The 57221-nt window shown below is 61.1% G+C and carries 53 protein-coding genes and 1 riboswitch (2 of these 54 only partly in view); of the genes, 25 read left to right on the top strand and 28 right to left on the bottom strand.

Annotation, left to right across the window (positions count from 1 at the left end; genetic code table 11):
* The 8 genes from betB to yccS form a co-directional block, all read left to right on the top strand.
* Positions 1-292 carry the 3' portion of a betaine-aldehyde dehydrogenase gene (betB, locus tag JQF37_RS19540; RefSeq protein ID WP_130206547.1) on the top strand. It extends 1181 nt beyond the left edge of the window, so the window shows 292 of its 1473 coding nt (coding positions 1182-1473); its start codon lies off the left edge, out of view; it ends in the stop codon at positions 290-292.
* Between the two features lie 180 nt (positions 293-472).
* Positions 473-2173, top strand: a complete 1701-nt coding sequence (betA, locus tag JQF37_RS19535; RefSeq protein ID WP_204149755.1) for a choline dehydrogenase — start codon at positions 473-475, stop codon at positions 2171-2173.
* Between the two features lie 266 nt (positions 2174-2439).
* On the top strand, positions 2440-3882 hold the full coding sequence (locus tag JQF37_RS19530) for a TldD/PmbA family protein (RefSeq protein WP_130206551.1): 1443 nt from the start codon (positions 2440-2442) through the stop codon (positions 3880-3882).
* The gene (locus JQF37_RS19525) at positions 3882-5219 is read left to right on the top strand and encodes a TldD/PmbA family protein (protein ID WP_130206553.1); all 1338 of its coding nucleotides are present in this window, start codon (positions 3882-3884) and stop codon (positions 5217-5219) included. The genes JQF37_RS19530 and JQF37_RS19525 overlap by 1 nt, the downstream gene beginning before the upstream one ends.
* Before the next feature lie 154 nt (positions 5220-5373).
* Positions 5374-6801, top strand: a complete 1428-nt coding sequence (mdtD, locus tag JQF37_RS19520; protein ID WP_130206555.1) for a multidrug transporter subunit MdtD — start codon at positions 5374-5376, stop codon at positions 6799-6801.
* Between the two features lie 105 nt (positions 6802-6906).
* Complete coding sequence (gene dbpA, locus JQF37_RS19515; RefSeq protein WP_239142528.1) at positions 6907-8244, top strand: ATP-dependent RNA helicase DbpA; 1338 nt, start codon at positions 6907-6909, stop codon at positions 8242-8244.
* 156 nt (positions 8245-8400) lie between these two features.
* Entirely contained in the window at positions 8401-9579 is a 1179-nt protein-coding gene (locus JQF37_RS19510) for an NAD(P)/FAD-dependent oxidoreductase (protein WP_130206559.1), read from the top strand.
* Positions 9580-9800: 221 nt separating this feature from the next.
* Complete coding sequence (yccS, locus tag JQF37_RS19505; protein ID WP_130206561.1) at positions 9801-11984, top strand: YccS family putative transporter; 2184 nt, start codon at positions 9801-9803, stop codon at positions 11982-11984.
* 178 nt (positions 11985-12162) lie between these two features.
* On the opposite strand, the gene JQF37_RS19500 is transcribed toward yccS, so the two are convergent.
* The gene (locus JQF37_RS19500; RefSeq protein WP_130206563.1) at positions 12163-12900 is read right to left on the bottom strand and encodes a transporter substrate-binding domain-containing protein; all 738 of its coding nucleotides are present in this window, start codon (positions 12898-12900) and stop codon (positions 12163-12165) included.
* Between the two features lie 255 nt (positions 12901-13155).
* Here JQF37_RS19500 and JQF37_RS19495 point away from each other — a divergent pair, with 255 nt between their 5' ends.
* Positions 13156-13608: a GNAT family N-acetyltransferase gene (locus JQF37_RS19495; RefSeq protein ID WP_130206565.1), complete on the top strand. Its 453-nt coding sequence runs from the start codon at positions 13156-13158 to the stop codon at positions 13606-13608.
* Between the two features lie 106 nt (positions 13609-13714).
* On the opposite strand, the gene JQF37_RS19490 is transcribed toward JQF37_RS19495, so the two are convergent.
* The 3 genes from JQF37_RS19490 to JQF37_RS19480 are packed head-to-tail and all read right to left on the bottom strand — an operon-like array spanning position 13715 to position 16690.
* Positions 13715-14011, bottom strand: coding sequence for a winged helix-turn-helix domain-containing protein (locus JQF37_RS19490; protein WP_007894945.1), 297 nt, complete (start codon positions 14009-14011; stop codon positions 13715-13717).
* Positions 14012-14029: 18 nt separating this feature from the next.
* Positions 14030-14521 carry a M48 family metallopeptidase gene (locus tag JQF37_RS19485; RefSeq protein WP_130206567.1) on the bottom strand — a complete coding sequence of 164 codons (492 nt, stop codon included), beginning with the start codon at positions 14519-14521 and terminating at the stop codon, positions 14030-14032.
* A 45-nt stretch (positions 14522-14566) separates the two neighbouring features.
* A complete protein-coding gene (locus JQF37_RS19480; RefSeq protein WP_130206569.1) occupies positions 14567-16690 on the bottom strand; it encodes an EAL domain-containing protein in 2124 nt (707 codons plus the stop codon).
* 321 nt (positions 16691-17011) lie between these two features.
* Here JQF37_RS19480 and JQF37_RS19475 point away from each other — a divergent pair, with 321 nt between their 5' ends.
* On the top strand, positions 17012-17680 hold the full coding sequence (locus JQF37_RS19475; RefSeq protein WP_130206571.1) for a polysaccharide lyase family 7 protein: 669 nt from the start codon (positions 17012-17014) through the stop codon (positions 17678-17680).
* A gap of 102 nt (positions 17681-17782) precedes the next feature.
* On the opposite strand, the gene fba is transcribed toward JQF37_RS19475, so the two are convergent.
* From fba to tkt, 6 genes are all read right to left on the bottom strand, one after another.
* Positions 17783-18847: a class II fructose-bisphosphate aldolase gene (fba, locus tag JQF37_RS19470; protein ID WP_019694035.1), complete on the bottom strand. Its 1065-nt coding sequence runs from the start codon at positions 18845-18847 to the stop codon at positions 17783-17785.
* A gap of 258 nt (positions 18848-19105) precedes the next feature.
* Positions 19106-19438: an MliC family protein gene (locus tag JQF37_RS19465; protein WP_047534398.1), complete on the bottom strand. Its 333-nt coding sequence runs from the start codon at positions 19436-19438 to the stop codon at positions 19106-19108.
* A gap of 55 nt (positions 19439-19493) precedes the next feature.
* Entirely contained in the window at positions 19494-19715 is a 222-nt protein-coding gene (locus tag JQF37_RS19460; protein WP_130206573.1) for a hypothetical protein, read from the bottom strand.
* A gap of 35 nt (positions 19716-19750) precedes the next feature.
* Positions 19751-20914, bottom strand: a complete 1164-nt coding sequence (locus JQF37_RS19455; RefSeq protein ID WP_103402760.1) for a phosphoglycerate kinase — start codon at positions 20912-20914, stop codon at positions 19751-19753.
* 17 nt (positions 20915-20931) lie between these two features.
* Positions 20932-21996 carry an erythrose-4-phosphate dehydrogenase gene (epd, locus tag JQF37_RS19450; protein WP_130206575.1) on the bottom strand — a complete coding sequence of 355 codons (1065 nt, stop codon included), beginning with the start codon at positions 21994-21996 and terminating at the stop codon, positions 20932-20934.
* Between the two features lie 177 nt (positions 21997-22173).
* Positions 22174-24171 (bottom strand): transketolase, encoded by a 1998-nt coding sequence (gene tkt, locus JQF37_RS19445; protein ID WP_130206577.1) that lies wholly within the window; start codon positions 24169-24171, stop codon positions 22174-22176.
* 39 nt (positions 24172-24210) lie between these two features.
* Here tkt and JQF37_RS19440 point away from each other — a divergent pair, with 39 nt between their 5' ends.
* The 5 genes from JQF37_RS19440 (at position 24211) to JQF37_RS19420 (ending at position 29084) form a co-directional block, all read left to right on the top strand.
* Positions 24211-24432 carry a hypothetical protein gene (locus JQF37_RS19440; protein WP_130206579.1) on the top strand — a complete coding sequence of 74 codons (222 nt, stop codon included), beginning with the start codon at positions 24211-24213 and terminating at the stop codon, positions 24430-24432.
* A gap of 12 nt (positions 24433-24444) precedes the next feature.
* Positions 24445-25440, top strand: coding sequence for a metalloregulator ArsR/SmtB family transcription factor (locus tag JQF37_RS19435; protein ID WP_130206581.1), 996 nt, complete (start codon positions 24445-24447; stop codon positions 25438-25440).
* Positions 25441-25459: 19 nt separating this feature from the next.
* Complete coding sequence (gene metK, locus JQF37_RS19430) at positions 25460-26650, top strand: methionine adenosyltransferase (RefSeq protein ID WP_130206583.1); 1191 nt, start codon at positions 25460-25462, stop codon at positions 26648-26650.
* A 260-nt stretch (positions 26651-26910) separates the two neighbouring features.
* Positions 26911-28590 carry an NAD-dependent DNA ligase LigB gene (ligB, locus tag JQF37_RS19425; RefSeq protein ID WP_130206585.1) on the top strand — a complete coding sequence of 560 codons (1680 nt, stop codon included), beginning with the start codon at positions 26911-26913 and terminating at the stop codon, positions 28588-28590.
* Positions 28591-28688: 98 nt separating this feature from the next.
* A complete protein-coding gene (locus JQF37_RS19420; protein ID WP_130206587.1) occupies positions 28689-29084 on the top strand; it encodes a DUF1090 domain-containing protein in 396 nt (131 codons plus the stop codon).
* Between the two features lie 130 nt (positions 29085-29214).
* Here the strand turns inward: JQF37_RS19420 and JQF37_RS19415 are convergent, their stop codons facing one another.
* Positions 29215-29664 carry a cytochrome c gene (locus tag JQF37_RS19415; protein ID WP_130206589.1) on the bottom strand — a complete coding sequence of 150 codons (450 nt, stop codon included), beginning with the start codon at positions 29662-29664 and terminating at the stop codon, positions 29215-29217.
* Positions 29665-29793: 129 nt separating this feature from the next.
* Between JQF37_RS19415 and JQF37_RS19410 the strand changes: the two genes are divergently transcribed.
* Positions 29794-30978 (top strand): MltA domain-containing protein, encoded by a 1185-nt coding sequence (locus tag JQF37_RS19410; RefSeq protein ID WP_130206591.1) that lies wholly within the window; start codon positions 29794-29796, stop codon positions 30976-30978.
* Between the two features lie 97 nt (positions 30979-31075).
* Here JQF37_RS19410 and JQF37_RS19405 read toward each other — a convergent pair whose 3' ends face one another.
* The gene (locus JQF37_RS19405; protein WP_090325967.1) at positions 31076-31459 is read right to left on the bottom strand and encodes an MAPEG family protein; all 384 of its coding nucleotides are present in this window, start codon (positions 31457-31459) and stop codon (positions 31076-31078) included.
* A gap of 51 nt (positions 31460-31510) precedes the next feature.
* Complete coding sequence (locus tag JQF37_RS19400; RefSeq protein ID WP_130206593.1) at positions 31511-32344, bottom strand: EamA family transporter; 834 nt, start codon at positions 32342-32344, stop codon at positions 31511-31513.
* A gap of 328 nt (positions 32345-32672) precedes the next feature.
* On the opposite strand from JQF37_RS19400, the gene JQF37_RS19395 reads away from it, so the two are divergent.
* The gene (locus JQF37_RS19395) at positions 32673-33842 is read left to right on the top strand and encodes an MFS transporter (RefSeq protein WP_130206595.1); all 1170 of its coding nucleotides are present in this window, start codon (positions 32673-32675) and stop codon (positions 33840-33842) included.
* Between the two features lie 21 nt (positions 33843-33863).
* On the opposite strand, the gene JQF37_RS19390 is transcribed toward JQF37_RS19395, so the two are convergent.
* Together JQF37_RS19390 and JQF37_RS19385 are read right to left on the bottom strand one after the other, a co-directional pair.
* On the bottom strand, positions 33864-34751 hold the full coding sequence (locus JQF37_RS19390) for a formate/nitrite transporter family protein (protein ID WP_130206597.1): 888 nt from the start codon (positions 34749-34751) through the stop codon (positions 33864-33866).
* A gap of 176 nt (positions 34752-34927) precedes the next feature.
* Positions 34928-35335, bottom strand: coding sequence for a hotdog domain-containing protein (locus JQF37_RS19385; RefSeq protein ID WP_130206599.1), 408 nt, complete (start codon positions 35333-35335; stop codon positions 34928-34930).
* A gap of 198 nt (positions 35336-35533) precedes the next feature.
* Positions 35534-35636: riboswitch (S-adenosyl-L-homocysteine riboswitch) on the top strand.
* Positions 35637-35659: 23 nt separating this feature from the next.
* On the opposite strand from JQF37_RS19385, the gene ahcY reads away from it, so the two are divergent.
* The 4 genes from ahcY (at position 35660) to JQF37_RS19365 (ending at position 41177) form a co-directional block, all read left to right on the top strand.
* Entirely contained in the window at positions 35660-37069 is a 1410-nt protein-coding gene (gene ahcY / locus JQF37_RS19380) for an adenosylhomocysteinase (protein ID WP_130206601.1), read from the top strand.
* A gap of 161 nt (positions 37070-37230) precedes the next feature.
* Complete coding sequence (metF, locus tag JQF37_RS19375; RefSeq protein ID WP_047534440.1) at positions 37231-38076, top strand: methylenetetrahydrofolate reductase [NAD(P)H]; 846 nt, start codon at positions 37231-37233, stop codon at positions 38074-38076.
* Between the two features lie 193 nt (positions 38077-38269).
* Entirely contained in the window at positions 38270-39085 is an 816-nt protein-coding gene (locus JQF37_RS19370) for a transporter substrate-binding domain-containing protein (RefSeq protein WP_130206603.1), read from the top strand.
* 223 nt (positions 39086-39308) lie between these two features.
* Positions 39309-41177, top strand: coding sequence for a DEAD/DEAH box helicase (locus tag JQF37_RS19365; RefSeq protein ID WP_130206605.1), 1869 nt, complete (start codon positions 39309-39311; stop codon positions 41175-41177).
* Between the two features lie 246 nt (positions 41178-41423).
* On the opposite strand, the gene JQF37_RS19360 is transcribed toward JQF37_RS19365, so the two are convergent.
* The 3 genes from JQF37_RS19360 to JQF37_RS19350 form a co-directional block, all read right to left on the bottom strand.
* Positions 41424-42017, bottom strand: a complete 594-nt coding sequence (locus tag JQF37_RS19360) for a YceI family protein (protein WP_130206607.1) — start codon at positions 42015-42017, stop codon at positions 41424-41426.
* Between the two features lie 32 nt (positions 42018-42049).
* Complete coding sequence (locus tag JQF37_RS19355) at positions 42050-42601, bottom strand: cytochrome b (RefSeq protein WP_130206609.1); 552 nt, start codon at positions 42599-42601, stop codon at positions 42050-42052.
* A gap of 490 nt (positions 42602-43091) precedes the next feature.
* Positions 43092-44870 carry a flavin monoamine oxidase family protein gene (locus tag JQF37_RS19350; protein ID WP_130206611.1) on the bottom strand — a complete coding sequence of 593 codons (1779 nt, stop codon included), beginning with the start codon at positions 44868-44870 and terminating at the stop codon, positions 43092-43094.
* 222 nt (positions 44871-45092) lie between these two features.
* Here JQF37_RS19350 and JQF37_RS19345 point away from each other — a divergent pair, with 222 nt between their 5' ends.
* Together JQF37_RS19345 and JQF37_RS19340 are read left to right on the top strand one after the other, a co-directional pair.
* Positions 45093-46499 carry an adenosylmethionine--8-amino-7-oxononanoate transaminase gene (locus JQF37_RS19345; protein WP_130206613.1) on the top strand — a complete coding sequence of 469 codons (1407 nt, stop codon included), beginning with the start codon at positions 45093-45095 and terminating at the stop codon, positions 46497-46499.
* 82 nt (positions 46500-46581) lie between these two features.
* The gene (locus JQF37_RS19340) at positions 46582-47301 is read left to right on the top strand and encodes a 16S rRNA (uracil(1498)-N(3))-methyltransferase (protein WP_130206615.1); all 720 of its coding nucleotides are present in this window, start codon (positions 46582-46584) and stop codon (positions 47299-47301) included.
* Positions 47302-47403: 102 nt separating this feature from the next.
* Here the strand turns inward: JQF37_RS19340 and JQF37_RS19335 are convergent, their stop codons facing one another.
* From JQF37_RS19335 to JQF37_RS19325, 3 genes are read right to left on the bottom strand one after another with little or no spacing between them, the layout of a single operon-like run.
* Positions 47404-48306 carry a transporter substrate-binding domain-containing protein gene (locus JQF37_RS19335; RefSeq protein WP_130206617.1) on the bottom strand — a complete coding sequence of 301 codons (903 nt, stop codon included), beginning with the start codon at positions 48304-48306 and terminating at the stop codon, positions 47404-47406.
* 32 nt (positions 48307-48338) lie between these two features.
* Positions 48339-48692: a RidA family protein gene (locus JQF37_RS19330; protein WP_103402780.1), complete on the bottom strand. Its 354-nt coding sequence runs from the start codon at positions 48690-48692 to the stop codon at positions 48339-48341.
* A gap of 27 nt (positions 48693-48719) precedes the next feature.
* Positions 48720-49961 carry a D-amino acid dehydrogenase gene (locus JQF37_RS19325; RefSeq protein WP_130206619.1) on the bottom strand — a complete coding sequence of 414 codons (1242 nt, stop codon included), beginning with the start codon at positions 49959-49961 and terminating at the stop codon, positions 48720-48722.
* 109 nt (positions 49962-50070) lie between these two features.
* On the opposite strand from JQF37_RS19325, the gene JQF37_RS19320 reads away from it, so the two are divergent.
* Positions 50071-50994 (top strand): LysR substrate-binding domain-containing protein, encoded by a 924-nt coding sequence (locus JQF37_RS19320; RefSeq protein ID WP_130206621.1) that lies wholly within the window; start codon positions 50071-50073, stop codon positions 50992-50994.
* 6 nt (positions 50995-51000) lie between these two features.
* Here the strand turns inward: JQF37_RS19320 and JQF37_RS19315 are convergent, their stop codons facing one another.
* Positions 51001-51618, bottom strand: a complete 618-nt coding sequence (locus JQF37_RS19315; RefSeq protein WP_047534461.1) for a hemolysin III family protein — start codon at positions 51616-51618, stop codon at positions 51001-51003.
* A 230-nt stretch (positions 51619-51848) separates the two neighbouring features.
* Here JQF37_RS19315 and JQF37_RS19310 point away from each other — a divergent pair, with 230 nt between their 5' ends.
* Positions 51849-52763: a LysR substrate-binding domain-containing protein gene (locus JQF37_RS19310; RefSeq protein WP_130206623.1), complete on the top strand. Its 915-nt coding sequence runs from the start codon at positions 51849-51851 to the stop codon at positions 52761-52763.
* Between the two features lie 110 nt (positions 52764-52873).
* Here the strand turns inward: JQF37_RS19310 and madM are convergent, their stop codons facing one another.
* From madM to JQF37_RS19280, 6 genes are all read right to left on the bottom strand, one after another.
* Positions 52874-53638 carry a malonate transporter subunit MadM gene (gene madM, locus JQF37_RS19305; RefSeq protein WP_130206625.1) on the bottom strand — a complete coding sequence of 255 codons (765 nt, stop codon included), beginning with the start codon at positions 53636-53638 and terminating at the stop codon, positions 52874-52876.
* Between the two features lies 1 nt (position 53639).
* Positions 53640-54056, bottom strand: a complete 417-nt coding sequence (gene madL, locus JQF37_RS19300) for a malonate transporter subunit MadL (protein WP_130206627.1) — start codon at positions 54054-54056, stop codon at positions 53640-53642.
* A 64-nt stretch (positions 54057-54120) separates the two neighbouring features.
* Entirely contained in the window at positions 54121-55032 is a 912-nt protein-coding gene (mdcH, locus tag JQF37_RS19295) for a malonate decarboxylase subunit epsilon (protein ID WP_130206629.1), read from the bottom strand.
* On the bottom strand, positions 55029-55649 hold the full coding sequence (locus tag JQF37_RS19290; protein ID WP_130206631.1) for a malonate decarboxylase holo-ACP synthase: 621 nt from the start codon (positions 55647-55649) through the stop codon (positions 55029-55031). The genes mdcH and JQF37_RS19290 overlap by 4 nt, the downstream gene beginning before the upstream one ends.
* On the bottom strand, positions 55643-56446 hold the full coding sequence (gene mdcE, locus JQF37_RS19285) for a biotin-independent malonate decarboxylase subunit gamma (RefSeq protein ID WP_130206633.1): 804 nt from the start codon (positions 56444-56446) through the stop codon (positions 55643-55645). Before mdcE ends, JQF37_RS19290 begins: the two co-directional genes overlap by 7 nt.
* Positions 56443-57221, bottom strand: partial view of a biotin-independent malonate decarboxylase subunit beta gene (locus tag JQF37_RS19280; RefSeq protein ID WP_130206635.1) — the 3' portion only. 73 nt of this gene lie beyond the right edge of the window; the window shows 779 of its 852 coding nt (coding positions 74-852); its start codon lies off the right edge, out of view; it ends in the stop codon at positions 56443-56445. The genes mdcE and JQF37_RS19280 overlap by 4 nt, the downstream gene beginning before the upstream one ends.

Here is a 57221-nt window from a genome sequence, read left to right as displayed (position 1 = left end):
GATCCTCACCTACGAAACCGAAGAAGAAGTGATCCGTCGCGCCAACGACACCGACTTCGGCCTGGCCGCCGGTATCGTCACCCGCGACCTGAACCGCGCCCACCGTGTGATTCATCAACTGGAAGCCGGTATCTGCTGGATCAACGCCTGGGGCGAATCCGACGCCAAGATGCCGGTCGGCGGTTACAAGCAGTCGGGTGTAGGCCGTGAGAACGGCATCAGCTCGCTGAACAACTTCACCCGCATCAAATCGGTACAGGTCGAGCTGGGCGATTACGTCTCGGTGTTCTAAGACCCGAGTCCTGTATTGCTTGCCGGGCCGTCATCGCTGGCAAGCCAGCTCCCACAGGTTTGGTGTCGCCCACCAAATCTGTGGCAGCCCCCAATCCTTGTGGGAGCGAGCCTGCTCGCGAATCGAGTGCGCAGCACTCGCCTGGGTCCGACCTGACCACATCTAAAGAGGGTGCATTCAATGTCCCAAGAATTCGATTACATCATCATCGGTGCCGGCTCGGCCGGTAACACCCTGGCGACCCGTCTGACTGAAGACGAAGGCGTCACCGTCCTGCTGCTCGAAGCGGGCGGCCCGGACTACCGTTCCGACTTCCGCACGCAGATGCCGGCCGCCCTGGCGTTCCCGCTGCAAGGCCGTCGCTACAACTGGGCCTATGAAACCGATCCGGAACCGCACATGGACGGTCGTCGCATGGAGTGCGGGCGCGGCAAGGGCCTGGGCGGTTCTTCGCTGATCAACGGCATGTGCTACATCCGCGGCAACGCCATGGACTACGACGGCTGGGCCAAACTGCCAGGCCTGGAAGACTGGACCTACCTGGACTGCCTGCCGTATTTCCGCAAAGCCGAAACACGCGACATCGGCCCGAACGATTACCACGGTGGCGAAGGCCCGGTCAGCGTGACCACGCCCAAGGCCGGCAACAACCCGCTGTTCCACGCCATGGTTGAAGCTGGCGTGCAGGCCGGTTACCCGCGCACCGAAGACTTGAACGGCTATCAGCAGGAAGGTTTCGGCCCGATGGACCGTACCGTGACGCCGAAGGGCCGTCGCTCCAGTACCGCGCGCGGCTACCTGGACATCGCCAAGAAGCGTTCGACCCTGACCATCGTCACTCACGCCCTGACCGACAAGATCCTGTTCGAAGGCAAGCGTGCGGTCGGCGTGCGTTACCTGGTCGGCGCCGCCGAAGAGCGTGTCGAGGTCAAGGCACGCAAGGAAGTGCTGCTGTGCTCCGGCGCCATCGCGTCGCCGCAGATCCTGCAACGCTCCGGTGTCGGCCCAGCCGAACTGCTGAAAAAGCTCGATATTCCGGTGGTCCACGACCTGCCGGGCGTCGGTGAAAACCTGCAGGACCACCTTGAACTGTACCTGCAATACGCGTGCACCCAACCGGTCTCGCTGTACCCGTCGCTGTTGTGGTGGAACCAGCCGGCCATCGGTGCCGAATGGCTGTTCAACGGCACCGGCATCGGCGCCAGCAACCAGTTCGAAGCCGGCGGTTTCATTCGCACCCGTCCGGAATTCGAGTGGCCGAACATCCAGTACCACTTCCTGCCGGTAGCGATTAACTACAACGGCAGCAACGGTGTGAAAGAGCACGGCTTCCAGGCGCACATGGGTTCCATGCGTTCGCCGAGCCGTGGTCGCATCCAGGCCAAGTCCAAGGACCCACGCCAGCACCCGAGCATCCTGTTCAACTACATGGCCACCGAGCAGGACTGGCAGGAATTCCGCGACGGCATCCGCCTGACCCGCGAAATCATGCAACAGCCTGCACTGGACGCCTTCCGTGGCCGCGAAATCAGCCCCGGCATCGACGTGCAAACCGACGAACAACTGGACAAGTTCATCCGCGAGCACGCCGAAACCGCGTTCCACCCGTCCTGCTCGTGCAAGATGGGCACCGACGAGATGGCCGTGGTCGATGGCGAAGGTCGCGTGCATGGCATGCAGGGCCTGCGGGTGGTCGATGCCTCGATCATGCCGATCATCACCACCGGCAACCTCAACGCGTCAACGATCATGATCGCCGAGAAAATCGCCGACAAGATCCGCGGTCGCAAGCCGCTGCCACGCAGCAAGGCTGACTACTACGTGGCCGGAGATGCGCCGGTGAAAGGCAAGCCGCTGCGTGAAGTGAGCCAGACTGCATAAGGCGTAGAACCGCGTCGCTCCCATCGCGGGCAAGCCCGCTCCCACAAGGTCATGCGTGGATTCTGAAATCACGCGAATCCTGTGGGAGCGGGCTTGCCCGCGATGAGGCCGGACAAACCAGCACATATTTTCCTGCCAGACACAGCAATCCCCTCCCACACCGCTCCAACCTTGATCCCACCCCCCGCACAGGCCTACTCTAGCGCCACGCAAACGTTTCACCCTCCCCTCGCAACATCGATGCTCCACACCAAGGAGGTTCCCGAATGTTCGATTTCCATCCCCGGCTCAAGCAGCGTTTTGCTGCCTTGCGCACGGGCGCTGAATTCTTTTCCCTGCGTTATGTCCGCGAGTCCGGCCAGTACCTGTCTGTGCGCAAGAACGTCGCCGAACCGCCGAGCCTGAGCCGTGACGAAGGCGCGATGCTGACGGTGCGGGTCAACGGTGTTGAAGCCTACGCCGCCACCAACGACCTGTCGCAACAGGGCCTGCAAGCCGCCCTCGAACGCGCCGAACAGCAAGCTCGCCGACTCAAGCCCCACGCCTTGCTGGACTTGAGCGAACACGCCGTATCGAGTGCTTGTGCCGATTACTTTTCGCCGAACCTCGACCAGCCGTTCCCGTCCCTGAGTGACTGTTACCAGTTGCTCGGCGCCGAATCCGCCGCCGTGCCCAAGGACGAGCGCCTGGTGAACTGGCAGGTGAGCATCGGCATCACCCACGTCGAGCAGATCTACCTCAACAGCGCCGGCGCCGAATTGCGTCAGGCCCAACGCTTCGTCTACCCCGGCCTCGACGTCACGGCCTATGACGGCAACGACAGTCAGACCCGTAGCCTCGGTCGCGAGAACTTCGGCCAACAGGGTGGCGCCGACGTCATCAGCCGTTGCGGCCTGATCGGTGCCGGACCGACCGTCGCCGACCAGGCGCTGCAATTGCTGCTGGCGCCGAACACGCCACAAGGCCCGCGCGACCTGCTGCTGATGCCTGACCAGATGATGCTGCAGATCCACGAATCCATCGGCCACCCGCTGGAGCTGGATCGCATCCTCGGTGATGAGCGCAATTACGCGGGCACCAGCTTCGTCAAGGCCGAAGACTTCGGCAGCCTGCAATACGGCTCGAAGCTGCTCAACGTGACCTTCGACCCGGACATCCCCGAACAGCTCGCCAGCTACGGCCATGACGACGACGGCAGCGCCGCCAGTAAAGAGTTCCTGATCCGCGAAGGCCTGCTGCTGCGGCCATTGGGTGGCGCGTTGTCGCAATTCCGCGCCGGCCTGGAAGGCGTCGCCAACAGCCGCGCCTGCGGCTGGAACCGTCCGCCGATCGACCGGATGGCCAACCTCAACATCGAACCGGGGGATCAGCCGCTGGAACAGCTGATCGGCCACATCGAGCACGGCATTCTGATGAGCACCAACCGTTCCTGGTCCATCGACGATGCGCGCAACAAATTCCAGTTCGGCTGCGAATGGGGCCAGTTGATCGAAAACGGTGAACTCAAGGGCGTGGTGAAAAACCCGAATTACCGGGCAATTTCCGCGCAGTTCTGGAAGAGCCTCAGCGCCGTCGGCGATGCCAGCACCTTCAAGGTTCTCGGTACACCCAACTGCGGCAAGGGCGAGCCGAATCAGGTGATCCGCGTCGGTCACGCGTCACCCGCCTGCGTGTTCAGCCATGTGGATGTGTTCGGAGGAGACGCCTGATGAGTCCATCGAAAACCCAGGCCGAGTCGTTCAAGGCATTGGTCGCCGGTTTGCGTGAAGCCCTGCGCGAACCGGAACAGTTCACCCTCAGCTATGCCGCCGAGTCGTCGGCTTTCGTGCGCTTCAACCATGCCAGGGTGCGCCAGTCCGGTCAGGTGCAGCAGGCGAGCATCGGTTTGAAATTGATCAACGAGGGGCGACACGCGGACTTGCACATCACCCTGGCTGGCGACCCGGAAGTCGATTTGCAGCGCCTGTCCGAAGGCCTGCAACAGCTGCGCGAAACCTTGCCGCTGCTGCCACCGGATCCGTATCTGTTGCTGAACTACAACGGCTGGCAGAGCAAGAACCTGCAGGAGCATCCGCTGCCGGATACCGAGCAAGTGGTCGCTGAAATCGCTCAAGCCGCGGAAGGCCTGGATCTGGTCGGCTTCTACGCCGCCGGCCCTATCAGCCGTGGTTTTGCCAGCTCTGCCGGCGCCTTCGGCTGGCATCAGGCCAACAGTTTCAACTTCGATTTCAGCCTGTTCCACGAAAATGGCCAGGCGGTGAAAGCCAGCTACGCCGGGCACGACTGGAGCAGCGAAGACTTTGCCAGGCGCTTCCGGCAGGCCCGCGAGCAGCTTGAGCTTCTGGGCCGACCGTTACGCACGTTGGCGCCCGGTCAGTACCGCGCCTACCTGGCCCCCGCCGCGCTGGAAGAGATTATGAGCATGCTGTGCTGGGGCGGTTTTTCGGCGCAGTCGATCGCCAGCAAAAGCAGCCCGTTGCAGAAGCTCTACGGGGGCGACCACGCGTTCAGCCCGCTGGTCTCGCTGGACGAAAAAGTCAGCGGCTCATTGAGCCCGGCGTTCTCCGACGAAGGCTATCCACGCAGTGACCTCAAACTGATTGTCGAGGGCAAGGCGGGCGCGCAATTGGTGGGCTCTCGCAGCGCCGCCGAATACGGCTTGACTGCCAACGGCGCCAGCGGCGGCGAATCGCCGAATGCCTTGAACATGAAGGGCGGTACGTTGCCCGAAGCTGAAATCCTCAAGCAACTGGGCACCGGCTTGTACATCAGCAACCTGTGGTACCTGAACTACTCGGACCAACCGGCGGCCCGTCTGACCGGCATGACCCGGTTTGCGACGTTCTGGGTCGAGAACGGCGAGATTCAGGCACCGGTCAGCACCATGCGTTTCGACGACAGCGCCTTCAGCCTGCTCGGTTCACAGTTGGAGGCGCTGACCCAGGAACGCGAGATGCTGTTGTCGGCCAGTACCTACAGCCAGCGGGCCACGGCGTCGGCGTTGTTGCCGGGGGCGTTGGTCAGCAAACTCACCTTGACCCTGTAAACACAAAAAACCCCGGCACACCGGGAATCCTGTGGGAGCGAGCCTGCTCGCGATAGCGGTAGTTCAGTCGACGTTAATGTTGAATGAAAGGGCCTCATCGCGAGCAGGCTCGCTCCCACATGGACTGCGATCACTTCAACCTCCAAGAGGTCCCATGCCCAACCGCCCTCCTCTCGACGCTGTCACCGCCCGCTGGGTGCCGTGGGTCGTCGCCATTGCCTTCTTCATGCAGTCCCTCGACGGGACGATCCTCAACACCGCCCTGCCGGCCATGGCTCGCGACCTGGCTGAAGATCCGCTGCGCATGCAGGGTGTGATCATCGCCTACATGCTTACGGTCGCGTTGCTGATCCCGGCTTCGGGCTGGATCGCCGATCGCTTCGGCACCCGGAAAATCTTCTTCGGCGCGATCCTGCTGTTCAGCATCGGTTCATTGCTGTGCGCGCTGTCGACCAGCCTGACCCTGCTGATCGGCGCCCGGGTCATTCAGGGCCTGGGCGGCGCCCTGATGCTGCCGGTCGGACGGCTGGTGGTGCTACGCGCCTATCCGCGTTCGGAGCTGGTGCGGATCATGGGTTTCATCACCATTCCCGGACTGCTCGGCCCGTTGATCGGCCCGACCATGGGCGGCTGGATGGTGGAATACCTGACGTGGCACTGGATCTTCCTGATCAACCTGCCGGTGGGGCTGATCGGTTGTTATGCCGTGTGGAAATTCATCCCGGACCTGCGCGGCACCGAGCGCACCCGTTTCGATAGCCTGGGTTTCCTGCTGTTCGGTGCGGCGATGATTTTGATCACCATCGCCATGGAAGGCCTGGGAGAACTGCACCTGCCGCACCTGCGGGTGATGTTGCTGCTGTTCGGCGGCATGGCGTGTCTGGCGGCCTACTGGCTACGCGCCGGACACACCGAAAACCCGCTGTTCGCGCCTTCGCTGTTCAAGACCCGCACCTTCGCGGTCGGCATTCTCGGCAACCTGTTCGCCCGCCTGGGCAGCGGCGCCCTGCCGTTTCTGGTGCCGTTGCTGCTGCAAGTGGCGCTGGGCTATTCACCGTCCCAGGCCGGGATGAGCATGCTGCCACTGGCGGCTGCGGCAATGATTGCCAAGTGGGTGGCGCGGCCGCTGATCGAGCGTCTGGGCTACCGCATCGTGTTGACCGGCAACACCCTGGCCCTGGGCATCATGCTGGCGAGCATGGGCCTGGTCAGCGAACAGACGCCGTACTGGCTGCTGCTGTGCCTGCTGGCGATCCTGGGCGCGATCAACTCCTTGCAGTTCACCGCCATGAACACCGTGACCCTGATCGACCTCGATGACGCCAGCGCCAGCAGCGGCAACAGCCTGCTGTCGGTGGTCGCGCAATTGTCCCTGAGCCTGGGCGTGGCCTGCGCCGGTGCGTTGCTCGGCGGGTTCACGGCGAAGGTTGGAAATGACGGCGTGGAGACGGTTCTGGGAGCCTTCCAACTGACATTCGTCACCGTTGGAATCATGGCGATGCTGGCGGCGACAATCTTCTCGCAGCTGTCGAAGAATGACGGACGGCGCGTCAAGCGTCCGGAACAACACATAGAGCCTTAGGGCTAATGGCCATCGGACTGGTACACTGCGCGACATTTTGTTTTGCAGGCCAGTCCCGTGACCACCATCGCCACCGCTTTTAATACTTTGCCGCTGTCCGCCGCCATGCTGGCTAACCTCGACTCCCTCGGTTATGCCCAGATGACGCCGATCCAGGCGCAAAGCTTGCCGGTGATCCTCAAGGGGATGGACCTGATCGCCCAGGCCAAGACCGGCAGCGGCAAGACCGCGGCCTTCGGTATCGGCCTGCTGAACCCGATCAATCCGCGCTACTTCGGTTGCCAGGCGCTGATCCTGTGCCCGACTCGCGAGCTGGCTGACCAGGTCGCCAAGGAAATCCGTCGCCTGGCCCGTGCCGAAGACAACATCAAGGTCCTGACCCTGTGTGGCGGCGTGTCCCTCGGCCCGCAGATCGCTTCGCTGGAGCACGGCGCGCACATCATCGTCGGCACCCCGGGGCGCATTCAGCAGCACCTGCGCAAAGGTTCGCTGGTGCTCCACGGCCTGAACACCCTGATTCTCGACGAAGCCGACCGCATGCTCGACATGGGTTTCTACGATTCCATCGAAGAAATCATCATGCAGGCTCCGGAACGCCGCCAGACCCTGCTGTTCTCCGCCACCTATCCGGTGGGCATCAAGCAGCTGGCCTCCAAGTTCATGCGCAACCCGCAGCAAGTGAAGGCCGAGGCGTTCCACGACGACACGCAGATCGAGCAGCGCTTCTACGAAATCTCCCCGGAAGAACGCATGAGCGCGGTGACCAAGGTGCTGGGACACTTCCGGCCGGCGTCCTGCGTGGCCTTCTGCTTCACCAAGCAGCAGGTTCAGGAAACCGTCGATCACCTGACCACCAAAGGCATCTCCGCCGTCGGCCTGCACGGCGATCTGGAACAGCGTGATCGCGACCAGGTCCTGGCGATGTTCGCCAACCGCAGTACTTCGGTACTGGTCGCCACCGACGTTGCAGCACGTGGCCTGGACATCGACTCGCTGGACATGGTGATCAACGTCGAGCTGGCCCGTGACTCGGAAATCCACATCCACCGCGTTGGCCGTACCGGTCGCGCCGGTGAGAAAGGACTCGCGATCAGCCTGGTGGCGCCGTCTGAAGCGCAGCGCGCCCAAGCCATCGAGCAGTTGCAGAAATCGCCGTTGACCTGGGACCAGGTGGACAACCTGACGTCGCAGGGCGGTGGTCCGCTGCTGCCGCAGATGAGCACGCTGTGCATCGGCGCCGGCCGCAAGGACAAGGTTCGTCCGGGCGACATTCTCGGTGCACTGACCGGCGATGCCGGTATTCCCGGCGCTCAGGTGGGCAAGATCGCAATTTTCGACTTCCAGGCCTATGTAGCGGTTGAACGCGGCATCGCCAAGCAAGCCCTGCAGCGCCTGAACGACGGCAAGATCAAGGGCCGTTCGCTGCGCGTTCGTATCCTGTAAGAACACCGCTCTCCACTGTAGGAGCGAGCCTGCTCGCGAAAAATCCGGGCTCACCGCGGTGAGCCAGGTTGCCAGCGTTATCGTTGACGTCCATCGCGAGCTGGCTCGCTCCTACAGGGACCGAAACCGCTCTGAAATTTGTGTGAGGACACCGTTTTGCGCTCTACCGAAGTCGTGATCATTGGCGCTGGCGCCGCAGGGTTGATGTGCGCGCTGACGGCCGCCGGGCGCGGGCGCAAGGTGCTGTTGCTCGACCACGCGAACAAGGCCGGCAAGAAAATCCTGATGTCGGGCGGTGGCCGCTGTAATTTCACCAACATGTACACGGAACCCGGCAATTTCCTTTCGCAGAACGCGCATTTCTGCAAATCCGCCCTGGCCCGCTACACCCAGTGGGATTTCATCGGCATGGTCGCCAAGCACGGTGTGCCGTACCACGAGAAAAAGCTCGGCCAGTTGTTCTGCGATAACAAATCCAGCGACATCCTCGAAATGCTGCTCAACGAGTGCGATCAGGTCGGCGTCAGCCTGCACCTGGACACCTCGATCCAGACCATCGAGAAGCTCGAAAAGGGTTACCTGCTGGACACTACGCTGGGCCAGGTAACGTGCGAATCCCTGGTGATCGCCACCGGCGGCCTGTCGATTCCTACCCTGGGTGCCACCGGTTTCGGCTATCAGGTGGCCAGGCAGTTCGGCCATGAATTGCTGCCGACCCGCGCCGGGCTGGTGCCGTTCACCATTACCGATCAGCTCAAGGAATTGTGCACCGAGCTGTCCGGCACATCGGTCGATTGCCTGGTGAGCTGCAATGACCAGAGCTTTCGCGAGAACATCCTGTTCACTCACCGTGGCCTGAGTGGCCCGGCAATTCTGCAGATTTCCTCGTTCTGGGAATCCGGCGACACGGTCGAGATCAACCTGATGCCCGACCATGACGTGCCGTCCTGGCTGCAACAGCAACAAGCCGAACGTCCCAACAGCGAGCTGAAAACCCTGCTAGGTGAAATCTTCACCAAGAAGATGGCCAACCTGTTGGCGGACAACTGGTTCGTCTCCAAACCGATGAAGCAGTACACCCACGGGGAAATTGCCGCCATCGCCGAGAAACTGGCGAGTTGGAAAATCGTGCCGGCCGGCACCGAAGGCTATCGCACCGCCGAAGTGACCCTGGGTGGCGTCGATACCAACGAGGTGTCGTCCAAGACCATGGAATCGCTGAAAAGCCCTGGCCTGTACTTCATCGGCGAAGTGCTCGACGTGACCGGGCACCTGGGCGGTTTCAACTTCCAGTGGGCCTGGGCTTCGGGCTATGCGGCCGCGCAGTACGTCTGACGCACACAAATCAAATGTGGGAGCGAGCCTGCTCGCGATAGCGGTCTGACAGTCGACATACATGTTGAATGTTCCGGCCTCATCGCGAGCAGGCTCGCTCCCACATTGACCGCGCGTGGTATCAAGGAACAGATTTTGCTACCAGATGTGATCGCCGCCATTGCATCGGCGTCATTACTGGCTCAATTTAGCGTCATCGCCTCGGAAGGCCCTCGCACTTCATGTCATCGACCTCGTTTCGTCAGTCTTTGCGGCGCCTTTGGGCGCTGGATAAATTCAGTTACAGCGTGCGGGTGTTCATCGCCCTGACCGGCACCATGGCGCTGTGTTGGTATCAGGATGAAATGGGGCTGTTGATCCCGCTGTTCCTGGGGATTATCGCCAGCGCCCTGGCCGAGACCGACGACAGTTGGCAAGGCCGCCTCAATGCGCTGGCGGTGACGCTGGTGTGTTTCATGGTCGCCGCGCTGTCGGTCGAACTGCTCTTCCCCTACCCCATCCTGTTCAGCATCGCCTTCGCCCTGGCGGCCTTCTGCCTGACCATGCTCGGCGCCCTCGGCGAACGCTATGGCACCATTGCTTCGGCGACGTTGATTCTGTCGGTCTACACCATGATCGGCGTCGACCAGCGCGGCGGTGCGGTGACCGATTTCTGGCACGAACCTGTGCTGCTGGTGGCCGGTGCGGCCTGGTACGGTTTTCTGTCGGTGTTGTGGCAGGCGCTGTTCTCCAACCAGCCGGTGCAGCAAAGCCTGGCGCGGCTGTTCCGGGAATTGGGTTTTTACCTGAAGTTGAAATCGTCGCTGTTCGAGCCGATCCGCCAGTTGGACGTGGAAGCACGACGACTGGAACTGGCCCAGCAAAACGGTCGCGTGGTCGCCGCGCTGAATAGCGCCAAGGAAATCATCCTGCACCGGGTCGGCAACGGACGGCCGGGCTCGAAACTCAGCCGTTACCTGAAGCTGTACTTTCTCGCCCAGGACATCCACGAACGCGCCAGCTCCTCGCACTACCCGTATAACGCGCTGGCCGAGGCATTCTTCCACAGCGACGTGCTGTTCCGCTGCCAACGCCTGCTGCGCCAGCAAGGCAAGGCCTGCCGGGCGCTGGCCGAATCGATCCAGATGCGCCAGCCGTTCATCTATGACGCGAGCTTCGCCGAAGCCCTGAGCGACCTGCATGCCTCCCTCGAACATCTGCGCATCCAGAGCAATCCGGCCTGGCGCGGTTTGTTGCGCTCGTTGCGGGCACTGGCCGCCAACCTCGGCACCCTCGACCGCTTGCTCAGCGATGCGAGCAACCCCGACGCCCTGGCCGACGCCACCGACAGCAGCCTGCTCGACCGCTCGCCACGTAACCTCAAGGATGTCTGGGTACGCCTGCGCACGCAGTTGACCCCGACGTCCCTGCTGTTCCGCCACGCCCTGCGCTTGCCTCTGGCCTTGAGCATCGGCTACGCGATGGTGCATTTGATTCACCCGTCCCAGGGCTACTGGATCATCCTGACCACGCTCTTTGTCTGTCAGCCGAACTACGGCGCGACCCGGCGCAAACTCGGTCAACGGATCATCGGCACCGCCATCGGCCTGACCCTGGCCTGGGCGCTGTTCGACCTGTTCCCCAATCCGTTGATCCAGTCCTGCTTCGCGATTGCCGCCGGAGTGGTGTTCTTTACCAACCGCACCACCCGCTACACCGTGGCCACGGCGGCGATTACCTTGATGGTGCTGTTCTGCTTCAACCAGGTGGGTGATGGCTACGGATTGTTTTTGCCACGGCTGTTCGACACCTTGCTCGGCGGCCTGATCGCCGGCCTGGCGGTGTTCCTGTTCCTCCCGGACTGGCAGGGTCGGCGCCTGAACAAAGTGCTGGCCAACACCCTGTCCTGCAACAGCATTTACCTGCGCCAGATCATGCAGCAATACGCCGCCGGCAAAAGCGACGACCTGGCGTATCGCCTGGCCCGGCGCAACGCGCACAACGCCGACGCTGCGCTGTCGACCACGCTGGCGAACATGCTGATGGAACCGGGGTATTTCCGTAAGGAAGCGGATGTGGGTTTCCGTTTTCTGGTGCTGTCGCACACCTTGCTCAGCTACCTGTCAGGCCTGGGGGCGCACCGGGAAACGCAGTTGCCAGCCGATGTGCGCGAGCACTTGATCGAAGGGGCCGGCGTGAAACTGGCCACCAGCATCGACGAAATCGCCCAAGGCCTTGCCAGTAAATCGGCGATTGCCATTCAGAGCGATGAGGAAGAAGCGCTGGCCAATGAGCTTGAGCAGATGCCCGATGAAATCGATGAAGGCCAGCGGCTGGTGCAGACTCAACTGGCATTGATCTGCCGGCAACTGGGACCACTACGGACGCTGGCGGCCCATTTGATCAAGGATACGAGCGAGGATTGAGGGCTGCAGCGTCCTGACGGACGTCATCGCTGGCAAGCCAGCTCCCACAGGGAATTGGGTTGGACACAAACCCTATGTAACCCACAGGGAAATGGGTTGGACACAAACCCTATGTAACCCACCGGACACTGTGGGAGCTGGCTTGCCAGCGATGAGGCCATCAGCCCCGCCACAATGCCTACATCCCATGCTGCTTCATCAACCGCTCATAACTCCCATCCGCCTTCATCGCCGCGATCTCGCGGTCGAAACCGGCAACGATCTGTTCATGCTGCGGGTTCTTCAGGCTGACCAGAATATGCAGGCTGTTCTCGCTCAGGGACTTGGGCAGAAACTCCACGGCGTTGCGCACCTTGGGCGACTCACGAGCCAGGTAATACCGGGCGACGTACTCGTCCTCCAGGGTCAGCTTGACCCTGGAGGCGGCGACCATGCGCACGGCCATGGCAAAGCCGTGTACCGGGATCTTCTGCAGTGATTCGTCTTCATCGAACGCCGCCGAATAGGCGTAGCCACGCACGACCGCAATCGGATAACCGTGCAGTTGCTGCAGATCGTTGAATTCGATTGGCGCGTCCTTGCGCTTGAGAAAGCGTATGCGATTGATCAGGTACCCAGCGGAGAACTGGCCGATCCTTGTGCGTTCGTCGTTGTACCAGGCGTTGACCAGCACGTCGTAGCGGCCCTCGCCCACGCCCAGCAGTGCACGTGCCCAAGGCACCTGCTCGAACTCACTGGCATAGCCGGCACGCGCCAGGGCGGTACTGACAATATCGGTAGCCAACCCACCATTGACCAGCGTGGCGTCGGTAAACGGTGGCCAGACATCTGCCACCAGGCGCAGCTTGTCGGCCGCTGCACTTTGCATCAGCAACAACAATCCAATCAAAGCAAAGGCTCGATGCAATCGCGGCATGCTAGAAAATCCTTAGCGGGCGGGCCGCCCGACGTGTTTTTCAGCCAAACTCCAAGCCCCGTACCGGCACACCCAGGCACTAAACATTAGCTCATTGAAGCCACTGCACATCGCTTGAACCCAGATTACACAAAGATGACAGGGGCGCGAAAAATGAATGATGGCATTTTGGTCTTTGTCACAGATTTCTCCGCCATAAAGACATCCAGCGTCGGGACGCTTAATATCCCGAAGACGTTTTCAGGGAATCAGGACATGACAATCGATTGGGTCTGCAAACACCACAGCGATCTGGGCAAGGAACAGCTGTACGCCATTCTGCAGCTGCGTGCCGAGGTGTTCGTCGTCGAACAGAAATGCATCTATCAGGATATCGATGGCCAGGACCTGGAAGGTGACACCTGCCATTTGATGGCGTGGGACGGCGATCGCCTGGTGGCCTATCTGCGACTGCTGGACCCCGAGCGACAGGGCGGCGACGTGGTGATCGGGCGAGTGGTCATTGCCCCCGCCGCACGAGGTACCGGGCTGGGTCACGAGCTGATGGCCCAGGCGCTGAAACAGGCCGAAAAGTACTGGCCCGACGTCCCGATCTACCTCTCGGCCCAGGCGCATTTGCAGGGGTACTACGGGCGCTACGGGTTTGTGGTGGCCGGTGAGGAATACGTCGAGGATGGCATTCCACACATCGGGATGCGTCGTCAGTAAGGGCCCCATCGCTGGCAAGCCAACTCCCACAGGTTTTTAGCAAACGACACAAACCTTGTGGGAGCGTGGCTTGCCCGCGATGGCGTCATCACCGGCGCCACATATCTCAGGGATACTCCAGCACCGCCTTGATCTGCCGCAAATTGCGCTCGATCCATCCCCGATCGATCGCTCCCCACTCGCGAATCCGATAGCGCCCGGCGTGGTTGCGTGCGCCCTCTTCCTGCTCGAACTCGCAAACGATATCCAGATCCGCCAACGCGGCGATGGTGTCCTGGGCCGTACGCCGAGGCATGCCAGTCACCTCGGTCAACGCCGGAACGCTGCTGGCCAACCCGCTGTCGATCAAGTACGCCACGTACAGGCGACGGTAGAAGCTGCTTTTGGTCTTGCTGACATCCATCTGACGATCCTTTTCTTTTTATTGCATATCCCGCCAGGTCAGGTAGACCCGCACATCGAACTCCACCTGGTGATAGCCCGGCAGCATGTGTTCGCACAGTTTGTAGAACGCCTTGTTGTGATCGGATTCCTTGAAGTGCGCCAACTCGTGCACCACGATCATTTTCAGAAATTCGCAAGGCGCCTCCTTGAACAGCGAGGCGATGCGAATTTCTTTCTTGGCCTTGAGCTTGCCACCCTGCACCCGGGAAATCGTGGTGTGCAGGCCGAGCGCGCGGTGCGTCAGGTCCAGACGGTTGTCGAACAACACCTTGTCGATGGCCGGGGCGTTGCGCAGGTATTCCTGCTTGAGGTCGAGCGCGTAGGTGTACAGCGCCTTATCGCTCTGCACGTCATGCTTTTGCGGGTAACGCTGGCTCAGGTAGTCGCCCAGTCGACCGTCAGCGATCAACTGGCGTACCTGGTCCTGCAGCGTGGCGGGGTAAGCCTGGAGGTATTTCAACGCGGTCATCGGTGCGGCAACACAAGTGACGAAAAGGTCGCCAGTGTAGCGAATTCAATGAGTCAGCGCGCTCCAGTCAAACGGCTGCACAAAGTGGCCGGTGTCTTCGGCCATCATCGGACGCGACACCAGAAAACCCTGCACATACTCGCAACCATTGGCTTGCAGCCAGTTGTACTGCGCAACGGTTTCCACCCCTTCGGCAATCACCAGCATGCCGTAGTGCTTGCACAGCTCGATGACACTGCGCACCAGCGCCGCATCCCGCGAAGAGTCCGGTAGCCGCGCGATCAAATGGCGGTCAAGTTTGAGCGTATCCAGTTCCAGATCGCGCAAATGAGCCAGCGAACACGGGCCGGAACCGAAATCATCCAGCGCGACCCGGACTCCAAGATTGCGCAGCAACCGCAGCTGTTTGCGGGTCTCTTCGGGATGATGCATCAAGGCCGCTTCCGTCACCTCGACCTCCAGATGACGCGCCTGCAAGCCATGACGATCCAGCACCTGACGCAACTCGGTGACCAGATTAGGCATGGCGAATTGGGTGCTGCTCAAACTGACGCCCAGCACCAGATCCTCGGCAAACAGCGCTTCCCAGGCTTTGCGCTGCCCGGCACCGCGATGGTAAATCCAGCTGCCCAGGCGGCTGATCAACCGCGCCTCTTCCAGCAACGGCAAGAACAGTCCAGGCGGCACATCGCCAACGCTGGGGTGCTGCCAGCGCAGCAACGCCTCGAAGCCACGAATCTGCCCGTCGGCGATGGACACCTGGGGTTGATACACCAGGTTGAAATCGCGATTTTCGATGGCCGTGCGCACACTTTCTTCGAGCATCAACCGCGAGCGTGCCCGGCCGTTCATTTCATGATCGTAAAAACGATACTGCTGACGCCCGGCGCGCTTGGCTTCGTACATGGCGATGTCGGAAGCCCGCAACAAACCGTCGAGATTAGCGCCGCAATCCGGAAACGTGGCGATACCGATGCTCGCGCCCAGGGCGATATCCAGGCCATCGATTTGCTGACAAATCGAAACCCGCTCAATCAGTTTTTCCGCGATCTTGGCCGCCTGCTCGGGGAATTCCAGGTCCAGAAAGGCGGTGAATTCGTCGCCGCCCATGCGTGCCAGGACATCGAACGGCCGCAGGCAGGCCTTCAGTTGCTCGGACACCCAACGCAGCACCCGGTCGCCGGCATCGTGACCGAGGGAGTCGTTGACCCGCTTGAAGCCATCGAGGTCCAGATACAACAGCACCCAGGCACTGTCGGTGCGTTCGCCGCGCAGCAGCAGATTTTCCACCGTCTGGTAAAAACCGCGGCGATTGAGCAGCCCGGTGAGCGGGTCGGTGACCGCTTGGGATTCCAGCTGCTGATGCAGGTGACGCACCACCGACATATCCTGAATCGTCACCACCATCGCCCGCTGTTCGGCGGGCAACGGCGCACAGGACAGCGCCACCGACACCTGCTGTCCCGGCGCGGTACGCAACAGCGCATCGTGCAGGCGTAACGTTTCGCCGCGCTTATACCCGGCCAACAGATCCGAATCGGCCCAGACCGGGACATGTGGTTTTTGCAGGAAATCCAGGAACTCCCTGCCTTGCAGCTCTCGCACCGGAGCATTGAGCAGCCGCGAGATCGCCGGGTTGGCAAAGCCGATCCGGCCGTCGTCGCCGACCACCAGAATGCCCTCGGCGGCGTTATCCAATACCGAGGCATTGAAGGCGCGAGCGACCTCCAGGTCATGGCTCAGGCGCTGCAACTCCCGGCGATTGCGCTGGTGCTCGAGCAACGCCTGAACCTTGGGCTTGAGAATCTGCGGATCGAATGGCTTGAACAGGTAATCCACCGCGCCACTGGCATAGCCCTTGATCACGGCATCCTTGGACTGCTCGTTGGCGGTGAGAAAAATAATCGGTGTCAGTCGGGTTCGTTGGCTGCCACGCATCAGGCGCGCGACTTCAAATCCATCCATGCCCGGCATCTGTACATCCAGCAATACCAGGTCGACTTCGTGTTCAAGCAACAGGCCAAGGGCCTCGAAACCCGATGCAGCAGTGATGACGTGCCAATCCTGGCGCTGCAACAACGCGCGCAGGCTGATCAGGTTTTCAGGGTAATCGTCGACGATTAATAAGGTTGAGCTGCCTTCGGCTGGCTTGAGGTGGGCGCATTCCATGCTGCTTCTCTATATTCGGGACGTCAGGCCGGGTTCTGGCGAAACCGGACAAATACTCAGTCTTTACTCTAGACCTCGATCCAGAAAAGCAGAAGGTGTCAGAGCGCCATCATTTAACTGAAGCGTCCATTTGCCGACTAACGGTCGGCGCTGAAGACCGCTAAAACCGGCAAAGATGGCATTTCGACAGGATGTTGACGCCAACCAACTGCCGGACGGGCATTAACAAAATAGCCCTATACGCTTATAAAGACCGCCCAAAATGCGCGTGCTAGAGCGATTGGCACGTGCGTGCAGTAAAAATCGTGGAAGCTTCTGACTATGATCGACCTCGCAACCTGGAACCTCAGCGTTCCCGTCGGCAGCCCGCCGTACACCGTCGAAACCTCCAAACTGGTGAACGGCTTCAAGGATCAATACTTCCATTCCGACACCGGCACGCTGTTTTTCTGGTCCCCGGTGACCGGCTCGCGCACTGAAAACGCCATCTACCCGCGCACCGAGCTGCGGGAAACCTACAGCAATGGCACGCTGAAAAACTGGTACTACCCGGACGCCGACAACTCCCTGCGCGCCACCCTGGCGGTGAACCAGGTACCCAGTTCGGGCAAGATCGTGATTGGCCAGATCCATGCCTATGAAAGCCAGAAGCCCCTGGTGAAGGTCGAGTACCAGTACAAGACCAAGACCTTGACCGGCAACATCGTCGCCAAAGTGCGCATGCACCCCGATGACGATGAGGGCCGGGTGATCACCATCGCCACCGGGGTGAAACTCAATCAGCAGTTCTCCTACCTCATCCACCTCAGCCCCGGCGGCGCACTGGGCATCAGTGCGGCGGGTTACCAGTGGGACACCAATATCAGCGCGACGTGGCGCAACAAACCGTTGTACTTCAAGGCCGGGGTGTATGTGCAGGACAACACCGGATACACCAGCGAGGGCGGGATGGTGACGTTCAGCAAGCTGGATATCGATCACGATAAATAGCTCGGACTCATTGTGGCGAGGGAGCTTGCCGCCACCAGGTCTTCACCCACAAAAAAAACCCGCCTTCCGACGGGTTTTTCATGCAATTCAAACGCTGAAGTCTTAGTTGACCTTGGCGTTCAACTCACCTTTCAGGTAACGCTGGAACATCGCTTCCAGGGAGATCGGCTTGATCTTCGAAGCGTTGCCCGCGGTGCCGAAGGCTTCGTAGCGAGCGATGCACACGTCGCGCATGGCGGTTACGGTGGCGCCGAAGAATTTACGCGGGTCGAATTCGCTCGGGTTGGTGGCCATCAGGCGACGCATTGCGCCAGTGGATGCCAGACGCAGGTCGGTGTCGATGTTGACCTTGCGCACGCCGTGCTTGATGCCTTCGACGATTTCTTCAACCGGTACGCCGTAGGTTTCTTTGATGTCGCCGCCGTACTGGTTGATGATCGCCAGCCACTCTTGCGGAACCGAAGACGAACCGTGCATCACCAGGTGAGTGTTCGGGATGCGCTTGTGGATTTCCTTGATGCGGTCGATCGCCAGCACGTCGCCGGTAGGTGGCTTGGTGAACTTGTAGGCGCCGTGGCTGGTGCCGATGGCGATGGCCAGGGCATCGACCTGAGTGCGCTTGACGAAGTCAGCGGCTTCTTCCGGGTCGGTCAGCATCTGGCTGTGATCCAGAACGCCTTCGGCGCCGATGCCGTCTTCTTCACCGGCCATACCGGTTTCCAGCGAACCCAGGCAGCCCAGCTCGCCTTCTACCGAAACGCCGCAGGCGTGAGCCATGGCTACGGTTTGTTGGGTCACACGGACGTTGTAGTCGTAGTCGGTCGGGGTCTTGCCGTCTTCGCCCAGGGAACCGTCCATCATCACCGAGCTGAAGCCCAGCTGGATGGAACGCTGGCAGACGTCAGGGCTGGTGCCGTGGTCCTGGTGCATGCACACCGGGATGTGCGGGAATTCTTCGATTGCCGCCAGGATCAGGTGACGCAGGAACGGCGCGCCGGCGTATTTGCGGGCACCGGCCGAAGCCTGGACGATCACCGGGGAGTCAGTCTTGTCAGCGGCTTCCATGATGGCGCGCATCTGCTCAAGGTTGTTGACGTTGAAGGCTGGAACGCCGTAGCCGAACTCGGCTGCGTGGTCCAGCATCTGGCGCATGCTGATAAGTGCCATTGTGTGTGTCTCTCCCGGTTTGGGTCGTTAATCGTGCCAGCCTGCCGTAGCGGCGGCGGCTATTCAAGTTATTGCAGATCGGGGGTTAATCCCCGGCTGCGAATTCGGTGTTACCAAAACCTCAAGAACTACAAAGATCCCTGTGGGAGCGAGCCTGCTCGCGATGGACTTCGGGACAACGCGTTTAACCAGACAGCCAGCGTTATCGTTAACGACCATCGCGAGCAAGCTCGCGCCTACAGGTACGGCGTAGTCCGTTTATTGCGCCTTACAGCCACGGCCAATCAAATCATTGGTGGCGACCCAGTAAACCAGGCCTTCCTCACCTTTTATGTGAAACGCCAGCATGTTGTCGCTGTACAACGAACCGGACGCGCCCGGCTCCTGCTTCAAGCGGTAAACCTGATCGGCACCGCCCAGGCGCACGTCGACTTCCTTGCGGCTGTCGTCGGTGTAGCGCCAAAGCACTTTGGCCTGGCTGTCGCAGGTCCAGGTAGTCCAGTTATCCACAGGAGCGGAGGACTGGAACAGGTTCAACTGAGCGCAACCAGCCAACAACGCCAACGCCGCAACGGCGATAAAACCTTTCATCCGTGCTCCTCGACTGACAGCCACGCCGCCAGCCCTGAGTAATCAGTCAGACCCGTCAAGGGCAACCACGTTCCTTGGCGGGCGTCTGTGTCTCGTACTTGTCCAGGCCATCGGGCCCGGAACGCTTGTTGATCACCGGATTGGTCTCCGCCTGCCACTCGGCCTGGTAGCAGCCGTTCCGGGGTGCAACCGGCGCAGGGTCCGGCGTGGCTTTCGGGTTACTCCCGCAAGCCGCCAGTGAGCCCGCGACGATCAACAGCGCTAGCGTCTTGACCATGTGAACACTCCCTTGCCTGGACAAACGGGCGACCCTCAGGCCTTGGCCCGGCTTTCCAGGACTTCAACGGCTGGCAGCACTTTGCCTTCGACGAATTCGAGGAACGCGCCTCCACCGGTAGAAATGTAGGAGATTTGGTCGGCAACGCCATACTTATCGATAGCCGCCAGGGTGTCGCCGCCGCCAGCGATGGAGAACGCCGCGCTGTCCGCGATGGCCTGGGCCAGCACTTTGGTGCCGTTACCGAACTGATCGAACTCGAACACGCCGACCGGACCGTTCCACAGGATGGTTTTCGACGATTTCAGCAGCTCGGCGAAATTCGCTGCGGTCTGTGGGCCGATGTCCAGGATCATGTCGTCGGCAGCGACGTCGGCGATCAGCTTGACGGTAGCTTCGGCGCTTTCGGCGAACTCCTTGGCCACCACCACGTCCACCGGCAGCGGTACGCTGACCTTGGCGGCGATGGCGCGGGCGGTGTCGAGCAGGTCCGGCTCGTACAGGGATTTGCCGACCGGGTGACCGGCAGCCGCAAGGAAGGTATTGGCGATGCCGCCACCGACGATCAACTGGTCGCAGATCTGGCTCAAGCTGTTCAGTACGTCGAGTTTGGTCGACACCTTGGAGCCAGCGACGATGGCGGCCATTGGCTTGGCCGGAGCGCCCAGGGCCTTGCCCAGTGCGTCCAGCTCGGCGGCCAGCAGGGGACCTGCCGCAGCGATTTTGGCGAACTTGGCCACGCCGTGGGTCGAACCCTCGGCACGGTGAGCGGTGCCGAAGGCGTCCATCACGAACACGTCGCACAGGGCGGCGTATTGCTTGGCCAGTTCGTCAGCGTTCTTTTTCTCGCCCTTGTTGAAGCGCACGTTTTCGAACAGCACGATGTCGCCGGCCTTGACGTCGACGCCACCCAGGTAGTCAGCCACCAGCGGCACTTCACGGCCCAGAGCCTTGCTCAGGTAGTCGGCAACTGGCTTGAGGCTGTTCTCGGCCGAGAACTCGCCTTCGGTCGGACGGCCAAGGTGCGAGCAAACCATCACGGCCGCGCCTTTTTCCAGGGCCAGCTTGATGGTCGGCAGCGAAGCCAGGATTCGCGCGTCGCTGGTGACTACTCCGTCCTTGACTGGGACGTTGAGGTCTTCGCGGATCAATACGCGCTTACCTTGCAGATCGAGGTCGGACATCTTCAACACGGTCATGGGTCGCATTTCCTGAGTTACTGTTTTGTAGAGACAGAAAGTGAAGTAGCTGTTTGCAGATAATGCTCTGCTACATCCAGCATTCGGTTGGCAAAACCCCATTCGTTGTCGAACCAGGCCAGGATGTTGACCAGCCGGGGGCCGGAAACACGGGTCTGACTGGCATCGACGATGGCCGAATGTGGGTCATGATTGAAATCACAGCTTGCGTGAGGCAACTCGGTGTAGGCCAACAGGCCTTTGAGCGGGCCGCTGGTGGCAGCCTCGCGCAGGATCCGGTTGACCTCGGCGGCGTCGGTATCGCTGACGGTCTGCATCGTAATGTCGAGGCAAGACACGTTAACCGTTGGCACACGTACGGCTTTGGCCTGAATTCGCCCGGCAAGTTCCGGCAACAGCCGTTCGATGCCGCGCGCCAGACCAGTGGACACCGGAATCACCGACTGAAACGCCGAGCGGGTGCGGCGCAGGTCTTCATGGTGATACGCATCGATCACCGGCTGATCGTTCATCGCCGAGTGAATGGTGGTGATCGACACATACTCCAGGCCAATGGCCTGATCCAGCAGGCGCAACAACGGCACGCCGCAGTTGGTGGTGCAGGACGCGTTGGACACCAGCAGTTCATCACCGGTCAGGCAATCCTGGTTCACGCCGTAGACGATGGTGGCGTCGACATCCGACTCGCTGGCCATCGGCTGGGAAAACAGCACCCGGGGGGCGCCGGCGCCGAGGAAACGCTGGCCGTCTGCACGGGTGTGGTAGGCGCCGGAGCACTCCAGCACCAGATCGACGCCCAGGGACGCCCAATCGATGCCTTCGGGGGTGGCACTGCGCAGGACCTTCACGCAGTCGCCATTGATATGCAGACAATCGCCGTCGACCTTCACCTCGCCGGGAAAGCGCCCGTGGGTGGAGTCGAAGCGTGTCAGGTATTCGATGCTGGCCATGTCGGCCAGATCGTTGATCGCGACAATTTCAAACCCGGCCTTCTCGCCTCGCTCGAACAACGCACGCAAGACGCAACGACCAATCCGGCCGTAGCCGTTGAGTGCAACTTTGTAGGGACGCGGTTGAGGCATGGGGTTCTCGATTACCGTGGTGAATCCGTTAGTGCAGCATCGCCTGACCTACCGTTATCGCTGGCAAGCCCGCTCCCACAGGTTTTTCTGGTGCTCACAAGATACGTGTTCACTGGAGATTCCTGTGGGAGCTGGCTTGCCAGCGATGGCGTCAGAACAGACGACGCAACTTCTGGATCAGTCTTCCAGCAGTTCTTCAGCCTGACCCAGGATGTTTTCCAGGGTGAAGCCGAACTCTTCGAACAAGGCAGGCGCAGGCGCCGACTCGCCGTAGGTGGTCATGCCGATCACGCGACCTTCCAGGCCGACGTACTTGTACCAGTAGTCCGCGTGAGCGGCCTCGATGGCGATACGGGCGCTGACTTGCAATGGCAGAACCGACTGCTTGTAGCCGGCGTCCTGGGCATCGAACACGCTGGTGCACGGCATGGAAACCACACGCACCTTGCGGCCCTGCTCGGTCAGTTTGTCGAAGGCCTGAACGGCCAGGCCGACTTCCGAACCGGTGGCGATCAGGATCAGCTCAGGCTCGCCCGCGCAATCCTTCAACACGTAGCCACCGCGGCTGATGTCGGCGATCTGCAGGGCAGAACGGGTTTGATGCTGCAGGTTCTGACGCGAGAAAATCAGGGCCGAAGGACCGTCTTTACGCTCCAGCGCATACTTCCAGCTCACCGCCGATTCAACGGCATCGGCTGGGCGCCAGGTGTCGAGGTTCGGTGTGCAGCGCAGGCTGGCCAGTTGCTCAATTGGCTGGTGAGTCGGACCGTCTTCGCCCAGTCCGATGGAGTCGTGGGTGTAGACATGGATCACGCGCTGCTTCATCAGGGCCGACATGCGCACGGCATTGCGGGCATATTCCATGAACATCAGGAAGGTCGCGCCGTAAGGCACCAGGCCACCGTGCAGGGCAACGCCGTTCATGATGGCGGTCATGCCGAATTCGCGCACACCGTAGTACATGTAGTTGCCACTGGCGTCGTCAGCGGTGACGCCCTTGCAGCCTTTCCACAGGGTCAGGTTGGAACCGGCCAGGTCAGCCGAACCGCCGAGGAACTCAGGCAGCAGCGGACCGAACGCGTTCAGCGCGTTCTGGCTGGCCTTGCGGCTGGCGATGGTTTCGCCTTTGGCGGCCACTTCGGCGATGTAGGCATCGGCCTTTTCGCTGAAGTCTGCCGGCAGTTCGCCGCTGAGGCGACGGATCAGTTCGTTGGCTTCAGTCGGGAAAGCGACGGAATAGGCCGCGAAACGCTGGTCCCACTCGGCTTCGACGGCGCGGCCGGCTTCCTTGGCGTCCCACTCGGCATAGATGTCGGCCGGGATTTCGAACGGGCCGTGGTTCCACTTCAGCGCCGCACGGGTCAGGGCGATTTCCGCGTCACCCAGCGGGGCGCCGTGGCAGTCTTCCTTGCCTTGCTTGTTCGGCGAACCGAAGCCGATGGTGGTCTTGCAGCAGATCAGGGTCGGCTGCGAGCTTTTGCGTGCCGTCTCGATCGCGGTCTTGATTTCTTCCGGGTCGTGACCGTCGACATTGCGGATCACTTGCCAGTTGTAGGCTTCGAAACGCTTCGGCGTGTCGTCGGTGAACCAGCCTTCGACTTCGCCGTCGATGGAAATGCCGTTGTCATCGTAGAAGGCAATCAGTTTGCCCAGGCCCAGGGTACCGGCCAGGGAAGCGACTTCGTGGGAAATACCTTCCATCATGCAGCCATCACCCAGGAACACGTAGGTGTGGTGGTCGACGATGTTGTGCCCTGGACGGTTGAACTGGGCCGCCATGACTTTTTCAGCCAGGGCAAAACCCACCGCGTTGGCCAGGCCCTGGCCCAGTGGACCGGTGGTGGTCTCGACGCCGGGGGTGTAACCGAATTCCGGGTGGCCCGGGGTGCGGCTGTGCAGTTGACGGAACTGCTTCAGGTCGTCGATCGACAGGTCGTAGCCGGTCAGGTGCAGTAGCGAATAGATCAACATCGAACCATGACCGTTGGACAGCACGAAGCGGTCACGGTCGGCGAACGATGGATTGGTCGGATTGTGCTTGAGGTAGTCGCGCCAAAGCACTTCGGCGATATCTGCCATACCCATAGGGGCACCGGGATGGCCGCTGTTGGCTTTTTGCACGGCATCCATGCTGAGTGCACGAATGGCATTGGCACGCTCACGACGGCTGGGCATCGCTGATCTCCTGCGGGTTCTGAATCGAGAGTGATAAAAATGAAACGGAAAAAAGGCGAGCATTTTCCCTCACACGGACGCCTCGGGGCAATGACAGATAGTCATCTGGGGGCGTTTTTCCCATGGATTGCGGCGCTTTCGCCTGATGAAACCTTTCCGCTGTCCGTTTGTAGAGTTAACCACCTCGCAAGAAGTGCCATCCATCGAGCAATATCAAAACTTTTTGATATTGCCCTTGCGGTGTTTTCGACGCGTGTCTAGACTGCCGGCCTTATGAATTTACGCGTGCCTTCCATTCAACATGACGATTGCGATGAGCTGGCAGCCTTGTGCAAGGCTGGCGGCGATCCTCTGCGGTTGAATGTATTGCGCGCCCTGGCCAACGACTCGTTTGGCGTACTGGAACTGGCGCAGATCTTCGGCATCGGCCAGTCAGGCATGAGTCATCACCTCAAGGTCCTGGCCCAGGCCGACCTGGTGGCGACCCGCCGTGAAGGCAATGCGATTTTCTACCGTCGCGCCCTGCCCCACACCGAACTGCTGGGCGGCAAGCTGCACGCAGCCTTGCTCGAAGAAGTGGACAACCTGTCCTTGCCTGTCGATGTGCAGTCACGGATCACTCTGGTCCACGGGCAACGGGCAGCAGCCAGCCAGGATTTTTTTTCACGGGTCGCGGAGAAGTTTCGCGCCCAGCAAGACTTGATCGCAGGCCTGCCGCAGTACCGCGAAAGCGTGGTGGCCTTGCTCGACAAACTGAGCTTCGGCGCTGGCGCCTCGGCGATTGAAGTCGGCCCCGGCGACGGCGCGTTTCTGCCGGAACTGGCGCGCCGCTTCACACAGGTCACCGCGCTGGACAACAGCCCGGCGATGCTTGAACTGGCCCGCCAGGTTTGCGAACGCGATGCGCTGGCTAACGTTACCCTGCAACTGGCCGATGCATTGAACGGCGTCAGCCTGACGGCAAATTGCGTTGTATTGAACATGGTGTTGCACCATTTCGCCGCGCCGGCCGAAGCGCTCAAGCGCATGGCCGACTTGCTGAAACCAGGCGGTAGCCTGTTAGTGACAGAGTTATGTAGCCACAACCAGAGTTGGGCCAGGGAGGCCTGCGGTGATCTCTGGTTGGGGTTTGAACAGGACGATCTGGCCCGTTGGGCCACCGCTGCGGGACTCGTTCCCGGGGAAAGCCTCTATGTAGGCTTACGTAATGGTTTCCAGATCCAGGTCCGCCATTTTCAGCGACCGGCTGGCAACACTCACCATCGGTAAATATCAGGAAAACATCGAGATGAGCGAATACTCCCTTTTCACCTCCGAGTCCGTGTCTGAAGGGCATCCGGACAAAATCGCCGACCAGATTTCTGATGCGGTGCTGGACGCCATCATTGCTGAAGACAAGTTCGCCCGTGTGGCGTGCGAGACTCTGGTGAAAACGGGCGTGGCGATCATCGCCGGCGAAGTCACCACCTCGGCCTGGGTTGACCTGGAGCAGATCGTCCGTGACGTGATCATCGACATCGGCTACACCAGCTCCAACGTCGGCTTCGACGGTGCGACCTGCGGCGTGATGAACATCATCGGCAAGCAGTCCCCTGACATCAACCAGGGCGTTGACCGTGCCAAGCCTGAAGATCAAGGCGCTGGCGACCAGGGCCTGATGTTCGGCTACGCCAGCAACGAAACCGACGTGCTGATGCCTGCACCGATCACGTTCTCGCACCAGCTTGTACAAAGGCAAGCCGAAGCCCGTAAATCCGGCCTGCTGCCTTGGCTGCGTCCGGACGCCAAGTCGCAAGTGACCTGCCGTTACGAAAACGGCAAGGTGGTCGGCATCGACGCCGTTGTTCTGTCGACCCAGCACAACCCGGAAGTGTCGTACAACGACCTGCGCGAAGGCGTGATGGAGCTGATCGTCAAGCACGTGCTGCCTGCCGAACTGCTGTCCAAGGACACCCAGTTCCACATCAACCCGACTGGTCAGTTCATCATCGGTGGCCCGGTGGGCGACTGCGGCCTGACCGGTCGCAAGATCATCGTTGACAGCTACGGCGGCATGGCCCGTCACGGCGGTGGCGCGTTCTCCGGCAAGGATCCATCGAAGGTTGACCGTTCGGCTGCCTACGCCGGCCGTTATGTCGCCAAGAATATCGTCGCTGCCGGCCTGGCCGAGCGCTGCGAGATCCAGGTTTCCTACGCCATCGGCGTCGCTCAGCCGACTTCGATCTCGTTGAACACCTTCGGCACCGGCAAGATCAGCGACGAAAAAATCGTCAAACTGGTCCGCGAAGTCTTCGACCTGCGCCCATACGCCATCACCAAGATGCTCGACCTGCTGCACCCGATGTACCAGGAAACCGCTGCATACGGCCACTTCGGTCGTACCCCGGCGACCAAGACTGTGGGCGACGACACTTTCACCACATTCACCTGGGAAAAAACCGACCGCGCCGAAGCACTGCGTTCTGCTGCCGGCCTGTAAGCCTTCCCGCGGTACCCAAAAGCCCTGCACGGTTCGCCGTGCGGGGCTTTTTTATGCGTTCTCATCGTATTGCCGCCTTCGCGAGCAAGGATTTTTTTGGGGGGAGGCATATTCTGCGTACATCATCGAACCCTGTGGGAACAGGCTTGCCCGGGAAGAGGCCGGCACTGCCCGCAGAAATACCCGGCAAAACTCCCGCTCCTCGCACCCATCATTAATGACCTAGCTTTCAAACACCCCCATGAGCAAGGACGCTCACGATGTTCCGCAACCTGTGCCTGTCTTTCACCTGCCTGCTCATTTTCTCCTGCCTGAACGCCCATGCAGACCAATGCCCCGACTGGCCTGCTGAACGGGCCTTGATCGAAATCACCGCTCTGCAAAAGCAAATCGAAACCTGGGACGATCACTATCACCGCCAGGGTCGCTCGCTGGTCGCCGATGAGCTGTATGACCAATCCCGGACACGCCTTGCCGAATGGCGCCAATGCTTCAAGCTCGGTTCGTCCACAGAACCACTGCGCACCGCGCGCGGCACGGTTCCCCACCCCATCGTGCACACTGGCCTGGAAAAACTGCGCGACGCCCGCGCCGTCGAGCATTGGCTGCGCGGCCGCTCCGATGTCTGGGTTCAACCCAAAGTCGACGGCGTGGCGGTCACCCTGGTGTATCGCAATGGCCTGCTGGTAAAGGCCATCAGTCGCGGCGACGGCGTAAGTGGCCAGGACTGGACGGCCACGGCGCGCCAGATCCCGGCCATTCCCGGACAACTGTCGCAACCACGGGATTTGCTGGTGCAAGGCGAACTCTACTGGGGCCTGACCGACCACGTACAAGTTCAAGCCGGCAGCCTCAACGCCCGCACCAAGGTGGCCGGCCTGATGGCCCGCAAGGTGCTGGACGCCGGACAGGCGGCGGGTATCGGCCTGTTTGTCTGGGACTGGCCACAGGGGCCCGCGATATTGCTCGCCCGCCATGCGGCCCTGAATGCGCTGGGCTTCCCGGATACCGCCGCCTACAGCCAGCCGATCGATGGTTTTGCCGACGCCGAGCGCTGGCGTGATCACTGGTACCGCTCGCCCCTGCCCTTTGCCAGTGATGGCATCGTCCTGCGTCAGGAACAGCGCCCGCCTGCCGAACGCTGGCAGGCCAAACCGCCGTATTGGATCGCCGCCTGGAAATACCCCTTCGCCCAGGCCCTGGCCGAAGTGCGCAAGGTGCATTTCAAGGTCGGCCGGACCGGGCGCATCACCCCATTGCTGGAGCTGACACCGGTGACACTCGATGACCGGCAAATCAAACGCGTCAGCGCAGGCTCCCTGCAACGCTGGCAAACCCTGGATATTCGCCCGGGCGACCAGGTCGCCATCAGCCTGGCGGGCTTGACCATTCCGAGGCTGGATGGCGTTGTATTGCGTAGCACCGTACGACCCGAATTGAGGGTGCCGGCGGCAGAAGACTTTCATCCGCTCAGTTGCTGGCAACCGACGCCGGGCTGCGAAAGTCAGTTTCTCGCGCGCCTGTCCTGGCTCAGTGGCAAGCAGGGCCTGGCCTTGCCCCAAGTCGGCCCCGGCACCTGGGAAAGACTTCTTGCAACAGGCCATCTGAACAACCTGTTGGATTGGTTGACCCTCGATGCTCAAGAGCTTGCTAACATTGACGGTTTCGGCGAGCGCAGTGCCGCTCGTCTCGTGGACAGTTTCAACAGTGCCCGGCAACGCCCTTTTGTACGCTGGCTGAAAGCGCTGGGCTTGCCGCCGACAGGCCAGGCGAACCTTGCCGGCTCCTGGCAGGAACTGGCCCAGCGAAACACCGAGCAATGGCAGGCCGAGGCCGGTATCGGCCCGGGACGCGCGGCGCAATTGAGCGCATTTTTCCGCGACCCGCAGGTTCTGGCCTTGAGTGAAACCTTGCGTGAGGTGGGGATCGACGGGTTTTAACGATCCAGATGCCCGCCCGCGCGGGAACCCTGTGGTACCGATGCGCTCAAACAAGCCATCGCTGCGTCGACCCGATTGCCTTTTCACCTGGAGCTTTTATGAAATTTCTTTCACCGCTCGCCCTGTTGACCCTCTGCAGCGTGTTGGCCGCCCCGCTGATGGCCGCCGAAGAGGCACCGGAGCTGACCGGTTGCGCCGCCAAGAAGCAAGGCATCATCAATCAGATCGAACTGGCCAAATCCCACGGCAATGCGGACCAGCAGGCCGGCCTGGAAAAAGCCCTGAGCGAAGTCACCGAACATTGCACCGATGCCTCATTGAAAAAGGAACGGGAAAACAGGGTCCTCGACGCCAAGCATGACGTCAGCAAGCGTCAGGCCGACCTCGACAAGGCCATGAAGAAAGGCGATGCCGACAAGATCAACAAGCGCAAGGACAAACTCGCCGAGTCCCGCAAGGAATTGCAGGACGCACTGGATGAGCTGGATAAGTAAGAACGGATAACGATCAGGAATCTCTGGTGTTGCCAAATCGGCCTTCGCAAGCAGGCTCGCCCCCACAGTTGTCCACATTCATCTGTAGGAGCGAGCCTGCTCGCGAAGACATCAGACCGGGTACCGCCGATCAATGATCCCGAAACGCTTTATGACACGCGCTACAGGCGTCTTCGACCTTCTGCACCGCCGGCCCCAGGTTGCCGGCCTTGTAGGGCTGAACCTGACTGGCGATCACCAGTTCACCGGTCGCTGTTTCAAGGTCGCGGGCCATGCCCTGAAAGCGTGCCTGCTGCTCCCAGACATCGCTTTTGGCGCTGGTGTGATCTTCTTCGCGCACTTGAGGAAAATGCTTCCACGGCTCATGGGACAACGCGTCGAGCTTCACGGCACCGTCAGCGAATTTCTGGCCATCGAACGGAATCCGGCCACGCAACATGCCGCCCAGGTCTTCGCCGGTCTTGAGCATCTGCTTGAAAATAGCCTTGCGCTGACCGAGCGGCGAGTTGGGATCGACACCGCCGCAAGCGGTCAACGTCAGGCAGGCCAGCAATACAACAGAAAGTCTTTTAAGAGTCATGGTGGCTTCAAGTCACTGGAAACGGCGGCCAGTATCCTCGCGTCAACAGCAAACACCAATAGCCCTATTATCGATAAGGGTTGCCTGAGCGCATGGAGCACTCAGGCAACCGGCAAAGGAAATTACTCCATGAACAGCCGTTTCAAGGCGTGGCGTCACCGCCTGGCCTGGACCCTGCCGATGGTGGCCCTGCTCGCAGGCTGCACCGGTGGTGACAACAACAAACCGAAAACCCACGCCCTGGCCACCTACTCCAGTGCCACGTGGGAAGCGCTGCCGGCGGTGTCGGATAACGACCTTGTCGCCGGCTTCGGCTCGTGGCGCAGCGCTTGTACCCGACTCAAGGCTGACCCGGTCTGGGGCACGACTTGCACAGCGGCTGCCAACGTCCCGCAGACCGCCAGCGAGATTCGTGGCTTTCTCAAGCAGAACCTTGATGTCTACGGCCTGCGCGCCGCCAACGATAACCCCAACGGCCTGATCACCGGCTACTACGAACCGGTGTACCCCGGCAGCCTGACCCAGACCGCAACGGCGAACATCCCGGTGTATGGCGTGCCTGAAGACATGATCATCGTCTCTCTGGACAGCATCTATCCGGAACTCAAAGGCAAACGCCTGCGGGGCCGGCTCGAAGGTCGCGTGCTCAAACCCTATGACGATGCAGCCACCATCGAGAGCAAGGGCGTCAAGGCGCCGGTGGTGGCCTGGCTGACCGACCCGATGAACCTGCAATTCCTGCAAATCCAGGGATCGGGTCGCATCCAGCTCGACAGTGGCCGTCAGTTGCGCATCGCTTATGCCGATCAGAACGGCCACCCGTATCGACCCATCGGTCGCTGGCTGGTCGAGCAAGGCGAACTGAAGAAAGAAGACGTGACCATGGGTGCGATCAGTACCTGGGCCAAGTCGAATCCGACGCGCATTCCGGAACTGCTGGGCAGCAACCCCAGCTACGTGTTTTTCACCCGCAACCCCGACAGCAACGAAGGGCCTCGTGGTTCGCTGAACGTGCCGCTGACGGCGGGTTACAGCGCGGCGGTGGATCGCAAAGTGATTCCGCTGGGCAGTCTGTTGTGGTTGTCCACCACCAAACCAGACGGTACGGTACTGGTACGCCCCGTGGCGGCACAGGACACCGGCGGCGCAATTGCCGGCGAAGTACGTGCGGACTTGTTCTGGGGCACGGGCGACGCCGCCGGGCAATTGGCCGGGGACATGAAGCAGCAGGGGCAGATCTGGATGCTGTGGCCCAAAGGGGCGGCATTGCCACAAGTACCGCAAGTGGCTGATGCAGAAAAGACCAAACCCTGAGACCAGCGTTGGCCGTTAGATAGTTTTCGCGAGCAGGCTCGCTCCCACATTGGAATGCATACCCCTGTGGGAGCGAGCCTGCTCGCGAAGTGGAGATTCAAACAGACACAACAAAAAACGACACAATCAGGCCCATTCCCACCAGCCAGACCAGCGACCGCAAAATCGCCCAGTCCGCCAGATAGCAAATGATGTAAAGCAGCCGACTGGTGATGAACAACACCGACAGCACATTGATCGTCACCAGTTCGGCATTGCCGACCAGGTGCGCCACGATCACGGCCGCCGCAAACGCCGGGGTCACTTCGAAGCCGTTCAGTTGCGCCGCGTGTGCGCGTCGACCCAAACCATTGAGCGACTCGAGAAAATCCCGGGGGTCATGGTTGTCTTTCAGGTTGTACCTGCCACTGGCCTTGGCGATACCCGTGCACAGATAGGGCAGGAAAATCGCAATCAAAATGCACCATAGAGCAACCGTCATAGAGCAGTCCTTTCTTCACGTTATAGACAATCGGGCTCCCTCGCGGGCCGGTCAGAACTTCATGACCAGCATGCCAACCAACACCAGCCCACAGGCTAAGAGCCGAGGTCTGCCAAAAGGTTCTTTCAGATAGCGCATGCCGAACAGCACCACCAGAATCACACTGATCTCGCGCAACGCCGCCGCTTCGGCAATCGAGCCCAACTGCATGGCCCACAGCACCAGAGCGTAGCTGAACAATACGCAGAACCCGACCGCCAGCCCCAATCGCCACTGCTCACGCCAAAACAGCTTGAATGCCGGCCGCTTGCTCACCCAGGCCAGCAACGGAAATGGCCAGGCACTGAGCAACGTCACCCAGACCAGGTAATCCAGCGGATGCGACCAGCGCCGCAGCGCCTGGCCGTCAATGTAGGTGTAGCAACCGATGCACAAGCCAATCAGCGCCACCACCGGCAACATCGACCACGGCAAACGCGCACCGCCGCCGCCCTGCCAAAGCAGGCACAACATGCCGAGCGGGATCAACAGAATCCCGAAAATCTGCTGATCCGTCAGCGACTCACCGGCAAAGATCAGGGTCAGCGCCAGCACCACCAGCGGCGACAAGCCTCGCATCAGGGGATAGACCAACCCCAGGTCGCCGACCCGATAGGCCTGGATCAGCAAGTAGCGATAGAGCAACTCGAACGCGGCTGACGCCAGGATCCACGGCCAGATGTCCAGCGGCGGCAACGCCACGAACGGCAGCATGATGGCGACAAAGAGCAACGCCACGCTGTCCATGCAGGCCACCACCAGCAGCCGTTCGGCGCTGAATTTGATCAGGGTATTCCACGCCGCGTGCAACAGCGCCGCTACCAACACCAGTGCTGTTGCAAACACGGCACACTCCTTTTGTTGAACCCCAACCTGTAGAAGCGAGCCTGCTCGCGAAAAACGTGAAGGCAACGCAGCCAGCCAGTGCCTACGCGTCTTCGTTCACGTCCATCGCGACGGTGCGACGATTCGACAGGCTCGCTCCTACAGTATTCGGGCAGATAATTGATTCGCCATAGGTCAGCGGCTGTTTATACTGCAAGCGACCACGCCGCACTCAGTTGCGCACAGACCAATTCCAATAAAATCTGCCCCTGCCCGCTCTCATCGAGAACGGACGTTGGCGCGCGTATGCCTGATCACAGCGTCAAGACTACCGACAGAGACCTTGCGCATGCCACTCGCTTTGCTTGCCCTCGCTGTTGCCGCGTTCGGCATCGGCACCACCGAATTCGTCATCATGGGCCTGTTGCCCGACGTCGCCCGCGATCTGGCCGTGAGCATTCCTCATGCCGGATTGCTGATCACCGGCTATGCACTGGGCGTAGTGTTCGGTGCGCCGATCCTTGCCGTCGGCACGGCGAACATGCCGCGAAAGGCCACGCTGCTGGGCATGACGCTGATGTTCATTCTGGGCAACATGCTTTGCGCGTTGGCGCCGAACTACGCCACGCTGATGGCCGCGCGAGTGATTACGGCGCTCTGTCACGGTGCATTCTTCGGCATCGGCTCAGTGGTGGCCGCCGGACTGGTGGCGCCGAACAAACGGGCCCAGGCGATTGCCATGATGTTCACCGGCCTGACCCTGGCCAACGTGCTCGGCGTGCCACTGGGCACGGCGCTCGGTCAATATGCCGGCTGGCGATCGACCTTCTGGGCGGTGTCGGTGATCGGCGTGATCGCCGCGATTGCTCAGTGGGTGTGGCTGCCCAGGAACATCGCCATGGACAAAGCCAACCTGGCCAGCGAATTCAAGGTGCTGGGAAAAACCAATGTGCTGCTCGCGCTGGGCATGAGCGTGTTGGCATCGACCAGTCTGTTCAGCGTGTTCACCTACATTGCGCCGATCCTGCAGGACATCACCGGCGTCAGCCCCCACGGCGTGACCCTCATGCTGCTGTTGTTCGGCGTCGGTTTGACGGCAGGCAGCATGCTCGGCGGGCGCCTGGCCGACAGCCGCCTGCTGCCGTCACTGGTCGGCATGGCGCTGGCCGTGGTGGTGGTATTGGCTGCGTTCAGCCAGACCAGCCACTCGGTGATCCCGGCCGCCATCACGCTGGTGCTGTGGGGAATCTTTGCCTTCGCCCTGTGCCCGATCCTTCAATTGCTGATCATCGATCAGGCCCATGAGGCACCAAACCTGGGTTCGACCCTGAATCAGAGCGCATTCAATCTCGGCAACGCAGCGGGCGCCTGGATCGGCGGCCTGGTGGTGGCCAGCGGTGCCGACCTGGCCGACCTGCCCTGGACGGGCGCGCTGGTCAGCGGCTTGACCGTACTGACAGCGCTGTATTTCATCTATCTGCAGCGGCGCAATGCCGCCGTGGTCAATGTGCCCGGTTGAGCCTTGGCCTTGGTGGCCTGATCACTTTTCGACCTTCTGCGGATCGGACTCCCGGTCTCGGTCCGCCGCTTCCTTTGGTGCATCGCCTTCGCTACGAATTTGCGCATGACTGATCAGCGCGAAGATGAAGCTGCCACCGATGATGTTCCCCGCCAGCGTCGGCCCGGCGAACACCAGCCAGAAATCCTTCCACGGCAGCTCGCCGGCGAACACCAGGTAGGAAACCTCCGCCGAACCGACCACGATGTGGGTGAAATCCCCCAGGGCCATGAGGTAGGTGATGAGGATGATGATCCACATCTTGGCGCTCTCCATGGATGGAATCATCCAGACCATGGTGGCGATCATCCAGCCGGAGACGATGCCCTTGGCGAACATCTGGCTGGCATCGTTCTCCATGACCTTGCGCCCGATGTCGAGAAAGGCCACGTCGGTTTTGCTGTCGAAGATCGGCAGCTCCAGCATGACGTAGGCCACCAGCAAGGTGCCGCACAGATTGCCGACCAGCACCACCGTCCACAGCCTGAGCAATCGACCGAAGTTGGCCAGCGTGGGCTTGCTCATGATCGGCAGTACGGCGGTCAGGGTGTTTTCGGTGAACAACTGTTGGCGGGCGAGGATCACCGCGAGAAAACCCGCGCAGTAACCGAAACTGGCAATCACCTTGAAGCCTTCACCCGCTGGCAGCCGGGAATTGAGCAAGCCCATGCCCATCAGGGAAAGGCCCATGGTCAGGCCGGCGGCCAGCGCCGACCACCACAGCGCGGCGATGCTGCGCTCAAGCTCCTGATCGCCCTGGGTGCGGATGATTTCGTGCAGCACCGCCGCGCGCGGCGGCTGGCTTTTTTCGACCTCATGTTGTTCTTTCACCGAGAGGTCGGGGGTCTTGCCGTCTTTTTGAGTGTCCATGGGGCTCCTGAACCGCTGGCGTGCGATTTAGTTACGACCCTTGCGGTTCGGAGCTGTTCAGTCGTTGCGGCGATGTCGGCGCTTTTGTAGGAACCGGTTTGCCGGCGATGGCCTCGGCGCGGCCTCACCGAGATTTCGGCGGGGATGCACATGGCGCCATCGCGAGCAGGCTGGCATCACTTGCCGACCGGCACTTCGTCCTTGAACTGGTCTTTGACGTACTTGATCTCGGTGCGGCCGTGGGGCGCCGGCAGACCGTCTTCACCGAGGTTCACAAACACCATTTTTTCAACGGTGAGGATGCTTTTGCGGGTGATCTTGTTGCGCACTTCACAGGTCAGGGTGATCGAGGTGCGACCGAATTCGGTGGCAGTGATGCCCAGTTCGATGATGTCGCCCTGGCGCGAGGCGCTGACGAAGTTGATTTCCGAAATGTACTTGGTGACGACGCGCTGGTTGCCCAACTGGACGATGGCGTAAATCGCCGCCTCTTCGTCGATCCAGCGCAACAGGCTACCGCCGAACAGGGTGCCATTGGGGTTGAGGTCTTCTGGTTTAACCCATTTGCGGGTGTGGAAATTCATATTCACTCCTGAGCGTCTTGCCGAATGATGGGCGCTATCTTGGCAGACCCCGGGCTAGAGCTCTATTAACCATCGACTATGGTCTCGATTACCGTTCGGACATCGAACAACAGAAAGACTTTGGAAGATCCGCATAGCCCGCTATAATCGCCCCCGTTTCAAAACGGTAACCTCAACCTGGTACCGTTTTCCCGCCACCTGTCCGAGGGGCGCTGCAGCAGGTTCAACCTGTCAGGCTCGGATGGGGCGTTGCTTGGCTGTCATCGGCCAGACACTAAACGCACAACGGCGCCCATTCGCATACATTACGAATGGAGGCTCTTCATGAGCGCTGTTATCACGCCTGCAGATTTTACCGATTACAAAGTGGCCGACATGTCCCTGGCTGCCTGGGGCCGTCGCGAAACCATCATCGCCGAATCCGAAATGCCAGCCCTGATGGGTCTGCGCCGCAAGTACTCCGAAGAGCAACCGCTCAAGGGCGCGAAGATCCTCGGCTGCATCCACATGACCATTCAGACTGCCGTGCTGATCGAAACCCTGGTTGCCCTGGGTGCCGAAGTACGCTGGTCGTCCTGCAACATTTTCTCGACTCAAGACCAGGCCGCTGCGTCCATCGCCGCTGCCGGCATTCCGGTTTTCGCCTGGAAAGGCGAAACCGAAGAAGAGTACGAGTGGTGCCTGGAGCAAACCATCCTCAAGGATGGCGCGCCTTGGGATGCCAACATGATCCTCGACGACGGCGGCGACCTGACCGAGCTGCTGCACAAGAAATACCCGCAGGTTCTGGATCGCGTCCACGGCGTGACCGAAGAAACCACCACCGGCGTACACCGCCTGCTGGACATGCTGGCCAAGGGCGAGCTGAAAATCCCGGCCATCAACGTCAACGACTCGGTCACCAAGAGCAAGAACGACAACAAGTACGGCTGCCGTCACAGCCTGAACGATGCGATCAAGCGCGGCACCGACCACCTGCTGTCCGGCAAGCAAGCGCTGGTCATCGGTTACGGTGACGTGGGCAAGGGCTCGGCTCAGTCCCTGCGTCAGGAAGGCATGATCGTTAAAGTGTCCGAAGTCGACCCGATCTGCGCCATGCAAGCCTGCATGGACGGTTTCGAAGTGGTTTCGCCGTTCATCGACGGGATCAACAACGGTACCGAAGCCAGCATCGACAAGGCTCTGCTGGGCAAGATCGACCTGATCGTGACCACCACCGGCAACGTTAATGTTTGCGACTCGAACATGCTCAAAGCCCTGAAGAAGCGCGCCGTTGTCTGCAACATCGGCCACTTCGACAACGAAATCGACACCGCTTTCATGCGCAAGAACTGGGCATGGGAAGAAGTGAAGCCACAGGTGCACAAGATCCACCGTACCGGTCCTGGCGCATTCGATGCCCAGAACGACGACTACCTGATCCTGCTGGCCGAAGGCCGCCTGGTAAACCTGGGCAACGCCACTGGCCACCCAAGCCGCATCATGGACGGTTCCTTCGCCAACCAGGTTCTGGCCCAGATCTTCCTGTTCGGTCAAAAGTACGCCGACCTGTCGCCAGCCCAGAAAGCCGAGCGCCTGACCGTTGAAGTACTGCCGAAGAAACTCGACGAAGAAGTGGCCCTGGAAATGGTCCGTGGCTTCGGCGGCGTGGTGACTCAACTGACCAAGACCCAGGCCGACTACATCGGCGTGACCGTCGAAGGTCCGTTCAAGCCGCACGCTTACCGCTACTGACAGGCCGGCTCCTCCCCTGTAGGAGCGAGCCTGCTCGCGATGGACGTTAACGATAACGCGTGCTGCCTGGCTGAACGCGTTGCCCTCACGCTTTTCGCGAGCAGGCTCGCTCCTGTAGGGAGGGGCCTGCGTCCGCTTTACGCGTTTCCAAGGATATGACCATGTCCCAAGATCGTCGCTACAGCTTCGAGTTCTTCCCTACGAAGACCGACGCTGGGCATGAAAAGCTGCTCGCCACTGCCCGCCAGCTGGCAACCTACAACCCCGATTTCTTCTCCTGCACCTACGGCGCTGGCGGTTCGACCCGTGATCGCACCCTCAACACCGTGTTGCAGCTCGAAAGCGAAGTCAAAGTACCTGCCGCGCCGCACCTGTCTTGCGTGGGCGACAGCAAGGATGACTTGCGCGGCCTGCTGAGCCAGTACAAGGCTGCCGGCATCAAACGTATCGTTGCCCTGCGCGGTGACCTGCCTTCGGGCATGGGCATGGCCAGCGGCGAATTGCGCCACGCCAATGACCTGGTTGAATTCATTCGTGAAGAGACCGGTGATCATTTCCACATCGAAGTGGCCGCTTACCCGGAGATGCACCCGCAAGCGCGCAATTTCGAAGACGATATCGCCAACTTCGTCCGCAAGGCCAAAGCCGGCGCCGACAGCGCAATCACCCAGTACTTCTTCAACGCCGACAGCTACTTCTATTTTGTCGAGCGTGTACGGGCACTGGGGGTGAACATCCCGATCGTGCCGGGGATCATGCCGATCACCAACTACAGCAAACTCGCACGCTTCTCCGACGCCTGCGGTGCGGAAATTCCGCGCTGGATCCGCAAGCAACTGGAAGCCTACGGCGACGACACCCAGAGCATTCAACGCTTTGGTGAGCAAGTCATCACCGAGATGTGCGAACGCCTGCTGCAAGGTGGTGCGCCAGGGCTGCACTTCTACACACTGAATCAGGCCGAAGCGAGCCTGGCGGTGTGGAACAATCTGAAGTTGCCGCGCTAAAAGCGATCAAAGCAAGACCAAAAGATCGCCGCCCGCAAAGGCGCCTGCTTGGAAACCGACGTTTCTGCAGGCACCTTCGCGGGCGGCGATCTTTTGCTTTAAACAGCACATTTGTTGATGCGCAACACACGGAGATAGAGCTTCTGGATCCAGTTTCTGGCTCTTTCCCGTTTCTCGTCGTAATCTCAAACCTATGCCTTTGATCACACAGTTAATCGCCGTGCTTGTTTTCACTTGCCTGAGCTTTGCCGCCCGGGGCGAGAAATTGCGCATTGTCACGGAACCCTGGGCTCCTTACGTCTATGAGGAGAACGGTAAATCCCTGGGGCTTGACTACGAAACCACGGCAATTGTCTTCAAGCGCCTGGGTATCGAAGTCGAGTGGCAATTCCTGCCGTGGAAACGCTGCCTGTCGATGCTTGAAACCGGCCAGGCCGATGGCGCGCTGGACATTTTCCACAGCGATGAACGCGACGCGACCCTGCTCTACCCCAGCGAACCGCTCTCCGAAGTACAGTTCGTGATGTTCTACGCCAACGAACGACCGCACCCCTTCCGCACGCTCGACGAACTGCGCGGCCTGACCATCGGCACCTCGCCGGGCTACCTGTACAGCCAGGACTTCAGGGAATCGACACTGTTCACCCGTGAACCGGCGCCGAGCCATGAAGCCAACTTCGGCAAACTGGTACGCGGGCGGATCGACCTGCTGATTACCGATCGCCGCGTCGGCCAGCACCTGCTCGACGCGCTGCACATCCGCGACCAAATCACCGAAAACCCGACCGTCATCAGCCAGCAGAGCCAATTCCTGGCAGTGCGGCGCAATGCCGGCATGGACTTGCTGGTGCAACGCTTCGGCGCCGAACTCAAGCGCTTCAAGCGCGAGCCGGCCTATGCAGAGCTAAGCGCCCGTTACGGTGCCGACCCGGCCACCGTGGTGACCCCGACGGGGCCCACCGCCACTGCGACAAAAACCGTTGAGCAGCAGGAAAGCGGCGCGCAGTGATTGCTCTGTTATACTCCGGCCTTCCCGCCAGGCTCACGCCCGGACGCTCGGAATCGTTCAAGGCATCTCGACCCCGCTACAGCGCAGCTTTCCGGCCCGCGCGAGCGCTCCAGACGAGCTTTCGAAACCCAGTAGGACCGGACGGGATTGCGTTCCTCTTAAACGCCATTCGCGCCAGGCAAGACTCCCATTGGGCCAAGCCCTAACTAAAACAGGATTACTCATGTCCTTTGCTTCCCTCGGTCTCTCCGAGGCTTTAGTCCGCGCCATCGAGGCAGCGGGCTATACCGAGCCTACTCCGGTGCAACAGCGGGCCATTCCCGCCGTGTTGCAAGGTCGCGACCTGATGGTCGCGGCACAGACAGGTACTGGTAAAACCGGCGGTTTCGCCCTTCCGATCCTGGAGCGGTTGTTCCCGAACGGTCATCCGGACAAATCCCAGCGTCATGGCCCGCGTCAACCGCGCGTACTGGTCCTGACCCCTACTCGCGAGCTCGCCGCGCAAGTACACGAAAGTTTCAAGGTCTACGCACGTGACCTGAAATTCGTCAGCGCCTGCATCTTCGGCGGCGTCGGCATGAACCCGCAGGTCCAGGCCATGTCCCGCGGTGTAGACGTGCTGGTGGCCTGCCCTGGCCGCCTGCTCGACCTCGCCGGCCAAGGCAGCGTCGATCTGTCCCACGTGGAAATCCTCGTGCTGGACGAAGCCGACCGCATGCTCGACATGGGCTTCGTCCACGACGTGAAAAAGGTCCTGGCCCGCCTGCCGGCCAAACGGCAGAACCTGCTGTTCTCGGCAACCTTCTCCAAGGACATCACCGACCTCGCCGGCAAGTTGCTGCATAACCCGGAACGCATCGAAGTCACGCCGCCGAACACCACGGTCGAGCGCATCGAGCAACGCGTCTTCCGCCTGCCGGCCAACCACAAGCGCTCCTTGCTGGCGCACCTGATTACCGCCGGTGCCTGGGAACAAGTGCTGGTGTTCACCCGTACCAAGCACGGCGCCAACCGCCTGGCCGAGTACCTGGACAAACACGGCCTGAGCGCTGTCGCGATCCACGGCAACAAGAGCCAGAACGCCCGCACCAAAGCCCTGGCCGACTTCAAGGCCGGTGACGTACGCATCCTGGTCGCCACCGACATCGCCGCCCGCGGCCTGGACATCGACCAGTTGCCACACGTGGTCAACTTCGAACTGCCGAACGTCGACGAAGACTACGTGCACCGTATCGGCCGGACTGGCCGTGCCGGTCGTTCGGGTGAAGCGATCTCGCTGGTTGCCCCGGACGAAGAAAAACTGCTGAAAAGCATCGAACGCATGACCAAGCAGAAAATCGCCGACGGTGATCTGATGGGCTTCGATTCGAGCGCGGTGGAAGCCGAGAAGCCTGAAGTCCGCGAGCGTCCGGATGTGCGTAACCCGCGCAACCCACGTGGCCCGCGCGGCGATGGCCCGAACGGCAGCGGTGGCGGTCGCAAGGACAAGGGCAAGGACAAAGGCAAGGAAAAACCGGCGGCCTCCGGTCGCGGCGAGCGCCCGGCCCGTGAGCAAAAGCCACGCGAAGGCACGCCGGCCCGCGAACAGCGCCAGCCAAGCCAGCCGCCACGCGCCGCTGCTGATCGTGCCCCGGACGAGTTCCTGGACGACGATATCGATAACTTCGGTAACCGCGTCGACTACGTGCCACAGCAGAAGCCGGCCCAGGGCCGTGGCCGCCGTCCGGGTGCTCCGGCACAAGGCACGACAGCCGGTTCGGGCGCACCACGTGGCGGCAAGCCGCAAGGTCGCCAGAACGGTCCGCGCAACAGCGATGGCGCCAGCACCGGCACGCCACCGGCCAAACGCAGCGGCCCACGCAATGGCGCGCCTCGTGACGGCCAGGCCCGTCGCGAAGACTCGCGTAACCGCCGTCCGGCCCGCGACGACCAGCCTCGTTCGGAACCGGCCGTGCAGAACCCGCGTGGCCCGGCACCGAAGATCATGCACAAGGAGTCGAAGGCTGATCGCTTCCCGACACCTGAGCAACTGGATCAACTGCCAAGCCGTCCTCGCGGAGAAAAACCGGCATTGCTGACCCGCAATCGCTGAGTTATCGCTGAAATAAAAAATGCCCCGACTCAAAAGAGCCGGGGCATTTTTTATGGGACAACACAATCCCTGTGGGAGCGGGCTTGCCCGCGATGGTCGTGAACGATAACGCGTTAAACCAGATGCCCAGCGGCGCCTATGGGTTTTTCGCGAGCAGGCTCGCTCCCACAATGGATGTGTGCCCGGCAATAAAAAACGCCCGTGCTCTGAAAAGCAGCGGGCGTTTTTTGTGTCAGGGGCGAAAAATTATTTCGCTTTGACGCCTTCAAACGTGATGTACAGATCGACAGCGTCGGACTGTGGACCCAGGTCCATCATCTTGCCGAAATCAGAACGCTTGATGCTGGTAGTGCCTTCGAAGCCAGCACGGTAGCCGCCCCATGGATCCTTGCCTTCACCCAGGAAAGTGGCCTTGACCACGACTGGCTTGGTCACGCCGTGGAGGGTCAAATCACCGGTCACGTCGGCAGTGTCTTTGCCAGCGGCGTTTTTGCCGGTGGATTTGACGCTGGTGGACACGAAGGTAGCTGTAGCGAATTTATCCACTTCCAGGAAGTCTTTGCTGGAGATGTGCTTGTCGCGCTCAGCGTTGTTGGTGAAAACGCTCGCGGTGTGCACGTTGAACTCGATCTTGCTGTCTTCAGGCTTGGCCGCGTCGAAGCTGAACTTGCCGTCGATGTCCTTGAAGGTACCGGTGATGTAGCTGTAGCCCAGGTGGCTGATCTTGAAGTTGACGAAGGCGTGCTGGCCTTGTTTATCGACAACGTAGTCAGCTGCCATGACGTTGGCGGACAGCAGGGCGGAACCGATTGCCAGAGCGGCGAGAGTCTTTTTCAACATGCTTGGTTTTCCTTGGGAGTCGAGGTTGAACTTCAGGCTTTGCGACCCAGCATTCGCTTGAGGGTCACATCACGGTCGATAAAGTGGTGTTTCAAAGCTGCCAACGCATGGAGGCCGGAAAAAATGACCAGCGCCCACGCCAGGTAGAGGTGAATCGCACCGGCGTTATCTGCCTGGTCCGGTAGTCCGGAAACCAGCGCAGGCACTTCAAACCAGTCAAACACCGGAATCCCGACACCTTCTGCGGTGGAAATCAGGTAACCGGCAATCATCACGGCAAACAGGCAAAGATACAGAAAGGCATGGCCCAACTTGGCACCCAGACGCGTCATGGGGCTGTAGCTGCTCAACGTCGGCGGTGGCGGGCTGATGAAACGCCACAACACGCGCAACACCATGAACGCCAGCAACATCAGCCCGATGCTCTTGTGAATATCGGGGCCGGCTTTACGCCAGGGGTCGTAGTAACCCAGATCGACCATCCACAGACCCAGGGCGAACAAACCGAACACCGCCAGCGCTACCCCCCAGTGCAGGAAGATGCTGACCCAGCCATAGCGAGAAGTGGAGTTACGTAGCTGCATTGCCTAGATCCCTGTAAGTGCTGGCCCAAGACTATCGAGTTATCTATCGATTTAAAGCGGAAAATTTTGCTTTGAAATATCGAGAAATACGATCAAGAGTGTGAAATCGCTGAGTTAAGGAAAGATTAAAGGTCAAATTGTCAGAAAAAGTGAATACAAAACTGTGAACACCTGTACTGAAAGATTTATTCGATTTCTGCTCATGGTTTTTTTTCGGGCAAAAATGGGGGCCTTGAGGCCTGACGCGGACCAGACAAACGTGACCTGTGGAGAGGGGTGATCACTCCCGTTGTGATCGCACGTCTGCCCCATTTTCCGGGCGGCTTCGCGTCTGCCGAGAGCAAAGGCACTTTTTGTTGGAGCCTTGGCCGGAGCACGCAACTTGCGAGGGGATCGTGTGGGGCAGGAAGGCGAGCGGTCAGGCTTTCCTGGGCTCGCCATGGCAAAAAAAAGCGCGACCCATGGGCCGCGCTTTTTTTACACCTGAAGGTTATTGAGCCTTCGCCTCCGTTGCCGGAGCCGGGGTGGCTGCCGGTTTGGCCGCCGGCTTCTTAGCCGGTTCAGTTTTCTTGGCAGGTGCCTTGGCCGGGGCTTTTTTCGCCTCGGTCTTGGCTGCCGGCTTCTTCGCCGGAGCCTTCTTGGCCGGCTCGGCTTTCACCGGCGTTGCAGGCTTCGCCGCTTCGACCGGGGCTGGCGCAGCGGCCGGCGCAGGTGCAGGAGCAGGAGCAGGAGCCGGCGCTGGTGGCGCGACAGGCTCAGGGGCCTTGACCGGTGCCGGTTTCTTCTCGTCATCCGAGCCACCAAACAGATTGGTGAAGAAGTTGCCTTTCTTCGCCGCCACCGCGCCGGCACCTGCTGCCGCAGCCGCCACCGGAAGCGCTTTCTCCGGCTCAAACGACTTGCCCGCCGCCAGGTCTTCTACCTGACTGGCCGCACGCTGACCGGTGCGCAATGCGCCTTCCAGGGTGCCCGGGTACAAGGTGTCGGTGTGTTCGCCGGCAAAAGCTACACGCTGGATCGGACGTTCCCACAGGCGCCAGAACTTGCTGATCTGGCCCGGGCCGAAGGCCAGATAAGCGCCGCCCATCGAGGGGTCGGTGCTGTAGCGACGGATTTCATAACCGGTGAACGAGCCACGCGCCTGTGGATAAAAAGCATGCAGGCGAATCAGCACCTGATCGACCATTTGCTTGTCGCCGAACGCCTGCATCACCCGGGCGTTGTCGCCGGACAGGTTGATCACCACGTTGGCACCGCCCTTCAACGCAGGCTCGACCCACAACATGCCCAGACCGGTGTTGCTGTAGATCTCGCCGGACATGCGCGCCTTGCTTTCCCACACCGGCGTCTTGAACTTGAGCATGATCTGGTCGCGCCAACCGTAGTTGGTGCCTTTGATTGCTGCCTGATGCTGGGCGTCCAGCGCCGGGGTCATCTGAATCTTGTTCAGGGCGCGCAACGGCACGGCCAGTACGACGTAGTCAGCTTGGTAGCCGACACTGCCGACCTTGACGGTGACGCCGTCCTTGTCCTGGGTGATGGCCGAGACCGGGGAGTTGGTCTTGATGGTTTTCAGCTGCTTGACCAAGGCCTGGGCCAGCACCGGGCTGCCCCCGACCAGACGCGAAGCGCGCAGGTCACGGTCCGACACGCCACGGTAAACACGGCTCTGCTGCGCGTAGTACAGCAGCGACAGGCGCGAAGGTTCGTCGTAGCGAGTACGAATTTGCTGGTTGATCAACTGGCGCGCGGTGGACGGCAGGTTTTGCTTGTCGAGCCAGCTGGACACGTTGATCTGATCCAGGGCGTGCAACGTGTTGGTGGCGGCCGGGTTCTGCGGGTCGTCGATCGAACGCGCCAGGTCGTCCACGGTCTTTTCGTAGCGTTTAAGTGCGTCGGCGGTGGCCGGCTCCTTGGTCGCCAGGTCGGCAGCGCTGTAATACACGCCGTCGATCAGATAGCCCGGGGTACGCACGAACTCAGGCGCTGGCGTGGTGCTCAGCTTGAAGGTCGAGACGTACTTGTTCAAAACCGGCTGGGTCTTGTCGTTGCCGATCCACTCGCTGGTGGCCATGCCGGAGCGCCCGCCCAGGCTCGGTTTGGCTTCCAGCAGCGTGACCTGCCAGCCCTTGTTCTGCAGCTCGTAAGCCGCCGTGAGGCCCGAAACCCCACCGCCGATCACGATTGCGGTTTTATCCTTGGCCAGCGCAGACACGCTGAACAGCCCCAACATCACCAGCGCACAGGCGCGCAGCCAACCGACAGACATTCAGCGAACTCCGGAAATACACGAAAAATAGCGGTTTTTGCGAGCCAGTCGGCTCAAGAACCGCGAAGGATACGTCAGCCGCCAGACGCCTGCCAGCAGCGTCTGATCGCCCTATACAAAGTAGCTCAATCGACACAATGGGTTGTCCCCACGCGACGCATTGCATAGGCTTGCGCGATTGTAGGTCCGCGCTTGTCACGGACCGCCTCGAGGAGAGTGAAAATGGGCCTGAATAAACAGTGGATGGAACGCGATCTCGCGGTGTTGTGGCATCCCTGCACCCAGATGAAAGATCACGAACAACTGCCACTGATCCCGATCAAGCGCGGCGAAGGCGTCTGGCTGGAAGACTTCGAAGGCAAGCGCTACCTCGATGCCGTCAGCTCCTGGTGGGTCAATGTGTTCGGCCATGCCAACCCGCGCATCAACCAGCGCATCAAGGATCAGGTCGATCAACTCGAACACGTGATCCTCGCCGGTTTCAGCCATCAGCCCGTGATCGAGTTGTCCGAGCGCCTGGTGAAGATGACACCGGAAGGCCTGACGCGGTGCTTCTACGCCGATAACGGGTCGTCCTGCATCGAAGTGGCGCTGAAAATGAGCTTTCACTACTGGCTCAACCGCGGTCAGCCGAACAAGAAGCGCTTCGTGACCCTGACCAACAGCTACCACGGCGAAACCATGGCGGCGATGTCGGTGGGCGACGTGCCGCTGTTCACCGAAACCTACAAAGCCCTGCTGCTCGACACCATCAAGGTGCCAAGCCCGGATTGCTACCTGCGCCCCGAAGGCATGAGCTGGGAAGAACACTCGCGAACCATGTTCGCCGCCATGGAACAGACCCTGGCCGAGAACCACGACACGGTCGCGGCAGTGATTGTCGAGCCGCTGATCCAGGGTGCCGGCGGCATGCGCATGTACCACCCGGTGTACCTCAAGTTGCTGCGCGAAGCCTGCGACCGCTATGGCGTGCACCTGATCCACGACGAAATCGCCGTCGGCTTCGGCCGCACCGGCACCATGTTCGCCTGTGAACAGGCCGGCATCCGTCCGGATTTCCTCTGCCTGTCCAAGGCCCTGACCGGTGGTTACCTGCCGCTGGCGGCGTGCCTGACTACCGACGATGTCTACAGCGCCTTCTACGACGACTACCCTACCCTGCGCGCCTTCCTGCACTCGCACAGCTACACCGGCAACCCGCTGGCCTGTGCGGCGGCGCTGGCAACGCTGGATATCTTCGAAGAAGACAACGTCATCGAGAACAACAAGGCCCTGGCGCGGCGCATGGCCTCCTCCACGGCGCACCTGGTGGATCACCCTAACGTCAGCGAAGTGCGCCAGACCGGCATGGTCCTGGCCATCGAAATGGTCAAGGACAAGGCCAGCAAAGAGGCCTATCCATGGCAGGAGCGCCGTGGCCTGAAGGTGTTCCAGCATGCGCTGGAGCGCGGTGCTTTACTTCGACCTCTGGGCAGCGTGGTGTATTTCCTGCCGCCGTATGTGATCACGCCGGAGCAGATCGACTTTCTGGCCGAAGTGGCCAGCGAAGGCATCGACATCGCGACTCGCGACAGCGTCAGTGTTTCGGTGCCGAAGGACTTCCATCCGGGGTTCCGTGATCCGGGCTGACCGTCACTGCACGACCCTGTGGCGTGGGAGCAAGCGCCCTCGCCACAAAAGCGACTCCGATCGAATTTAGTAGAGAACCCCAATGAGACTGTCCCGTTTCTTTATCGACGCCCCCCTGAGTACCGGCGAACACGAATTGCCCGAAGCCCAGGCCCATTACATCAGCCGCGTGTTGCGCATGGCCGAGGGCGATCTGCTGCAACTGTTCGATGGCTCGGGCCAGGAATTCCGCGCCACCCTGGTGGAGGTCGGCAAGAAACGGGTTGTGGTGCAGATCGACGAGCAATTCGCCGGCCAGGTCGAGTCGCCACTGCAGATCCATCTCGGTCAGGGCCTGTCCCGTGGCGAGCGCATGGACTGGGCGATCCAGAAAGCCACTGAACTGGGTGTCAGCGAAATCACCCCGATCTTCAGCGAACGCTGCGAAGTGCGGCTCAAGGACGAACGCGCCGACAAACGCCTGCTGCACTGGCGCCAGGTCGCGATCAGCGCCTGCGAGCAATGCGGGCGCTCACGGGTGCCGGTGATTCATCCGCCGGTGCTGTTGGCCGATTGGTTGAAGCAGACTCAGGCTGAATTGAAGCTGGTGCTGCACCCGGTGGCCGAACCACTGGTCAGTCATGCCAAGCCTGCGACGTTGGCCTTTCTGATCGGTCCGGAAGGCGGGTTGTCGGATGCGGAAGTGGATCAGGCCAAGGCCGCTGGTTTTCATGCGGCCCGGCTGGGGCCTCGGGTATTGCGTACAGAGACTGCGCCGGTTGTGGCTCTGTCCGTAGCCCAGCAGCTTTGGGGCGATTTCTAGGCCCCTATCGCGAGCAGGCTCCCACCTTTCAAATGCGTTCCACTGTGGGAGCGAGCCTGCTCGCGATGGTCGTGACGCGGTCTACGGCAACAGCACAGATAACTATTGCACCGGATCGCTCACCGGCTTGGCAATGATCGCCTTGAGTTCGCTGGTCATCGGAAACTCAAGGTTCAAACCCTTCGGCGGGATCGGCTGTTCGAACCAGCGCTGGTAGATGCCGTTGATTTCTCCCGAACTGTACAGATCCCCCAGTGCGCCGTTGACCAGCGCCAGGAACTGCGGGTCGTCCTTGCGCACCATGCAGCTGTAGATTTCCCGCGATTGCTCCTCTCCCACCACCACCCACTTGTGTGGATCATGGGCCTTGGCGCGCTCGCCGTAGAGCAGCGCATCGTCCATGTAGAAAGCGGCGGCACGACCCGATTGCAGCATCTGAAAGGCTTCGCCGTGATCCTTGGCGCTGATCACGAACATGTCGATCTTGTGGTCGACGTTGTAGCTCTTCAGGAAGCGCTCGTTGGTAGTACCGGCAGTCGTCACCACGTTCTTGCCATGCAAGTCGGCGAAGCTTTTGATACCGCTGTCCCTGGCGGTCAGCAATTGGCCTTTTACATAGATGAAGCCATAGGAAAACGCCACTTGCTTCTGCCGCTCGGCGGTCACGCCCGTGGAGCCACACTCCAGGTCCACGGTACCGTTCTGCACCAGAGGAATGCGTGTTTGCGAGGTCACCAGGTTGTACTTCACCTTCAGGTCCGGCAACGCCAATTGCTGCTGGATTCGCTCGACAATCTTGCCCGCCAGATCCACCGAATAGCCCATCGGTTTGCCGGTTTGATCACCCACGTATGAGAACGGCACCGACGCATCGCGATAGCCCAGGGTAATGCTCCTGGCATTGGCGATCTTGCTCAGGGTGCCGGTCAGTGGGGCCTCGTTGGCCTGGACCGGACTCGTGAGCAACAGTCCGAGGGTGCAGCCGAGCAACGTGATTTTTTGCATTGTTATTCTCCGTTGTGGGTGTTGGATGAGGGTCATTTCAAACGAGCGGCGATGACAGTGATTTCCACCAGCACCTGCGGTCTCGCCAACTCGGCCTGCACGGTCGTGCGGCTCGGGGCCTGCCCTGGCGATAGCCAGTTCGACCAGACCTCATTCATGGCGGCAAAATCGTCGGTGATATTTTTCAAGTAAATGGTCGCGCTGAGCATTTGATCCTTGTGGCTGCCGGCTTCGGCCAGCAACGCATCAATCCTGGCCAGCACTTCGCGGGTCTGACCGCCCACGTCCGAGGCTTCACCCGGCACTTGGCCAGAGAGAAATACCAGATCGCCAAACGTCACGGCGCCAGACAACCTCGGGTTGCTGTGGAGTCGGGTAATGGTCATTGCAGTGTCCTCTTGGCAAATAAAAGATCAGGCAGCCCGGTGGTTGAAACCGTGCATATCGATGGAGGGCCGGCGCTGGCCGATCAGTTCACTGAGCAACCGCCCACTGCCACAGGCCAGGGTGAAACCCAACGCGCCATGACCGATGTTGAGCCACAGGTTGCGATAGGCCGTGGCGCCCAGCAACGGCACGCCGCTCGGCGTGGCCGGGCGCATCCCGGCCCATTCGGTGGCCGCGTCATAGGCCCCGGCATTGGGGAAGGTGTCACGGGCCTGACGCTTGATCAACGCCAGTCGTTTGGGGTCTATAGCAGGATCAAAGCCAACGATGTCGACCATCGCGGCCACCCGCAACTGCTCGCCGATCCGTGCGTATACGATCTTGCGGTCGTAGTCGGTGATGCTCACATCCGGGGCCTGGTGTTCGGGGCCGATGGGCACCGTCAGGCTGTAGCCCTTGAGCGGGTACAACGGCAATTGCAGACCGGGCAATGTCAACAGCGGACTGCGGTGGCCGGCGGCGATCACCAATTGATCGACCGGCAACACTTGCTCGCCCAGATCGATGGCGCTGACGCTGCCGTTGGCGTGGCGAATGCCGGTCACCGCTTGCCCCAGGCGTAACTCGCAACGCCCGGACGCTTGCAACCGTGCAGCCAGTTGCCGGCAGAAAGCATGGCAATCGCCCACTTCTTCGTCCGGCGTATAAATCGCACCGACAAAGGGTGCATCGGCCAGGGCCGGCTCAAGTTGAGCGCACTCGGCCGCCGACAGCACCTGTTGCTGCTGAGGGTCGGCCAGCCGCTGGCATGCATGCTCGAAGCTGGCGCGCTCCCGGAAGGTCACCAGTTTGCCGTTGCGCCGCCATTGGAAGCCTGCGAGCCCATCGTCTTCGCGCCATGCCTTCAATGTGCCTTGACTGAACAGCGCCAGCCGCAGCAAGTGTGCGGCGTTCTCACGGTTGACCGAGCGGCGGCAAGCGCCGAGAAAGGACGCCATCCAGCGCCACTGCGCAGCGTCGAACCGCGGGCGCAGCTTCAAGGGTGAGTCGCCGCGCAGCATCCAGCCGATGGCTTGCAACGGCACGCCGGCGTCAGCCAAAGGTGCGACGTAGCGATAGGAGAGTTGTCCACCATTGGCGAAACTGGTTTCGCTGCCCAACGCGTCCCGCGCCTCGATGACGGTTACCTCAAAGCCGTCGCGCACCAGCGCATAGGCCGTTGCCAGGCCAATCACGCCGCCGCCGATGATGCACACACGCTGAGCCATGTCCGTCCTTAAAACCGTTGTGATGACGAAGCCGAGGTTAGGGCCAGGTGACAGGCGGCGAACAATGAATAAAGATGCTTAACCCATAAACAAAGGTTATGGACTCGCCATGCGCCTCCGTCACATCGAGATTTTCCAGGCCATCCGCCAAACCGGATCGATCAGCGCCGCCGCGCAATTGCTGCACGTCTCGCAACCGGCGGTGACCAAGGTGCTGCAGCACGCCGAGCAGCAGTTGGGGTTCCCGTTGTTCTTGCGGGTTCGCGGCAAGTTGCAAGCGACGCCCGAAGCGCTGGAGCTGGAGCGCGAGGTCGACAAGGTCAGCGAAAGTTTGCAAGGCGTGCGGCGCCTGGCCCAGAGCCTGCGTCGCGAACCGGGCCACAGCCTGCGGATCGGCGCCACTCCGGCGCTGGCCCTGTCGTTGTTGCCGCCGGCCATTCACGAGTGGACCGCACGCTACCCGGACATCGCCTGCGAACTGTCCAGCGCCCATAGCCGTGAGCTGGTGCAGAACCTGCTGATGCGTGAAGTGGATGTCGCCCTGACGCTTCAAAGACCGGATCATCCGGGGCTCAAGGCCCAAGCCTTGGCGGGCGGTGTATTGGTGGTGCTGGCACCGGCGGGTTACTGGCCATCGGCGCAGGCCGGCATGCCATTGTCATTGATGGCCCTGGCCGATGCGCCGCTGATTGGCTTGTCCAGTGCCGACCCGCTGGCCGCCCGGCTCGACAGCTACCTCGAAGCGGTCGAACCGCCGCCCCGGGTGCGCATCGCGGTGCAGACCTATTCGCTGGCCCGGGCGATGGTGGAGTCCGGTGCCGGGCTGGCGGTGATCGATCCGTTCACGGCCCTGGGCGCCTCCCCCGTCAAAACGACTATTCGCCCTCTCGCGCCACCGCTGCCCATCACCCTTTACGCGGTGACCCGCGCCACGGAACCGCCGCCCCACACTTTGAGCGACCTGTTGCAGGTGTTCAGTCGACAGGCCCAGGCACAACTCGATCGCATTGCTGGTCTTGCGCCGGATCTGTAGGAGCGGTCACAGGACATAAAAGAAAATCGCCACGAAGTGCAGCAGGCTCCCGGCAATCACGAACAGATGCCAGATCCCGTGGGCATGGCGCAGACGATGATCGAGGGCAAAAAAGATAATGCCCACGGTGTACAACACCCCGCCCGAGGCCAACCACGCAAACCCGGCGCCACCCAGCGCCGCCAGTAATGGCTTGACCGCCACCAGCACGATCCAGCCCATCACCGCGTAAATCACGATCGACAGAATCCGCGCTTCCGAGCGCGGCTTGATCTCCTGCAAAATGCCGATCAGCGCCAGCCCCCAGACAATCCCGAACAACGTCCAGCCCCAGGGCCCGCGCAAGGTCACCAGGCAAAACGGCGTATAGCTGCCGGCGATCAACAGGTAGATCGAAAAGTGATCGACCTTCTGCATGATCACTTTCTTGCGCCCGCGCACGCTGTGGTACACGGTCGACGCGCTGTACAGCACCAGCAAGGTGAAGGCGTAGATCGCCATGCTGACAATCTTCCACGGACTGCCGTCCAGACTGGCGACGACGATCAGCCAGACACCCCCGACAAACGCCGCTACCGCCCCGATCAGATGCGTCCAGGCATTGAGTCTTTCCCCGTGATACATGTATTGCTCACCTCGAGATTTCGTTACCGCCGTGCGCAAGGCTCAGGCTTCAAGCGTAAAAGCGCAATGCTTCAAAACACAAATCTCTTTGTAGCCAGCGTGCTGGCGACAGGACCCCAAACTCTACGTTGATCTTCATGACGCCATCGCTGGCAAGCCAGCGCCCACAAAGGTCTGCGTAACCCAATGTAAATAGGCACAATCGGATCATTCCAAAAAGAGTCCGCGCCATGCTGATTGACGAAGAGTTGACCCTGAAAAAACTCGAGGTGTTCCTGGCCTTCATGCGCACCGGCAATCTGGCCCGGGCCGCGGCCGAGTTACAGACCAGCAACGTCAGCGTGCACCGGGCGATCCACTCTCTGGAAAGCGCCTTGCGCTGCCCGTTGTTCAAACACGAAGGCCGCAACCTGACCCCGCTGGAAAGCGCCTACGTGCTGGAAGAACGGGCGCAGAAGCTGATTCAGGACGTGCTCGAGAGCGTACGCCTGACCCGCGAGGCCGCCGGATTTTCCGCTGAACGTTTCAAACTGGGCTCGCTGTATTCGCTGACCGTGAAGACCGTGCCGCAGTTGATCATGGGGCTGAAAATCCGCCGCAGCGAACTCAACATCGACCTGATCCTTGGTTCGAATTTCGACCTGCTCTACAAGCTCAAGAACATGGAAGTGGATGCGATCCTGGTGTCCCTGGACGACAGCATCAACGACCCGGATTGCGAGCAGATCCAACTGTTTTCCGACGATATCTTCCTCGCCACGCCGGCCGATTCGAAGTTCGCCCAACGCACCGAAGTCGACCTCGCCGAAGTGCGCGACGAAACCTTCATCACCCTGACCCAGGGCTTCGCCACCCATCAGGACGGCAAGCGGGTATTCGAGCAGGCGGGGTTCGAGCCGAAGGTGGCGATGCAGGTCAACGACATCTTCACCTTGCTGAGCATGGTCAGTTCGGGGGTGGGTTATGCATTGCTGCCGGGCAGGATTGCGGCGGTGTACGAGAACCGGGTGAAGCTGATCCCGTTGCAGGAAAAATACCGGTTGCAGCAGCACATCGGCGTGGTGTTTCTCAAGGCCAAGGAGCGTGACCCGAATCTGCTGGCGCTATTGGCAGAGTGTCGGATGTATGCCAATCGGCAGGGTTGAGACCGAGTTGCCTGCATCGCGGGCAAGCCACGCTCCCACAGGGGAATGCATATCCCTGTGGGAGCCGGCTTGCCGGCGAATGCGTCAGAACAGACGCCGCAGATCCAGACCTAACCGACAATCCCGCGCACAATGAAGAACAACAACGAAGGCCCCAGCAAGCAGCCCAGCCCGGTATGGAAGGTCGCCGTCAACGCACCATAAGGCACCAGGCGCCGATCCGTCGCCGCCAGCCCCGCCGTCACACCGCTGACCGTCCCGGCCAGGCCGCCAAACACCATGGCCGAACGCGGGTTATCCAGGCCCATCCAGCGCGCCGCCATCGGCGTGCCGACCATCACCAGAATCGCCTTGATCAGCCCGGTGGCAATCGACAACGCCACCAGATCGGAACTGGCACCAATCGCTGCCCCGGTCACCGGCCCGACGATGTAGGTCACCGCACCGGCGCCGATGGTGGTCATGCTCACCGCATCGCGATAACCAAATGCCCAGGCGATGCTCGCGCCGACAATGAACGGCAACACCGTGCCCAGCAGGAGCGCAATCACCCCGATCAACCCGGCCTTTTTCGCTTCCGTCGCCTGCACTTCGAACGCCGTGGCGACGATGGCAAAGTCGCGCAACATGGCGCCGCCCATCAGGCCGATGCCGGAGAACAGCGTCAGGTCCGCCAGGCCTTTTTGCCCGCCGGTCATGGTGCCGCCGACCCAGGCCAGGACCAGGCCGATGACGATGGCAATCGCCGAGCCGTGAATGCGCCCGAAAGTCAGGCGTTTGGACACCACCACCGACACCCACATGATCACGCCAACGAACGCGAACGCCGTGACCAGACCGTTATGTTCCAAGCCTTTCTCGATGAGATCCCACATATCAGCGACCTCCTGCCGATGCGCCAACCGGGGTTATTTCCGCCGGTTCGTCGGGCAAGGGTTCGCCTTTGTGAGTCCGGCTGATCAGCGCAATGGTGCAGCCGCAGACCACCACCGAACCGATGGCCGCCAGCACCGCCACCGGGCCGCCGTGCAGCGCCGTGACCACGTTCTGTTGCGCGGCCATCGCCACCACCACCGGAATGTACATCGCGCCCCAGAAACCGACGCCCATCTCGCAGTCCCTGGTCATGCCGCCACGCTTGTGCATCCACAACCGCGCGCAGATCAGCAGGATCATCGCGATCCCGACCCCGCCGACGTTGGATTTGACGCCCAGCAACACGCCCAGCATGTCACCCATGATCACCCCTGCCAGCGTACAGATCGCCAACAGCGCCACACCGTAAATAATCATTATTGTCGTCCTCAAATTGCATCGTCGAATATTGTTTTTGTTGTTCGAAGCCTGAGTCAGTGATCTAGGATTGGCGGCTTCCCTCCTCACGCAACAGCGCCTGCAGGGTATCGAGCCGTGCACCGTCGAAAGCCATCACGGTGCCCTGCTCGAACACCCGGCGCGCCAGCCCGGTCAACACCGCACCGGGCGGCAGTTCGATCTGTAGACGTACGCCGCGCTCATAAGCGCTTTGTACCGTGCCGCGCCAATCCACCACGCGGCACATGTTGAAAGCGAGGTCGTCGCGCAACGCTTCGATGTGGGTCACCATCCGCGCGCGGCTGCCGCTGAGATAACCCAGGACCGGCGTTTTCAGTGGCACCGTGGCGAAGGCTTCGGCCAGGACCTTCGCCGGCGCATCCAGCAGCGGACAGTGCGACGGCACGCTCACCGCCAGACGCTTGGCCAGCCCGGCGCCATTCACTTTCGCCAACTCGGCGACAGCTTTCATCGCCCCATCGCTGCCGGCAATCACCACCTGGTTATCAGCGTTGATGTTGGCCAGGTAAACCGGCGTGTCGTCGCCGTGAACCCGGGCCAGCAAACCTTCTACCGTAGCCAGATCCAGACCGATGATCGCGGTCATGCCGTAGCCCTGAGGATAAGCCTGCTGCATCAACTCACCGCGCAGGCTGACCAGATGCAACGCATCGCTGAAACTCAGGGCACCGGCCACCACCGCTGCCGGGTAGGCGCCGATCGACAATCCGGCGACGTAATCCGCAGCCACTGACAGCTGCCGTGAGGCCGCCACACCCGCGATCAACAGGCACAGCTGAACGGCCCGCGTCGACTGCAAAGCCGCAGCAGAATCCAGCCGCAAGACATCCTCGCCGAGCACGTCGCTGGCCTCGCTCAGGGTTTCCCGAGGCAAGCGCTGAAGCATGCCCGGCTGCTGCGCGCCCTGGCCGGGGAACACCAACAAGCTGCTCACGCTGCCTGCTCCTGCGGATTCCATGGATCGAGCACCAGACAGGCCTGGCTTGCGCTCTTGAGCAGCACGCGATTCGAAGAGCCGGCCCATTCACGCAAGGCGACGGCGCCAAATGGCGTCTGCAATTGCATGTCCACCACGCACATGGCGGTGTCGAGCGTCGCCAGCAACGCTTGAGCACGGGTACGACTCAGCGGCTGCGGCGTGCGCAGGATCAGGTCGAGATCACTGCCCTCGTGCAGGGCTGAAAATCCGCTGGCCAGCTGAAACCCGGCACTGCCGCTGACACCCCAGACCCAACCACAGCTATCGAGCAGGGGCCGCAATTGAGCCAGGGCTTTCACCACCGGCAGATCACGGTCGATCACGACATGGCGCAATGCTTCCGGCGTGACCCGACGGGTGATCGACCGGATCGCCATAGACGCCGCGTAACGCTGCTCACGCAGACGGCCACGCACACCGACCGCGACCTGCCCGGCCGCTGACAAGGCCCGTCGTACCACCACCGGTTGCCCGGCAAGGACAGACTCGATCACCCACGCAGGCGCATCCGCAGGCAACTGCGCCGGGGTCATCCCCCAGAGCAGGTCGTGGGCCAGCAGCGTGCTCACCACTGCGCCCTCAGCAATTGGCGAACCTGGCTTGAGGCCGCGCGATGGGCGGCACCGAGGCGGCCGCTCAGGTCGCGTCCCTTGGCAGCGACATCGCCGATCGCCAACGTCAGGCACTCAGTCACCCGCGCCAGATCGTTCGCCGAGGGTTGTTCGATCTGCTCCACCGATAAGGTTTCCCAGAGCAAACCGAGGCTGGCATAGCTGTCGATGTCATAGGCCATCGGCGGCACGCTGGCGGCCAGGGTTTCCAGTTCTTCGACACTTCGCAGCGTCACCCGCGCCGCCGAAGCCTTGCCCATGGCATGCACCATCACCCCAGGATCACGCAGGGCAATCAGCCGGTTGGCTTGATAACCATGAGCGAGAAACGCCCCGGACATGGCCTTGCCCACCAACAAGCCGATCACGGCGTGGCCGGCCAGGCGGGCACGGGCATAACTGTCGGCGGCACCGGCCAGGGCCTGATGAATACCGAGCGCTTCTTCGCGTCGGCCATAAGCCTGGCTCGGAACGTCGACGATGGCGATCAAGGCACGTTTTTGCGCTTTGTCCTGATCGGCCGCAATGACTTCATCCACCGCCTTGGCCAGGCCCCAGCCTTCGAGCAAGCCGACTTCGCCGTGACGGGCACGGACGAAACGGTTATCCGGGTCGGCCACCACCGCGATAAACCGAACGGCTTGTTCACCTAAAAATCCATCCGCCACCTTCAGCGAAGCCGGCAAACCTTCGACCGCTTTGGCGCCAGCACTCAAGGCGTTGAACCAGTTCAAGCCTCTCAGGGAATACGAACTCATGAGCGCTCTCCTTGATACAGATCGCGAACCATTGAAGGCTCGATTTGCGGCCCGGCGTCCAGACGCGCCAGCCGTTGCAGGAACAGTTCGGCCTGAGTGCTGCGGTGCTGTGCGGGCAAACCCTGCTTGAGCAATGCGCTGACCTGCTGGCGTATCTGAGCCACATCGTCCTCGGCGTAGCGATCCACCAGGCCGGTGGCAAACCGTTGCTCGCCACCAGTCAGGCTCCAGATGAACGGACGATCCCGCGAGTCGTATTCCTCAAGCCCGGCCTCCTGTTCGATCACCTGTGGGCCGTTCAGGCCGAGGCGCGCTTCCTGGGTCACCAGCAAGTAGCTGCACAAGCCCGCGGCAATCGACATGCCGCCGAAGCAGCCCACACTGCCGGCCACCACGCCAATCACGGGTTGGTATTGGCGCAGGTCGACAATCGCCGCATGAACATCGGCAATCGCCGCCAAGCCGAGGTTGGCTTCCTGCAAACGCACGCCACCGGTTTCCAGCAGCAGCACGGCACGGGTCGGGATGCCGTTGCGGTTGTCTTCGGCCGCCAGCTCCAGGGCACCGGCCAGTTTCGCCCCGCCGACTTCACCGAGGCTGCCGCCCTGGAAAGCCCCTTCGATAGCCCCGATCACCACCGGCAAACCGTCGATGCTGCCCTTGGCAATGATCACGCCGTCATCGGCCTGTGGCACCACACCCTGACGTGACAACCAGGGCGACATGACCCGTTGAAACGGATCGAGCAATTCGCGAAAGGTGCCGACATCGAGCA

Origin of the sequence: Pseudomonas sp. MIL9, assembly GCF_016887925.1 — a bacterium.
In the GTDB taxonomy this organism is placed as follows: Bacteria; Pseudomonadota; Gammaproteobacteria; order Pseudomonadales; family Pseudomonadaceae; genus Aquipseudomonas; species Aquipseudomonas mohnii.
The sequence above is the reverse complement of the archived record's forward strand: the minus strand, read 5'-3'. Positions and strand labels throughout refer to the sequence as shown.

Bases quoted from the DNA above. Each gene is read 5' to 3' on its own strand.
- JQF37_RS19500 (WP_130206563.1), bottom strand. From the start codon at position 12,900: ATGCCGCGATTGCATCGAGCCTTTGCTTTGATTGGATTGTTGTTGCTG.
- mdtD (WP_130206555.1), top strand. From the start codon at position 5,374: ATGCCCAACCGCCCTCCTCTCGACGCTGTCACCGCCCGCTGGGTGCCG.
- JQF37_RS19390 (WP_130206597.1), bottom strand. From the start codon at position 34,751: ATGGACACTCAAAAAGACGGCAAGACCCCCGACCTCTCGGTGAAAGAA.
- JQF37_RS19385 (WP_130206599.1), bottom strand. From the start codon at position 35,335: ATGAATTTCCACACCCGCAAATGGGTTAAACCAGAAGACCTCAACCCC.
- JQF37_RS19360 (WP_130206607.1), bottom strand. From the start codon at position 42,017: ATGTTGAAAAAGACTCTCGCCGCTCTGGCAATCGGTTCCGCCCTGCTG.
- JQF37_RS19405 (WP_090325967.1), bottom strand. From the start codon at position 31,459: ATGACGGTTGCTCTATGGTGCATTTTGATTGCGATTTTCCTGCCCTAT.
- JQF37_RS19320 (WP_130206621.1), top strand. From the start codon at position 50,071: ATGCGCCTCCGTCACATCGAGATTTTCCAGGCCATCCGCCAAACCGGA.
- JQF37_RS19395 (WP_130206595.1), top strand. From the start codon at position 32,673: ATGCCACTCGCTTTGCTTGCCCTCGCTGTTGCCGCGTTCGGCATCGGC.
- JQF37_RS19355 (WP_130206609.1), bottom strand. From the start codon at position 42,601: ATGCAGCTACGTAACTCCACTTCTCGCTATGGCTGGGTCAGCATCTTC.
- JQF37_RS19460 (WP_130206573.1), bottom strand. From the start codon at position 19,715: ATGGTCAAGACGCTAGCGCTGTTGATCGTCGCGGGCTCACTGGCGGCT.
- JQF37_RS19345 (WP_130206613.1), top strand. From the start codon at position 45,093: ATGGGCCTGAATAAACAGTGGATGGAACGCGATCTCGCGGTGTTGTGG.
- JQF37_RS19525 (WP_130206553.1), top strand. From the start codon at position 3,882: ATGAGTCCATCGAAAACCCAGGCCGAGTCGTTCAAGGCATTGGTCGCC.
- JQF37_RS19440 (WP_130206579.1), top strand. From the start codon at position 24,211: ATGAAACGGAAAAAAGGCGAGCATTTTCCCTCACACGGACGCCTCGGG.
- JQF37_RS19330 (WP_103402780.1), bottom strand. From the start codon at position 48,692: ATGACCATTACCCGACTCCACAGCAACCCGAGGTTGTCTGGCGCCGTG.
- madM (WP_130206625.1), bottom strand. From the start codon at position 53,638: ATGTGGGATCTCATCGAGAAAGGCTTGGAACATAACGGTCTGGTCACG.
- madL (WP_130206627.1), bottom strand. From the start codon at position 54,056: ATGATTATTTACGGTGTGGCGCTGTTGGCGATCTGTACGCTGGCAGGG.
- epd (WP_130206575.1), bottom strand. From the start codon at position 21,996: ATGCCTCAACCGCGTCCCTACAAAGTTGCACTCAACGGCTACGGCCGG.
- JQF37_RS19495 (WP_130206565.1), top strand. From the start codon at position 13,156: ATGACAATCGATTGGGTCTGCAAACACCACAGCGATCTGGGCAAGGAA.
- JQF37_RS19420 (WP_130206587.1), top strand. From the start codon at position 28,689: ATGAAATTTCTTTCACCGCTCGCCCTGTTGACCCTCTGCAGCGTGTTG.
- JQF37_RS19310 (WP_130206623.1), top strand. From the start codon at position 51,849: ATGCTGATTGACGAAGAGTTGACCCTGAAAAAACTCGAGGTGTTCCTG.
- JQF37_RS19370 (WP_130206603.1), top strand. From the start codon at position 38,270: ATGCCTTTGATCACACAGTTAATCGCCGTGCTTGTTTTCACTTGCCTG.
- JQF37_RS19435 (WP_130206581.1), top strand. From the start codon at position 24,445: ATGAATTTACGCGTGCCTTCCATTCAACATGACGATTGCGATGAGCTG.
- yccS (WP_130206561.1), top strand. From the start codon at position 9,801: ATGTCATCGACCTCGTTTCGTCAGTCTTTGCGGCGCCTTTGGGCGCTG.
- JQF37_RS19480 (WP_130206569.1), bottom strand. From the start codon at position 16,690: ATGGAATGCGCCCACCTCAAGCCAGCCGAAGGCAGCTCAACCTTATTA.
- ahcY (WP_130206601.1), top strand. From the start codon at position 35,660: ATGAGCGCTGTTATCACGCCTGCAGATTTTACCGATTACAAAGTGGCC.
- JQF37_RS19365 (WP_130206605.1), top strand. From the start codon at position 39,309: ATGTCCTTTGCTTCCCTCGGTCTCTCCGAGGCTTTAGTCCGCGCCATC.
- JQF37_RS19475 (WP_130206571.1), top strand. From the start codon at position 17,012: ATGATCGACCTCGCAACCTGGAACCTCAGCGTTCCCGTCGGCAGCCCG.
- JQF37_RS19350 (WP_130206611.1), bottom strand. From the start codon at position 44,870: ATGTCTGTCGGTTGGCTGCGCGCCTGTGCGCTGGTGATGTTGGGGCTG.
- JQF37_RS19490 (WP_007894945.1), bottom strand. From the start codon at position 14,011: ATGGATGTCAGCAAGACCAAAAGCAGCTTCTACCGTCGCCTGTACGTG.
- ligB (WP_130206585.1), top strand. From the start codon at position 26,911: ATGTTCCGCAACCTGTGCCTGTCTTTCACCTGCCTGCTCATTTTCTCC.
- fba (WP_019694035.1), bottom strand. From the start codon at position 18,847: ATGGCACTTATCAGCATGCGCCAGATGCTGGACCACGCAGCCGAGTTC.
- betA (WP_204149755.1), top strand. From the start codon at position 473: ATGTCCCAAGAATTCGATTACATCATCATCGGTGCCGGCTCGGCCGGT.
- JQF37_RS19315 (WP_047534461.1), bottom strand. From the start codon at position 51,618: ATGTATCACGGGGAAAGACTCAATGCCTGGACGCATCTGATCGGGGCG.
- tkt (WP_130206577.1), bottom strand. From the start codon at position 24,171: ATGCCCAGCCGTCGTGAGCGTGCCAATGCCATTCGTGCACTCAGCATG.
- JQF37_RS19415 (WP_130206589.1), bottom strand. From the start codon at position 29,664: ATGACTCTTAAAAGACTTTCTGTTGTATTGCTGGCCTGCCTGACGTTG.
- JQF37_RS19530 (WP_130206551.1), top strand. From the start codon at position 2,440: ATGTTCGATTTCCATCCCCGGCTCAAGCAGCGTTTTGCTGCCTTGCGC.
- dbpA (WP_239142528.1), top strand. From the start codon at position 6,907: ATGCTGGCTAACCTCGACTCCCTCGGTTATGCCCAGATGACGCCGATC.
- metK (WP_130206583.1), top strand. From the start codon at position 25,460: ATGAGCGAATACTCCCTTTTCACCTCCGAGTCCGTGTCTGAAGGGCAT.
- JQF37_RS19340 (WP_130206615.1), top strand. From the start codon at position 46,582: ATGAGACTGTCCCGTTTCTTTATCGACGCCCCCCTGAGTACCGGCGAA.
- JQF37_RS19455 (WP_103402760.1), bottom strand. From the start codon at position 20,914: ATGACCGTGTTGAAGATGTCCGACCTCGATCTGCAAGGTAAGCGCGTA.
- JQF37_RS19325 (WP_130206619.1), bottom strand. From the start codon at position 49,961: ATGGCTCAGCGTGTGTGCATCATCGGCGGCGGCGTGATTGGCCTGGCA.
- mdcE (WP_130206633.1), bottom strand. From the start codon at position 56,446: ATGAGTTCGTATTCCCTGAGAGGCTTGAACTGGTTCAACGCCTTGAGT.
- JQF37_RS19485 (WP_130206567.1), bottom strand. From the start codon at position 14,521: ATGACCGCGTTGAAATACCTCCAGGCTTACCCCGCCACGCTGCAGGAC.
- JQF37_RS19335 (WP_130206617.1), bottom strand. From the start codon at position 48,306: ATGCAAAAAATCACGTTGCTCGGCTGCACCCTCGGACTGTTGCTCACG.
- metF (WP_047534440.1), top strand. From the start codon at position 37,231: ATGTCCCAAGATCGTCGCTACAGCTTCGAGTTCTTCCCTACGAAGACC.
- JQF37_RS19410 (WP_130206591.1), top strand. From the start codon at position 29,794: ATGAACAGCCGTTTCAAGGCGTGGCGTCACCGCCTGGCCTGGACCCTG.
- JQF37_RS19465 (WP_047534398.1), bottom strand. From the start codon at position 19,438: ATGAAAGGTTTTATCGCCGTTGCGGCGTTGGCGTTGTTGGCTGGTTGC.